At 64.3% G+C, this 57,671-nt stretch carries 49 protein-coding genes (2 of these 49 cut by a window edge); 22 read left to right on the forward strand and 27 right to left on the reverse strand.

The window, feature by feature from the left end; all coding sequences use genetic code 11:
* Positions 1–292, forward strand: partial view of a multidrug effflux MFS transporter gene (locus VGL01_RS05910; protein ID WP_331567917.1) — the end only. It extends 938 nt beyond the left edge of the window; 292 of the gene's 1,230 nt are visible here — the last part of the coding sequence; the start codon falls outside the window, past its left edge; the stop codon is at positions 290–292.
* 60 nt (positions 293–352) lie between these two features.
* Here VGL01_RS05910 and VGL01_RS05915 read toward each other — a convergent pair whose 3' ends face one another.
* The gene (locus VGL01_RS05915) at positions 353–1,381 is read right to left on the reverse strand and encodes a LacI family DNA-binding transcriptional regulator (RefSeq protein ID WP_331567918.1); all 1,029 of its coding nucleotides are present in this window, start codon (positions 1,379–1,381) and stop codon (positions 353–355) included.
* 174 nt (positions 1,382–1,555) lie between these two features.
* Between VGL01_RS05915 and VGL01_RS05920 the strand changes: the two genes are divergently transcribed.
* Together VGL01_RS05920 and VGL01_RS05925 are read left to right on the forward strand one after the other, a co-directional pair.
* Positions 1,556–2,101, forward strand: a complete 546-nt coding sequence (locus VGL01_RS05920; protein ID WP_331567919.1) for a gluconokinase — start codon at positions 1,556–1,558, stop codon at positions 2,099–2,101.
* 106 nt (positions 2,102–2,207) lie between these two features.
* The gene (locus tag VGL01_RS05925) at positions 2,208–3,530 is read left to right on the forward strand and encodes an MFS transporter (RefSeq protein WP_331567920.1); all 1,323 of its coding nucleotides are present in this window, start codon (positions 2,208–2,210) and stop codon (positions 3,528–3,530) included.
* A gap of 12 nt (positions 3,531–3,542) precedes the next feature.
* On the opposite strand, the gene VGL01_RS05930 is transcribed toward VGL01_RS05925, so the two are convergent.
* From VGL01_RS05930 to VGL01_RS05955, 6 genes are all read right to left on the reverse strand, one after another.
* On the reverse strand, positions 3,543–4,403 hold the full coding sequence (locus VGL01_RS05930; protein ID WP_331567921.1) for an MBL fold metallo-hydrolase: 861 nt from the start codon (positions 4,401–4,403) through the stop codon (positions 3,543–3,545).
* 125 nt (positions 4,404–4,528) lie between these two features.
* Entirely contained in the window at positions 4,529–5,065 is a 537-nt protein-coding gene (locus VGL01_RS05935) for a hypothetical protein (RefSeq protein ID WP_414720180.1), read from the reverse strand.
* A 78-nt stretch (positions 5,066–5,143) separates the two neighbouring features.
* Positions 5,144–5,689 carry a phasin family protein gene (locus tag VGL01_RS05940; RefSeq protein WP_331567922.1) on the reverse strand — a complete coding sequence of 182 codons (546 nt, stop codon included), beginning with the start codon at positions 5,687–5,689 and terminating at the stop codon, positions 5,144–5,146.
* 93 nt (positions 5,690–5,782) lie between these two features.
* Entirely contained in the window at positions 5,783–6,277 is a 495-nt protein-coding gene (locus VGL01_RS05945) for a ferritin-like domain-containing protein (protein WP_331567923.1), read from the reverse strand.
* Positions 6,278–6,397: 120 nt separating this feature from the next.
* Positions 6,398–6,973, reverse strand: a complete 576-nt coding sequence (locus tag VGL01_RS05950) for a thiamine phosphate synthase (protein ID WP_331567924.1) — start codon at positions 6,971–6,973, stop codon at positions 6,398–6,400.
* Positions 6,974–7,069: 96 nt separating this feature from the next.
* The gene (locus tag VGL01_RS05955) at positions 7,070–8,080 is read right to left on the reverse strand and encodes a hypothetical protein (RefSeq protein WP_331567925.1); all 1,011 of its coding nucleotides are present in this window, start codon (positions 8,078–8,080) and stop codon (positions 7,070–7,072) included.
* 125 nt (positions 8,081–8,205) lie between these two features.
* Here VGL01_RS05955 and VGL01_RS05960 point away from each other — a divergent pair, with 125 nt between their 5' ends.
* From VGL01_RS05960 to VGL01_RS05975, 4 genes are read left to right on the forward strand one after another with little or no spacing between them, the layout of a single operon-like run.
* Positions 8,206–9,069: a M15 family metallopeptidase gene (locus tag VGL01_RS05960; RefSeq protein WP_331567926.1), complete on the forward strand. Its 864-nt coding sequence runs from the start codon at positions 8,206–8,208 to the stop codon at positions 9,067–9,069.
* Between the two features lie 60 nt (positions 9,070–9,129).
* Positions 9,130–13,080, forward strand: a complete 3,951-nt coding sequence (tssM, locus tag VGL01_RS05965) for a type VI secretion system membrane subunit TssM (RefSeq protein ID WP_331567927.1) — start codon at positions 9,130–9,132, stop codon at positions 13,078–13,080.
* Complete coding sequence (gene tagF / locus VGL01_RS05970) at positions 13,077–14,063, forward strand: type VI secretion system-associated protein TagF (RefSeq protein ID WP_331567928.1); 987 nt, start codon at positions 13,077–13,079, stop codon at positions 14,061–14,063. The genes tssM and tagF overlap by 4 nt, the downstream gene beginning before the upstream one ends.
* Positions 14,064–14,076: 13 nt before the next feature.
* On the forward strand, positions 14,077–15,018 hold the full coding sequence (locus tag VGL01_RS05975; protein WP_331567929.1) for an OmpA family protein: 942 nt from the start codon (positions 14,077–14,079) through the stop codon (positions 15,016–15,018).
* A 42-nt stretch (positions 15,019–15,060) separates the two neighbouring features.
* On the opposite strand, the gene tssA is transcribed toward VGL01_RS05975, so the two are convergent.
* The 9 genes from tssA to VGL01_RS06020 all read right to left on the reverse strand — a co-directional run bounded on the left by tssA (position 15,061) and on the right by VGL01_RS06020 (position 25,766).
* The gene (gene tssA / locus VGL01_RS05980) at positions 15,061–16,170 is read right to left on the reverse strand and encodes a type VI secretion system protein TssA (RefSeq protein WP_331567930.1); all 1,110 of its coding nucleotides are present in this window, start codon (positions 16,168–16,170) and stop codon (positions 15,061–15,063) included.
* A 1-nt stretch (position 16,171) separates the two neighbouring features.
* Entirely contained in the window at positions 16,172–18,841 is a 2,670-nt protein-coding gene (tssH, locus tag VGL01_RS05985; RefSeq protein WP_331567931.1) for a type VI secretion system ATPase TssH, read from the reverse strand.
* A complete protein-coding gene (gene tssG, locus VGL01_RS05990; RefSeq protein ID WP_331567932.1) occupies positions 18,838–19,953 on the reverse strand; it encodes a type VI secretion system baseplate subunit TssG in 1,116 nt (371 codons plus the stop codon). The genes tssH and tssG overlap by 4 nt, the downstream gene beginning before the upstream one ends.
* Complete coding sequence (gene tssF / locus VGL01_RS05995; RefSeq protein WP_331567933.1) at positions 19,917–21,803, reverse strand: type VI secretion system baseplate subunit TssF; 1,887 nt, start codon at positions 21,801–21,803, stop codon at positions 19,917–19,919. The genes tssG and tssF overlap by 37 nt, the downstream gene beginning before the upstream one ends.
* Before the next feature lie 51 nt (positions 21,804–21,854).
* Positions 21,855–22,361 (reverse strand): type VI secretion system baseplate subunit TssE, encoded by a 507-nt coding sequence (tssE, locus tag VGL01_RS06000; protein WP_331567934.1) that lies wholly within the window; start codon positions 22,359–22,361, stop codon positions 21,855–21,857.
* Positions 22,362–22,445: 84 nt separating this feature from the next.
* Entirely contained in the window at positions 22,446–22,949 is a 504-nt protein-coding gene (locus tag VGL01_RS06005) for a type VI secretion system tube protein Hcp (RefSeq protein WP_331567935.1), read from the reverse strand.
* Between the two features lie 82 nt (positions 22,950–23,031).
* Entirely contained in the window at positions 23,032–24,522 is a 1,491-nt protein-coding gene (gene tssC / locus VGL01_RS06010; protein WP_331567936.1) for a type VI secretion system contractile sheath large subunit, read from the reverse strand.
* A 17-nt stretch (positions 24,523–24,539) separates the two neighbouring features.
* Positions 24,540–25,076, reverse strand: coding sequence for a type VI secretion system contractile sheath small subunit (gene tssB, locus VGL01_RS06015; RefSeq protein WP_331567937.1), 537 nt, complete (start codon positions 25,074–25,076; stop codon positions 24,540–24,542).
* Positions 25,077–25,112: 36 nt separating this feature from the next.
* On the reverse strand, positions 25,113–25,766 hold the full coding sequence (locus tag VGL01_RS06020) for a tetratricopeptide repeat protein (RefSeq protein WP_331567938.1): 654 nt from the start codon (positions 25,764–25,766) through the stop codon (positions 25,113–25,115).
* Between the two features lie 348 nt (positions 25,767–26,114).
* On the opposite strand from VGL01_RS06020, the gene tssJ reads away from it, so the two are divergent.
* From tssJ to icmH, 3 genes are all read left to right on the forward strand, one after another.
* Complete coding sequence (tssJ, locus tag VGL01_RS06025) at positions 26,115–26,729, forward strand: type VI secretion system lipoprotein TssJ (protein WP_331567939.1); 615 nt, start codon at positions 26,115–26,117, stop codon at positions 26,727–26,729.
* Positions 26,730–26,817: 88 nt separating this feature from the next.
* Positions 26,818–28,164 carry a type VI secretion system baseplate subunit TssK gene (gene tssK / locus VGL01_RS06030; protein ID WP_331567940.1) on the forward strand — a complete coding sequence of 449 codons (1,347 nt, stop codon included), beginning with the start codon at positions 26,818–26,820 and terminating at the stop codon, positions 28,162–28,164.
* Entirely contained in the window at positions 28,161–28,940 is a 780-nt protein-coding gene (gene icmH / locus VGL01_RS06035) for a type IVB secretion system protein IcmH/DotU (RefSeq protein WP_331567941.1), read from the forward strand. The genes tssK and icmH overlap by 4 nt, the downstream gene beginning before the upstream one ends.
* 7 nt (positions 28,941–28,947) lie before the next feature.
* Here the strand turns inward: icmH and VGL01_RS06040 are convergent, their stop codons facing one another.
* Positions 28,948–30,675: a SulP family inorganic anion transporter gene (locus VGL01_RS06040; protein ID WP_331568001.1), complete on the reverse strand. Its 1,728-nt coding sequence runs from the start codon at positions 30,673–30,675 to the stop codon at positions 28,948–28,950.
* An 87-nt stretch (positions 30,676–30,762) separates the two neighbouring features.
* Positions 30,763–31,458 carry a DedA family protein gene (locus VGL01_RS06045; protein ID WP_331567942.1) on the reverse strand — a complete coding sequence of 232 codons (696 nt, stop codon included), beginning with the start codon at positions 31,456–31,458 and terminating at the stop codon, positions 30,763–30,765.
* A gap of 146 nt (positions 31,459–31,604) precedes the next feature.
* Between VGL01_RS06045 and mutL the strand changes: the two genes are divergently transcribed.
* Together mutL and miaA are read left to right on the forward strand one after the other, a co-directional pair.
* Positions 31,605–33,572 (forward strand): DNA mismatch repair endonuclease MutL, encoded by a 1,968-nt coding sequence (mutL, locus tag VGL01_RS06050; protein WP_331567943.1) that lies wholly within the window; start codon positions 31,605–31,607, stop codon positions 33,570–33,572.
* Positions 33,573–33,582: 10 nt separating this feature from the next.
* Entirely contained in the window at positions 33,583–34,527 is a 945-nt protein-coding gene (gene miaA / locus VGL01_RS06055; RefSeq protein WP_331567944.1) for a tRNA (adenosine(37)-N6)-dimethylallyltransferase MiaA, read from the forward strand.
* A 91-nt stretch (positions 34,528–34,618) separates the two neighbouring features.
* Here the strand turns inward: miaA and purM are convergent, their stop codons facing one another.
* Positions 34,619–35,686: a phosphoribosylformylglycinamidine cyclo-ligase gene (gene purM / locus VGL01_RS06060; protein WP_331567945.1), complete on the reverse strand. Its 1,068-nt coding sequence runs from the start codon at positions 35,684–35,686 to the stop codon at positions 34,619–34,621.
* 113 nt (positions 35,687–35,799) lie between these two features.
* Here purM and VGL01_RS06065 point away from each other — a divergent pair, with 113 nt between their 5' ends.
* Genes VGL01_RS06065 through panB form a run of 7 tightly spaced genes read left to right on the forward strand, consistent with a single transcriptional unit; the run spans position 35,800 to position 42,108 of the window.
* Positions 35,800–36,876: an AI-2E family transporter gene (locus VGL01_RS06065; protein WP_331567946.1), complete on the forward strand. Its 1,077-nt coding sequence runs from the start codon at positions 35,800–35,802 to the stop codon at positions 36,874–36,876.
* Positions 36,877–36,878: 2 nt separating this feature from the next.
* Positions 36,879–37,670 carry a DnaA regulatory inactivator Hda gene (gene hda / locus VGL01_RS06070; RefSeq protein ID WP_331567947.1) on the forward strand — a complete coding sequence of 264 codons (792 nt, stop codon included), beginning with the start codon at positions 36,879–36,881 and terminating at the stop codon, positions 37,668–37,670.
* Positions 37,671–37,681: 11 nt separating this feature from the next.
* On the forward strand, positions 37,682–38,368 hold the full coding sequence (locus tag VGL01_RS06075) for an HAD family hydrolase (RefSeq protein ID WP_331567948.1): 687 nt from the start codon (positions 37,682–37,684) through the stop codon (positions 38,366–38,368).
* Positions 38,365–39,951 carry a polynucleotide adenylyltransferase PcnB gene (gene pcnB / locus VGL01_RS06080; RefSeq protein WP_331567949.1) on the forward strand — a complete coding sequence of 529 codons (1,587 nt, stop codon included), beginning with the start codon at positions 38,365–38,367 and terminating at the stop codon, positions 39,949–39,951. Before VGL01_RS06075 ends, pcnB begins: the two co-directional genes overlap by 4 nt.
* A 58-nt stretch (positions 39,952–40,009) precedes the next feature.
* Complete coding sequence (gene folK / locus VGL01_RS06085) at positions 40,010–40,561, forward strand: 2-amino-4-hydroxy-6-hydroxymethyldihydropteridine diphosphokinase (protein ID WP_331567950.1); 552 nt, start codon at positions 40,010–40,012, stop codon at positions 40,559–40,561.
* Complete coding sequence (locus VGL01_RS06090) at positions 40,558–41,232, forward strand: deoxynucleoside kinase (protein ID WP_331567951.1); 675 nt, start codon at positions 40,558–40,560, stop codon at positions 41,230–41,232. The genes folK and VGL01_RS06090 overlap by 4 nt, the downstream gene beginning before the upstream one ends.
* A gap of 60 nt (positions 41,233–41,292) precedes the next feature.
* Positions 41,293–42,108 (forward strand): 3-methyl-2-oxobutanoate hydroxymethyltransferase, encoded by an 816-nt coding sequence (gene panB, locus VGL01_RS06095; RefSeq protein WP_331567952.1) that lies wholly within the window; start codon positions 41,293–41,295, stop codon positions 42,106–42,108.
* A gap of 3 nt (positions 42,109–42,111) precedes the next feature.
* On the opposite strand, the gene VGL01_RS06100 is transcribed toward panB, so the two are convergent.
* The 7 genes from VGL01_RS06100 to hrcA all read right to left on the reverse strand — a co-directional run bounded on the left by VGL01_RS06100 (position 42,112) and on the right by hrcA (position 51,521).
* Complete coding sequence (locus VGL01_RS06100; protein ID WP_331567953.1) at positions 42,112–44,082, reverse strand: bifunctional anthranilate synthase component I family protein/class IV aminotransferase; 1,971 nt, start codon at positions 44,080–44,082, stop codon at positions 42,112–42,114.
* A gap of 46 nt (positions 44,083–44,128) precedes the next feature.
* A complete protein-coding gene (gene dnaJ, locus VGL01_RS06105; protein WP_331567954.1) occupies positions 44,129–45,259 on the reverse strand; it encodes a molecular chaperone DnaJ in 1,131 nt (376 codons plus the stop codon).
* 219 nt (positions 45,260–45,478) lie between these two features.
* On the reverse strand, positions 45,479–47,431 hold the full coding sequence (gene dnaK / locus VGL01_RS06110) for a molecular chaperone DnaK (protein ID WP_331567955.1): 1,953 nt from the start codon (positions 47,429–47,431) through the stop codon (positions 45,479–45,481).
* A 166-nt stretch (positions 47,432–47,597) separates the two neighbouring features.
* Positions 47,598–48,197: a nucleotide exchange factor GrpE gene (gene grpE / locus VGL01_RS06115; RefSeq protein ID WP_331567956.1), complete on the reverse strand. Its 600-nt coding sequence runs from the start codon at positions 48,195–48,197 to the stop codon at positions 47,598–47,600.
* Between the two features lie 531 nt (positions 48,198–48,728).
* Complete coding sequence (locus VGL01_RS06120; protein WP_331567957.1) at positions 48,729–49,136, reverse strand: RNA-binding S4 domain-containing protein; 408 nt, start codon at positions 49,134–49,136, stop codon at positions 48,729–48,731.
* Positions 49,137–49,251: 115 nt separating this feature from the next.
* Positions 49,252–50,319 carry a ferrochelatase gene (hemH, locus tag VGL01_RS06125; protein ID WP_331567958.1) on the reverse strand — a complete coding sequence of 356 codons (1,068 nt, stop codon included), beginning with the start codon at positions 50,317–50,319 and terminating at the stop codon, positions 49,252–49,254.
* A 182-nt stretch (positions 50,320–50,501) separates the two neighbouring features.
* Positions 50,502–51,521 carry a heat-inducible transcriptional repressor HrcA gene (hrcA, locus tag VGL01_RS06130; protein WP_331567959.1) on the reverse strand — a complete coding sequence of 340 codons (1,020 nt, stop codon included), beginning with the start codon at positions 51,519–51,521 and terminating at the stop codon, positions 50,502–50,504.
* A gap of 187 nt (positions 51,522–51,708) precedes the next feature.
* Between hrcA and VGL01_RS06135 the strand changes: the two genes are divergently transcribed.
* Both VGL01_RS06135 and recN read left to right on the forward strand, forming a co-directional pair.
* Positions 51,709–52,626 carry an NAD kinase gene (locus tag VGL01_RS06135; protein WP_331567960.1) on the forward strand — a complete coding sequence of 306 codons (918 nt, stop codon included), beginning with the start codon at positions 51,709–51,711 and terminating at the stop codon, positions 52,624–52,626.
* A gap of 87 nt (positions 52,627–52,713) precedes the next feature.
* Complete coding sequence (gene recN, locus VGL01_RS06140; protein ID WP_331567961.1) at positions 52,714–54,381, forward strand: DNA repair protein RecN; 1,668 nt, start codon at positions 52,714–52,716, stop codon at positions 54,379–54,381.
* A 52-nt stretch (positions 54,382–54,433) separates the two neighbouring features.
* On the opposite strand, the gene glnE is transcribed toward recN, so the two are convergent.
* Positions 54,434–57,232 carry a bifunctional [glutamate--ammonia ligase]-adenylyl-L-tyrosine phosphorylase/[glutamate--ammonia-ligase] adenylyltransferase gene (gene glnE / locus VGL01_RS06145; protein WP_331567962.1) on the reverse strand — a complete coding sequence of 933 codons (2,799 nt, stop codon included), beginning with the start codon at positions 57,230–57,232 and terminating at the stop codon, positions 54,434–54,436.
* A gap of 171 nt (positions 57,233–57,403) precedes the next feature.
* Here glnE and VGL01_RS06150 point away from each other — a divergent pair, with 171 nt between their 5' ends.
* A protein-coding gene (locus tag VGL01_RS06150) for a YhdP family protein (protein WP_331567963.1) crosses the window boundary here: on the forward strand, positions 57,404–57,671 show its 5' end (the start). Its footprint extends 3,959 nt past the window's final position; only the first 268 of its 4,227 coding nucleotides appear in the window; its start codon is at positions 57,404–57,406; its stop codon lies off the right edge, out of view.

The raw sequence follows: 57,671 nt of genomic DNA on the forward strand, positions 1-57,671 counted from the left end.
CATTTCCGTCATCACGCTCGCCAACGGCTTTCTGGTTCCGTTGTCCTTCGCCGGCGGCGTGACGAGCTTTCCTTCGAATGCCGGCGCGGCATCGGGGCTGATGGGCGCCATGCATCTGACGGCGGGCTCGCTGGCCATTTATGCAATCGCGGCACTGCCTGCCACCGTGCTCGCCCTGGCTCTTTTCGTTGCCGGGGTAGCCACGCTCGGCTGCATCGCTTTTCCGCTTCTGCTGCTGCGTTCGGAACGGCCCCGGACCGTTACAGCCGTGGCTGCCGCCTGCCGAAGCTGACGACGTCAATGGCGTGCGGACGATCGCCAGGCCTTATCGCCGCACGTGGCCGCACGTCGCTCAAGCGCTCTCGCGCACGATGAGTTCGAAACCGAGATCGACAGCCGGCCGGGCAACGCGCTCGTTATCGATGAGGGCCAGCAGCAATTGCGCGGCGATGCGGCCCATTTCAGCGCGCGGGGTGCGCACCGTCGTCAGTCGCGGCACGGAGTCCGCCGAGCCGGCAAGATCGTTGAAGCCGACTATCGCCACCTGCTCCGGGACGCGCACGCCATGGCGGCAGGCCTCGTATAGCGCACCTTGTGCGAGGTCGTCGTTGCCGAAGAAAATTCCGTCGACGTCCGGCCGCCGCTTCATCAACTGCAAAAACAGCTCCCCACCGAGCCTGACCGACGAGGGCGCCGGCGTCATGACTTCAAGGTCGGCGTCGTAGATCCCGCGCCGCTGCAGCACGCTTCGAAAGCCTTCGCCACGCTGCATCATCCGCAGATCGAGTTGGGCGGCGACGAACGCATTGCGTTTGCAACCGCGGGCAATCAGATGCTCCGCCACCGCCTCACCGGCTTTCGTTTGCGAGAAGCCGACACAATGAATTCCGTTCGCCGACGCAAGCTCCATCATGTGGACGCACGGCACGCCGCTATCGGCGATGAGCCGCCGGGCCGTCTCCGTGCGATCGAACCCGGTCACGATCATCCCGCTCGGCGGCGACGCGAGGTAGTGCCGCAACAAGTCCTCTTCCGCGTCGCGCGAATAATGCGAGTTGCCGATCAGCATCTCGAAGCCGCGCGGCCGCAATACCGCATGGATCGCTTCGAGCGCATCGGTGAAGACATTGTTCGATAGCGACGGAATCAGTACGGTCACATCGTGGCTACGGGCGGACGCGAGCGCCCGCGCCGCGGAATTGGCCACGTAGTTGAGTTCGCGCGCAGCCGCCTGCACGCGCGTCACGTATTCAGGCCCGACCGAAGCCAGCCCACGCAGTGCACGCGACGCGGTGATGGTGCTGACCCCGGCGCGACGCGCCACCTCCTCGAGGGTCGGCCTGCCCGTGGCCCGGGTTTTCCTGGGTGTCGAAGTTGTCATCGTTCGGCTAGGATAGCGCTGTCTTATCGTCTGGACAACGCTAAAAGCAAGGCGACGAAACGCTGATGCTGATCCGCGCGAATTCCTCCAGACGTAGCTCCACGGCCCAGTGAAAGGCCGATTTTTTTAGCGCGCGAAAGACAGCGCTATCTCAAGCAGCGGGAGTGCAGATCAATGAATCCGGCGATTTCAGCCATCGTCGTCATGGGCGTGGCAGGCTGCGGCAAGACGAGTGTCGCCAAGGCACTCGCCGAGCGTATCGGCGGCCACTATATCGAAGGCGACGCGTTTCACCCGGCCGCGAACGTCGACAAAATGTCGCGCGGCGTCGCCCTCACCGATGCGGATCGCGCGGGCTGGCTCGACAGCCTGGCGGCGGAACTGCTGCGGGTCGCGGCGCTCGGCGGGCGACCGGTGCTCGCCTGCTCGGCGCTCAAGCGCCGCTATCGCGAACGGCTGCGCACGGCCGTCCCCTCGCTGGGCTTCGTGTTCCTCGACATCCCGAGACAGCAGGCGCTCGCACGCATTGCGTCGCGAGCCGACCACTTCATGCCGACCTCGCTCGTGAACAGCCAGTTTGCCGATCTCGAGCAACCGATCGACGAACATCCCACGCTGACGCTCGCCGCCACAGCGCCTCTCGCGGCTATCGTCGAGCGCGCCGCCCTCTGGTGCGGCGATCAAGCCACGCAGCCGATATTTTTGTCACGCGAAAGATAGCGCTATCTCGTAGAAACCACTCGGCTGCGAGTGCGTGAGCACACCGCAGACCGACACCACAGCAATCGAATTCGGGGACCGCCCCGGAGTTTTCGGGAGACAGGAAGTGACCACAACGGCAAGCAATCAAATGACCAAGCGGCGCTGGGTAATCGGCGTGCTGCTCGGCATCGGCGTACTCATCAACTATTTCGACCGCATCAATTTGTCGGTCGCGGCCCCTCAGTTGAAGGAGGCGTTCAATCTCACCCCGGCGGAGATGGGCCTGCTTTTCAGCGCATTCTTCTGGCCGTACGCGTTGTTGCAGGTGCCGGCTGGCATCCTGCTGGACCGCTTCGGCGTCACGCGCGTCGGCCGCTGGGGTGCGTTTCTGTGGGGACTGGCCTCCGCCGTGACGGCTTTCGCAGGCGGTTTCGGCGGCATTTTCGCCGCGCGCGCCATGCTGGGCGTCGCCGAGGCACCCGGCTTTCCCGTCAGTTCGAAAGCGACCGGCTACTGGTTCCCGCGCAGCGAACGCGGGCTCGCCACGGCAATCTTCGATGCGGCCGCCAAGTTCTCCAATGTGATCGGCGTGCCGCTCGTCGCCTTCGTCGTCGTTCGCATGGGCTGGCGCTGGGGCTTCGGCATCACGGCGTTGCTGAGCCTCGCGTACTTCCTCGCCTTCTTTCTGATCTATCGCGATCCTAGCCAGGACCGCAAGGTCAATGCGGCGGAGCTCGACTACATCCGCCAAGGCGGCGCGACGCCGGAAGGTACGGCGAGCGCGAGCGTGTTCGGCATGCTCGGCTACTTGCTGAAGAAGTCGAAAGTCTGGGGGCTCACGATCGGCTTTGCCGCCTATGGCTATTCGTTCTACTTGTTTCTGACTTGGCTGCCCGGCTATCTCGTGCATACGATGCACATGAACATTCTGACGTCGGCCGAATATGCGGCGATTCCGTGGGCGGTCGCGACCGTGGCGGACCTCGTCGTGGGCGGCTGGCTCATTGATCATCTGATTCGCCGCGGCCACGACGAAACGCGCGTACGCAAGGGCGTGCTCGTGGTCGGCATGCTGTTTGGCCTCGCCGTGCTGGGCGCAACGCAGACAACGAACCCCGGCTGGGCCATCTTCTGGATCTCGATCGCGCTCGGCGGCCTCGCCTCCGCCGCGCCTGTCGGCTGGTCGCTGCCCTCGCTGATCGCACCGAAAGGCGGTGTGGGCACCATCGGCGGCATCATGAACTTCGTCAATAACCTGATGGGCGTGGCCGCGCCCATCGTCACCGGCTACATCGTCGGGTCGACGAACTCGTTCACCAATGCGTTCATGATCGCGGGCGTGATCCTCGCCATCGGCATCGTCTCGTTCGTGTTCGTCATGGGCCGCATCGAAGCGATCCCCGAGCCGGAGCAGCAAGGCGCGCGCGATCGAGCATCGGTGGCCTGAGTCGCCCGGCGCTCACAGCGCATCGAGCGGAATCTTCAGATACCGAACACCGTTCGATTCCGGCGCGGGCATGGCGCCCGCCCGGATGTTGACCTGGACAGACGGCAGAATCAACGTGGGCATACCGAGCGTGCTGTCGCGGCGCGTGCGCATCTCGACGAATGCTTCCTCCGTAATGCCGTCGTGCAGATGAACGTTGGCATTGCGCTCTTCGGCCACCGTGGTTTGGCAGCACGGTTCGCGCGAATCGGGCGGGTAGTCATGGCACATGAACAGACGCGTCTCGGGCGGCAACGACAAGAGCCGGCGCACGGACCGATAAAGCGTGTGCGGGTTGCCACCTGGAAAATCGCAACGGGCCGAACCGACATCCGGCATGAAAAGCGTATCGCCGACGAAAACCGCGTCGCCTATCTGGTATGCGATATCGGCCGGCGTATGCCCCGGCACATGCATCGCACGCGCCGTCAGCGCGCCGATTGCGAACGTCTCGTCCGCGCCGAAAAGGTAGTCGAACTGCGTACCGTCCGCCGGCACGTCCATCCCCAGGTTGAAGATGCCCTTGAACGTGCGTTGAACGACCTGAATGGCCTCCCCGATCGCGATTTTGCCGCCCAGCTCCGCTTTGAGGTACTGCGCCGCCGATAGATGGTCGGCATGGGCATGGGTTTCGAGCAGCCACTGGACGCGCAAGCCGTGCTCGCGCACGAAGCCGATGATGCGATCGGCCGATGCGCGTGACGTGCGACCCGATTTCGGATCGTAGTCGAGAACCGAATCGACGATCGCGCAATCGGTCCCATCGCCCGAGTGAACGACATAGCTGAATGTGGACGTGGCCGAATCGAAAAAAGGTTCGACGAAGGGCCGCATGACAACCTCCAGTTCGTTCGAGATGTGTTTGCGCGACAATATATCAGCCTCGGGGACGATGAGGCCTTCGTCGCCATGCGTAAAAGGCATCTATCCCGACAGTCGTCGAACGCGCGACGACACACTCAGCGCGATTGCCGCCGGAGCAAGGCCGCGAACGCGAAGCCGCCGGCGATGGCCGTGTAGACCCACACCATCGAGCGCGGCGACAGATGCGACTCGAAGCCCGGCGTGAGCCGCTTCGGCACGCAGTGATAGTCCACGGCATAGGCAGTCGCGGCCGTCGCCGCGGCCACTGCCAGCGTCGTGCCCACGCGTTTGCGTGGCGACCTTGGAACGAGCGCTTCGAACAATACGCCCCAGAACATGGCGGCGCACTGGTGGATGGCCAATCCCAGCAGGGTATGGCGGACACTGAAGCATGTCGCGCGTGGGGCTGCATCGGGCCATAAGGAATGCGTCACCGCATTGATCGGCGCGTAGACGGTCGTACCGTCGATGCGCGCCCGCCTTCCGGCCGTGAGGGCCGACAGCGCGCCGGCCGTCGCGCCCGATGCCGCGACGTGCCGGATCAAAGAGGAACGCTCGCTCGGCGAGAAACGGCGCATGGCCTCGCGCAGCAAGGTTTTACATTCGCCGTCCAGGGCGCATCTCGTGTTCATCGCGAAGCGTTCCTTTTTTCAAGTCCTTTTTCGGCAAGCAACGTCGTCCATGCCGCGGGACGCGATGCTGCGGTAGCGCTACTGCTTCGTCGAGGATACGCTTTTTCCTTCGCTATCGACGAGGTTGACCGAACGCCCCTTGCCGCCGGTTTTCCCGCTCGCCCCCGAGGTCGATTCGACGGTAGCCGGCAGTTGGGCATTCGGATCCGTCACGACGAGGCTCGTCGAAGCGGACGTATAAGCGCCCGTGCGCGCGAGTTCCGACGCATCCTCGAGCAAGGAGGCGGCCCACCGCGAGTAGTCGTGGAGACTGGACCAGCTGCATCCGACGCTATCGGCCACCGTCTCGATTGCGATATTGCTTGCGTGGCCCCAGTAGGCCAGCGCCTTTTTCAATGCCGCCTGACTCTGCGCGGACGGCAATGCCAGAACCCAGTCGAGCGATCGCGTCGACAGCACTTCATCGGCGATTTCCTTTTGTTCCGCTAGCGTCGTCTTGACTGTCTGCACATTGAGCTGGGTCATACGCTGCAGGCCGTCGAGGGTGCGATCCGCCATATCGCTGAACGAACCGATGGCGGACTTACCGATGCGACCGGCCGATTCGAGTGCGGGTGTATTCATCTTCTTGCTCCGTCGGAAAGAGGTAGGACTCTGTAAAGCGTGCCGCGCGATGCGTCTCGCGCGGCACGCATTCAACTCGCGAAGCGCACGCCATCAGCCCTTTTTCGCCTGGGGATTACCGATCTTTTCGGCAAACTGCGAGAGCTTCTGATCGGTCGCCTTCTCTTCTTCCAGCGTTTGATGCAGCAGTTTCACCGCATCCTCCCGGCCAAGCTGTTTGCCGAGGGCGCAAAGCGTGCCGTACGCGGCGATCTCGTAGTGCTCCACTTTCTGAGCGGCGCCGATCAGGCCCGCATCGAGGATGGGCCCCTTCTCGAGTTCCTCGACCAGCTCCTGCCCTTCTTCGATGAGCCCCTCCATCGCGGCGCATTTCATGCGCTTCAAACGAATACCGCACATCTCCACGACCTTGTCGATGCGCTCGACCTGGCCGTGCGTTTCTTGCAGATGCGTCTCGAATGCCTGCGACAACTGCTCGTTGGTCGCGGCACGCGCCAGCTTACCGAGCGCACGTGTCAATTGCTTTTCCGCGCTGTAAATATCGGAAAGATCGTGAATGAACAAGTCTTCCAGCGTTTGGCGTGCCATGGCGAACTCCCTTGGATCGATGTGAAAAGCGATCGCAACTGCGATCAAGCACAAGGCTCCGCTCACGGATGCAACGCACGTGCCTCGAAACGCTCGAACGCCATGGGAGGGAAAGCGGTGCTACCAGAACGCCGAAATGCCGGCGATACCTTGTGCGCCGAACGCTCGGGCCAGCCGGCAATCGGCGCGTGTCATGCCGCCCAGCGCATAGACCGGCAATTGCACGCTCGCGACGAGTTCGGCGAAGCGCCGCCAGCCGAGCGTCGGCGCGCCGGGGTGAGACGATGTCGGCAGCACGGGAGAAAGCGTCACGAAATCGACCCCAATGGCCTGCGCGTGGCGCAATTGCGCTCGTGTGTGACAGGCGGCGCTGACCCACTGCGAGCCGGATGTTGCGCGCCGCGTCGAGCGCAGCAATCGTTCGCTATTCAAGTGGATACCGTCGGCGCGTATCTTCGTCGTTTCGGCAGGTCCGTTCAGGATGAGCCGCGCGCCATGACGGCGGCAAATCGCGAGGACTTCGCCGGCCAATTCGTCGAACGACTCGGCGCTCGCGTGCTTCGAGCGCAGTTGGATAAGCGCTACGCCACCTGCCAACGCATGCTCGATACGTGCGAGGAATGGGTCGAAGCGCCCGTCGGCCGGGGGCTCGGGTGTCACGAGCAGCCATTCAGGAAGGACTTTGTCGTCGCGCATGCGGCAAAGCTACCAAAAGAAGCTCGCCCTGTCATCGCATCGACGCCGCGCCGGTTCTCGCCAAGCGCTAGGGCCTGTTCACGCTAATTACAGGCTCTAGTTGCTCGAGCCGGCGGATTGAAAGGTGCTCGATGGGCACGCCGGATCCTTGCCCCAGTGATCGGCGCAGACGTGCCACCGGCAAAACTGGCCTTCGATCAAACCGCGCGTCGAACATTCGGCAACGCGCCCGGCCAATCCCGGCGCGCCGCTCGTCGCGGTTTGCGTCTTCTGCGCAGCAGCCGTCTTCGCCGACGTCTTGCCGTGATTGGCATCGTAGGGCTTCGTACGCGCCACGATCGCGGCCAGCAGATCGACGTCCTGATCAGTCTTTTTCGCGCCGGCATTCGCATCCTTGCGCGGATGCGCCGAGGCGACGCGTTGTGCCTGATGCTTCTTATCGGCCTCGCGAACGGTGTGCGACGCCGAGGTCGTCTTCGCGGTCTTCGTCGTATTCGTCGCCTCACGCGCCGCGACGGCGCTCTTCGCGTGCGCCGCCGGCGCGGCCGCACTGCCCGATGCCGACGCACCGTCGCTCAAGGCGCGGGAAAGACGCTCGCTATCGGACGCACTCGCACCGATTGCCGCCGTCGCGGCGGGTGCAGCGCTCGCCGCCGAGGCAAGCGCACCGGCAGGCGCGGAGGCCGGGCGATCGTTAGCGGCAGTATCGGCCAAGATGACGGCCGGCTGCGGAGCCGATGCCGCCGTCTGGAGCGTGTCGCCCGCGGTGCCGGATGCGTCGGCTATGACCCTCGCAGCCGCCGCGCTCGCCGCCGGTGCCGCCGCCGTCTTTTGAACACCGTCGAGCGCCGACGCCACGCGCGGGCTCGTCTGACCATCATCCCGTGACGCGCGTTGCCACTGCCAGGCGCCGAATGCACTCAGGCCCAGCGCGGCGGCGACGACGACAAGCCAGAGCTTGTTGGAGCGGCGCGTCGAATTCGGCTGCGCAGCGACACGGCCTTCCAGATTCGCGAGAATCCGCGAATCGTTATCAGCGGCGCTCTTGGCCGTCTCGGAAAGCAGGCTCGGCCGCGCTTTGGAACTGGGACTGTCCGGCGCACTCATTCACTGTCTCATTGAATTTGGGTTTAATTCGCCGCGATAATGCAATCCGGCCTGCCTTGCAGCAGGCCAGATTCTAAGATCAAGCATTACAAAAGACAATTTATTTCCCAGCTACGGGGCCGAACTTGATTGCCGTTGCGCTTACCGCCTATTTTGCTCTCGCCGTCACGCTGGCAGCCGTACTGCTATTGCCACAGGCGCGTACCGCGCTTATCAATGCCGCGCTTCATATACAGCGGCGTGTAGGACGTCGCGCCTCGCTGCGTATGACACAGGCACGTGATGGCATAAGGAAATCAGTAAAAATTTCGCAATCGACGATCGGAAATACGAAAAAAATACTGATTCGACGTCGCTTGATGATTTTCATTACGACAGGTATCCTTGCCGCGCCTCCACTGCTTGCAATTGCACTGCGCGGCAAGCTGTTATTTCAGTATGACGGCGAAACGCGGGCGCCCGACGAGAAAATCGCCGCTTTGCTGCATGGCGAACAGCTCGTTCCACCGCCGCCGTTGCCGCCGGAGGTTTTCGCGACGCAAGAAGTCGAACAGGTCCGTCCAGCATTACGCGACGCGAGTCGCGATTGGAGTTTGCTGGATGCGGACTTTAGAACGCGGCTGTTGCTCGTGTACAAAATCATGCGCGAGCAATACGGCTATGAAATGGCTTTGCTCGAAGGTTACCGAAGTCCGGATCGACAAAACCGGCTGGCGCAGCTGGGGGGTGTCACAAATGCTGCCGCATATCAGAGCTATCACCAATACGGCCTTGCCGCCGATAACGCCTTTTTGCGAGACGGCAAGCTCGTCATTTCGGAAAAAGATCCGTGGGCCATGCGTGGTTATCAGCTGTACGGGCAAACGGCCGAACAGATCGGCTTGACCTGGGGCGGACGATGGAAATTGATGGATCTGGGGCACGTCGAATACCACAAGCCCGGATTTGTTCTGCGTCGCGCCGCCGCCCTTTCCGTTTCCACCCGGTAATCGAATCAAAAGCTGCTTTTGCCGCGCTGTCGTCGCGCCATTCATATAGAAGAACGTCTTATGCAACGCCTGCTCAATGCGCTCACCCATAAACGCACGATGACCGTTTTCGGCCTGCTCGTCGTCGCGGTCATCCTCTTCGGAGGCGCGCTCTGGTTCGACATTCCGCTCGCGTGGCCCGGCGCGGCGTTCGCCGCGCTCGTGCTCATCGTGCTCGTCGTCTGGCTTTGGCGGCGCCTGGCCGCCCGGCGTGCCAACAGCAAGCTTGGCGAAATGCTCGAACAACAGGCCCAAGCCGACAAGGCCGCCGCGGTCCAGCAGCCTGCCAAGCAAGCGGAGCTCGACGTTCTGCGCACGCGGCTCGTCGATGCGGTACGCACGATCAAGACATCGAAGATCGGACAGATATCGGGCGGCTCCGCGCTTTACGAGCTGCCGTGGTACATCGTGATCGGCAATCCTGCCGCGGGCAAGAGCAGCGCCGTGCTGAACTCAGGGCTCCAGTTTCCGTTCGCCGACAAGAACGACGCGGTGATTCACGGGATCGGCGGCACGCGCAATTGCGATTGGTTCTTCACGACCGAAGGTATCCTGCTCGACACAGCCGGCCGCTATTCGGTGCACGAGGAAGACCGCACGGAATGGCTCGGCTTTCTCGGTTTGCTCAAACGCTATCGGCCCAAGGCGCCCATCAACGGGATCATCGTCACGGCGAGCATCGCGGAGCTGACGTCGAGCCGTCCCGATGCCACGATCAACCTCGCCCGCAGCTTGCGTCAGCGCGTGCAGGAATTGACGGAGAAGCTCGAGGTCTTCGCCCCGGTCTATGTCATGTTCACGAAGGCCGACCTGATCACGGGCTTCGCCGAATTCTTCGGCGGGGGCGAGCGCCATGAATATGAACGCGTCTGGGGCGCCACGCTGCCCTATGAACCCGACGAAAGACGGGACGTCGTCGCGCTGTTCGACGAGCATTTCGAGGAACTCTACGAGGGCTTGAAGGAAATCAGCATCGCTCAGATGTCGATCAATCGAGGCAACAAGCTGTCGCCCGGGCAACTGAGCTTCCCGCTCGAATTCCTCGCCATCAAGCCGGCGCTGCGCATGTTCCTCGCGACGCTGTTCGAGAACAATCCATTCCAATACAAGCCGATCCTGCGCGGCTTTTATTTCACGAGCGCACTGCAAGAGGGGCAGACGAACAGCGCCGCGGCGCTTCGCATCGGCACGCGCTTCGGCCTGGCGACCGACAATCTTCCCGCGCCGCAGGCGCCCTCCTCGCAAAACGGCTTTTTCCTGCGCGATCTGTTCTCGAAGGTGATCTTCGCCGATCGTCAGACCGTGCGACAGTTCGCGAGCCCAGCCAAGACACGGCTGCGCTACGGCACGTTCTTCACGTTCGTCGCTGTACTGGCACTGGCGCTCGGCGGCTGGACGTGGTCCACGATCGGCAATCAGCAGCTCGTCGCAAACGTGCAAGCCGATCTCGACAACGTCGTTCGCATTCAGCAAGGCCACAACGACCTGCAATCGCGCCTGCAGGCAATGGACATTCTCGAAGACCGCATCGATCAACTCGAACAGTTCCGCCGCGATCGGCCGCTCTCCGTCTCGCTCGGCCTGTATCAGGGCGATCGCATCGAGCAGCGCTTGCTCGCCGAGTACTACCGCGGCGCAAGGCAATTGATGCTCGATCCGGTCTCGCAGAACCTTGCATCGTTCCTGCGCGACGTCAATGCGCATCCCGATCAGCTGACACCGCTCACGCGCCCCCCCGAATCGGGCGCCGTGACCGTTTCCGCGCGCAGCGGCACGTCGGCGCTGAGTCAGCAAAGTGCGCAAGGCGGGCTTTACAGCGATGCCTCACCGACCAACGTCGAAGATGCCTATAACGCACTCAAGACCTACCTGATGCTGTCGGACAAGCGCCATGTCGAGGCGGCTCATCTGACCGATCAGCTCGCGCGTTTCTGGCGGGGTTGGCTCGAGACGAATCGCGGCAACATGCCGCGCGGCGACATGATCAGGAGTGCCGAACGCATGATCACGTTCTATCTCTCGCGTGTATCCGACGACGACTGGCCGATGATCGACGCCAATCTTTCGCTCGTCGATCAGACGCGCGAGAATCTGCGCCACGTCGTGCGCGGCATGCCGGCGCGTCAGCGCGTGTACGAGGAAATCAAGGCGCGCGCTTCGACACGGTTCGCGCCGATGACGGTGGCGCGCATCGTCGGCGACAACAACGCCAATCTCGTCGCCGGCAGTTATGCGATTCCGGGCACGTTCACGCGCGATGCCTGGTTCCAGTACGTGCAGCCCGCCATTCGCGATGCCGCCACGAAAGAGCTGCAGGCCAAGGACTGGGTGCTCAACACCGCGTCGCAGGACGACCTCACGCTCGAGGGCAGCCCCGAACAAATCCAGAAAGCGCTGGTCGGCATGTACAAGACCGACTATGCGCAGCACTGGCAGCGCTTCATGCAGGGTATCGCCATTCAGGACTTCGGCAGCTTCGATCAGGCCGTCGCATCCATGAACCGTCTCGGCGACCCCCAAGATTCGCCGATCCGCAAAATCTTCGAGACGGCGTACGACCAGACCGCCTGGGACAATCCTGCACTCGCTTCCACTACGCTGCAGCGTGCGCAAAAGGGCGTGAGCGGCTGGTTCAAGCGGATGTTCTCGTCACGCGAGCAGGCGGCGCAAAACGCCGGCATCGACATCGATCCGGGCGCGCTCGCGCCGGCGACGATGGGCCCGGTGGGCACGGCATTCACCGGCCTTGCGCGCATCGTCGCCAAGCAGGGAGACAACTCCTTGCTTCGAGGCTACATGGAGACGCTCTCGAAGGTGCGCACACGCTTCAATCTGCTCAAGAATCAGGGCGACCCCGGCCCCGGCGCGCGCGAGCTGATGCAGCAAACGCTCGAAGGCAACGGCTCGGAGCTTGCCGATTCGCTGAAGTTCGTCGACGAGCAGATGCTCACCGGTCTGACCGACGATCAACGCAAGGCGCTGCGTCCGCTACTCGTGCGGCCACTGATGCAGGCGTTCGCCGTCGTGATCGGGCCCGCCGGGGACGAAGTGAACAAGGTGTGGAACGCACAGGTGCTCCAGCCGTTCCAGACATCGCTTGCGAACAAGTATCCGTTCATGGCCAATGCGAAGGTCGAGGCCGGTGCCGGCGAAATCGCGCAGGTGTTCGGCCCGGACGGCGCCGTTTCGAAGTTTGTCGGGACCACGCTGGGGCCGCTCGCGGTCAGGCGCGGCGATACGCTGAGCCCGCGCACGTGGGGCGGCATGGGCGTCGCATTCACGCCCGACTTCTCGAGCGGGTTCGCACGCTGGGTCGCTCCGCTTTCGGGCGCGGCGGCAGGCGGGGCGCAAGCGACGGCGGAGCCGCAAACCGTCTTCCAGATCCTGCCTCAGCCCGGTGCAAAGACGACCGAATACACGCTGACGATCGACGGCCAGCAACTGCGTTACCGCAATACGCCCGCACAGTGGGCCAACTTCGTATGGCCCAACCCGCAGGGCGCTGCCGGTGCCACGCTCACGGCGACGACGTTCGATGGCCGCACGATTCAGCTCGTCAACGAACCCGGGCGCTACGGGCTCGAGAAGCTGATCAATTCGGCACAACGCAAGCGCAATGCCGATGGCACGTTCGACCTGTCGTGGACGCAAGGCGATGTGACCGTCGCCTTCAGCATGCGCATCGTCAGTACGTCGCAACCGCAAGCCGGCAGCGGCGATGCGCCCCAGCAACAGAGCTTGCGCGGTACACGGCTGCCTGCGAGCGTCGTCGACGTCGCGGCAGCCCGTGCGAATGCCGCGGCCGCAAGCGGCTCGACGCCGGCAACGGCACTCGCTTCGGGCGTGACGACGGCCGCCGCTTCGGGCGCTGCCACTTCCGGTGCGACGCCGGGCATCGACTCGCCACGCACCGTATCGACCAATCCGGCCGCCCCCCCTACCGCGGCCACGAACCCGGGAGCCGCGCAATGACGCAATCGGTCCAGGCGCAATTGGCCTATTTCGGCAAAATTCCCTCGCGCGGCGATTTCGTCAAAAGCACGAACAATGCGCAGCTCCTGCAAACGCTGGACCGCTGGATTGCGCAAGCGATGGAGCTGCTTGCCGAAGATCCGCGTTGGAAGATCGTCTACGAGAACGCCCCGCCGATGAACTTCGCGTTCCTCGGTTCGCAAAGCAAGCTTGCCATCGCCGGTCACATGGTGGCGAGCCACGATGTCTCGTCGCGGCGCTTTCCGCTGGTCGCGGCAACCGCCCTCGAGGTCGAGCGCCCGCTCGCCTTCCTCGCGCGCAGTCCGCTCGCATTCGCGCGGCTCTGGTCGCGCGCCGCGGCTCAGATGCGAGAGCTTTACGAGTGCACCGAGCCGAGCGCCGCGCTGCAGGCATTGGGCGACACCCAGGTCTCGATCGACGCCGGACAATCGAATTCGCACGACGGCACGTTTTCGGATTTCGTCGAGCATCAAACCTTGGCCGGGCTCGAGCAGATGTTGCTCGCCAGCGGCCATCCGGTACGACTGCGCGGCGCGATGCACGCACTCGGCTCGCTCCTCAAGCCCGTGATGCAAAGCAAATCCCGGCATCTCGAGCGCGGACTCACCTTGCCGTTGCCGAACGACACGTTCTACCGAAGCCTGGTTGCGGCGTTCTGGCTTGAACTCGTCGCACCGTTTCTCTCGCAAGCCGATTTCGAGGTCGCGGTGTTCATCGGTACCATTGCCGAACGCGAGCGTCTCGTCATCGGCTTCAACGGCGCATCCGCAAAAACGCTTCATAGCGTCATCGATCCGCAGGCTTATGCGACACATAACATCGATATTGACGATCCCGAATGGGTCGACGAACACGCACAAAACGAACCGGGCATCAGCAAGCTCGTCAGCTATCTGGAGCAACCTCAGCTCTCGCTGCGTATCGCCATCGATACGTTCAGAGAAGCATTCATCGGGGCGTAAGACGATGGTTGCAATGCTTCCTCGCGTGCTGACGCGCATAGCGGCCGTTACCGCATTCGCCGGGGCGGCCGGTTTGACAGCCGGCGCCGCATTCGCCGATACAGCGGGGCCCGTCAATGTTTCTCCGGTCGACAACAGCGGTATCGGCATCCGCTCGACTCCGATAGCGCCGACGCAGCCGTCCGGCCAGGCCGCGCAGGCTGGGCAGCAGCCTGGCGCGGCCAACACCGCGACACGCGTTCCGCCGCCGGTCAACGCGACACCGGGACAAGTCGTCGCCAGCGGCAAGGTACCCGACGAATCGACGCGCGCGGCCGTGCTGCAGCGCCTGCGCGACACGTACGGCGCCGCAAACGTCGTCGATCAGATCGAGGTGGGCAATGTCGATACGCCGCCGAACTGGGCTGCCAATGTCCAAAAGCTCATCGGTCCGCAGTTGAAGCAGATCAGCAAAGGGCAGTTGAAGATCGATGGGACGCAGATCGACGTCAAGGGCGAGGTCGGCAACGAGGCGCAGCGCCAGCAGATCGCCAGCGATATGGCCAATGCGCTCAATCCCACGTACACGATCAAGAACGGCTTGCGCGTCAGCGCTTCGGAGCAAGGTGTGCTCGATAGCACGCTGGCGAACCGCACGATCGAGTTCGAGACCGGAAGCGCGATGCTGACGCCGCAGGGGCGTTCGATCCTCGATCAGATGGCCGCGGCGCTCGCCAGGCTGTCCGGCAAAACGGTGGAAATCATCGGGCACACGGACAACTCGGGCAATCGCGCCTCGAATATCACATTGAGTCAGGCCCGGGCGGACGCGGTCAAAGGCTATCTCGTGACGAAGGGTATCGCGCCGCAATCGATGACGACGATGGGCGTCGGGCCCGATCAACCGATTGCGTCGAACGATACCAGCGATGGACGCGCGCGTAATCGGCGAATCGAGTTTCGTGTCGGGAAGTAAGTCGGGCCACGTATCGATGCATACCGCATCCGGCGCGAAGGCTCATTGCGCGTCCGGCTTCACCCCGAGCAGCTCGCGCAAATGCGCGAGCGATCCGTCGTCTTTCACCACGGCAGCCAACCATTGATGCAGCGGCATATCGGCCCATTCCGCGGCCTTGTCCGCCAAATAGGCCGCCGGGCTATGCGGCTCCGTTGCCCGTAAGAACTGGGCAACGGCACGCAATTGCGCCACCGCATCGGCACGGTTTTGAATCACGCCCGAATGCCGGGCTTGCGGCGTCGAAACCATTGGCGTTCCTTGCGAAAGCGGCGTCTTGAATGTCGGCTCGGCGCGCTCGACGCTCGGTGCCGATGGCGACTGAGCGGGGCTGCCCGAAGGCACTTCGACGCTCACGCCAACGTCGCGCGCGAATCGCTCCGCCAGCCCGTGGACGAAAGCGTAGGAATCCTTGACTTGCCGAAAGCTCGGGGCCGCCTCTTGCGCACGTGTCTCGAGTTCTTGTTCGAGCGCGAGCATCGCCGCCTCGAACGCCTTCAGATCGGCCAACAATGCGCGATAAAACGGCACCGGCGTCGCGCGCTTCGCCGCATCGATCTGCTCGAAGGAGGGTTTGCCGCGCGCAATGTCGTCGGCGTGATCGGGGTCGCGCTTGATCGCCTGCGCGACATTCGATGCGACCTCCCAATCGATGGCGGTAAAGCCGGCGCTCGATGTCTGCGTCAACGGCATTTCGCGCAGCAGTTGCGCAGTGCGAGCCACGAGCCAGGTCACGTTGCCGAGCCGGTACTCGGTGTCCTCCCCTTCGGCCAGCGGATGCACCTTGTCCCAGTACTGAGCGCAAAGCCCGCTCAGCAACGTGTAGCCCTGCGTCAAACCCGATATCCCTTGCTTGATCGCAAGCGCCTCGGTCAGCCACGCGGCCACGCGCAGATCTTTCGTCCGCTTGCTCAGCAGCTCGGTGCACCGTTCGATCACGAGGCTCCAGTTGGCCTCCTTGATCTCGGTCACCCACTCGCCCTGGTCGAGCGATGGATCGTCGAAACGGCGCGCATGCTGAATTTCGTCAAAATCGTTCGAAAACAACATATCCTCGCCGCATGTCGATGCGCCGTCCAACGGCGCCAAAAGCGGTGCAAGATCGATTGCCATCTCATGCCACCTTGTATTCGAATTCGCCGTCCTCGCCGGCACGCACGGCGATCCTCTCCATCCGGTCCCCTTGCGCCACCCGTCCCAGTACCTGCTGCGCCAATTCGGGCAGCAGCGTACCGTTCAGAATATGGTCGACGTTGCGCGCGCCCGAGTCGACTTCGGTGCAACGCGCCAGCACCGCATCGACGAGCGACTCGTCCCACGAAAACTGTGCGCGGTGATTGGCGGCAATCCGATCGCGAATACGCCCGAGCTTCAGTTCGATGATTTCGGCGAGAACGTCATCGGAAATGGGGTAATATGGAATCACCTTGACGCGTCCGAGAAAGGCCGGCTTGAACGTTTTGTAAAGTTGCGGGCGCAACATCTCCGAGAGCGCGTCGGCATCGGGCAACTCTTCGGCCTGCTTGTTCAGGCACGCCTGCATCACGGCCGAAGATCCGACGTTCGACGTCAGGATGATCAGCGCATGCCGGAAGTCGATTTCGCGCCCTTCGGCATCGTCGAGCGTTCCCTTGTCGAACACCTGAAAGAACATCTCGAGCACATCGGGATGCGCCTTTTCGATCTCGTCGAGCAGTACCACGGAATAGGGATTGCGCCGCACCGCTTCCGTCAGTACGCCGCCCTCGCCATAGCCGACGTATCCGGGCGGCGACCCTTTGAGCCCCGATACGCTATGCGCCTCCTGATACTCGCTCATATTGATGGTGATGAGCTTGCGCTCGCCACCGTAAAGAATATCGGCGAGCGCCAGCGCCGTCTCGGTCTTGCCCACGCCCGAAGGTCCGACGAACAGAAATACGCCGCGCGGCTTATTCGGGTCTTCCAGATTCGCGCTGGCTGTGCGCACGCGCTGCGCAATCGCTTCTAGCGCATGGTCCTGTCCGATGACGCGCGCGGCGAGCAGATCCTTCAGACCGAGCACGGTGCGAAGCTCGTCCTTCACCATGCGTCCGAGCGGAATGCCCGTCCACGAAGCGACGATCTCCGCGACGACATGGCCGTCGACCTGCAACGGCACCATGGGCCTCGATTGCTGGATCGCCTGCAACGACGACATCTGCTCGGCGAGCGCCGCGCGGGCGGCATCGGCCTCGTCGGCGCTCGCCGTCTCGAGCGCCGCACGCAACTCGCCGATACGCGTCACGAGCGCGCGCTCCTGCTCATAACGCGCTTCGTCGGCCGCAAGCGTTTCGACGTCGGTCGCACGCGCAGCGCGCAGCTCGGCAAGCCGCTCTTCATGCCCGGCTCCAGCCGAACCGCCTGCGACCTCGCGTTCGAGCGAAGCGATCTCCGCATCGATACGCTCGATCCGTTTGCGCGCATCGTCGATCGCGGCGGGTGTCGAACCGTGCGCGAGCGCGACCTTTGCGCAGGCGGTATCGAGCACGCCGATGGCCTTGTCGGGCAATTGACGCGCCGTGATATACCGGTGCGAAAGACGCACGGCCTCGGTGATGGCCTCATCGAGAATGCGCACATTGAAGTGCGCTTCCATGCGCGGCGCCAACCCGCGCACCATGGCGGCCGCCAAAGCCTCGCCGGGCTCGTCGATCTTCACCACCTGAAAACGCCGCGCAAGCGCGACGTCCTTCTCGAAGTACTTGCGATACTCGCTCCAGGTCGTGGCGGCGACCGTGCGAAGCTCTCCGCGCGCGAGCGCGGGCTTCAGCAAATTCGCCGCATCGTTTTGCCCCGCTTGTCCGCCCGCGCCGATGATCGTGTGGGCTTCGTCAATAAAAAGAACGATCGGCACGACGCTCTTCTTCACTTCGTCGATGACGTTTTTCAAACGATTTTCGAACTCGCCTTTGACACTGGCGCCGGCCTGCAGCAACCCCATGTCCAGCACATGCAGCGCCACGCCTTTCAGCGGCTCGGGCACGTCGTCGGCCGCGATGCGCAGTGCGAGCCCCTCGACGACCGCCGTCTTGCCCACGCCGGCCTCCCCGGTCAGGATGGGGTTGTTCTGACGGCGCCGCATCAGGATGTCGATGGTCTGCCGGATCTCGGCTTCGCGCCCGATGACGGGATCGATCTTGCCTTCCCGCGCACGTTGCGTGAGATTCGTCGTATAGGTATCGAGCGCGGGCGTCTTCGATGCCCCGGGCACGGCTAGACCGGGTATCGCGCCGTCCGCCTCGCCCGAGCCATCCGTGCCTCGGCTCGCGCGCACCGGCACCGCCTCAGCCTCGTGCGATCCCGCCGTGATCTCGTCGAATTTGTGCTTCAGCGCTTCGATGGGCACCTCGGCGAAAACGGCCGACATCCGCTGTGCAAACTGCGCCAGATCGGGTGCACCGAGCAGCGCGAGCAGCAGGTGCCCCGAGCGGATGCGCGCCGCATGCGAATCGAGCGACGCAATCAACCACGCCTGCTCGAAAAGCGCGATCAGATGCGGCGAAAACACCGGTGTGCGCGTGTTGCCGGTTTTCAGGCGCCCGAGCTCGCGCTCGAGGTCGCGGCGCAATGTGTCGGCGCTCAGCCTGTTCGTGCGCAGCACGATCCCGAGATCGCTCGAGGTATCGTCGAGCAGAGCGAGAAACAAATGTTCGAGGTCGACCTCATAGTGACCGCGGGCGAGGCACAGGCTCGCGGCACGCGTGGCCGCATCGAGGCACAGTGCGTCGAGCTTGGCAATGAGGGTCTTCAGAGGCGTGCTCATGAGTCGACAGTTCCTGTGTCTGGGAATGAATGGATGAGGTTCAGTTCGTAGCGTGCGTCGTCGCGATCGCACACCGCTTCGCGCGTGCAAAGAAAGGCATCCCAGCCCAGCCGCGCGCCTGCGCCGAGCTGGCTCGTGCCGACCTCTTCGCGCGCCAGGACGAGCCATACCTCGTACTCGAGCATGTCGCCGGCCGCAATCGAAAGCATGCGCTCGAGCGCGATGGCCGACGCAGCGCCCGGCAGAAATGCTTCGTAGTCCTTTTTATTGAGCGGGCCGACGACGAGCCGCGCGCGCATATCGCGTTGCCAGACGCGCTCTCCCGCGAGCGCGGTGGCGCCGAGCTTTGCGTTGGCCAGGCCGAGCCGCGAAAGACGTTCGGCCGGCACCTCGTACCACTTGCCGATGAACTGCTCGACCTGCACGGGCACGCGAAAGTATTCCGACAATGCACGCGCCAAATAGGCGGCGGACATCGGCCGATGCCGGATCGGCAGCGCGAAGCCGGCCAACGCTTCGTCGACGAGCGCGCCGGGACCGCGCTGCAGCGCGGCGCGCGTCGGCACATGGGTCAGTCCCGCAAGCGCCAGCAGCAGCGGGAGATAGCGTTCGTTCCGATCGAGCTCGTAATGAAACGGCAGGCGATACTTTTTCCACGCCTCGTAAAAAAGCGCCGTCGCCCGATCGGAAAACACATCGAAAAACTCGCGCGCGGCCCGGTCGCGCTGCAACTGTTCGCGAGCGGCGAGCTGCTCGGTGTAATGCAGCGGCAGCGCGCCCTGGCCACCCAACATGCCGAAGAACGACGGCGTCAGTTCGATCCGCGCGAGCGATTGGTCCGCCATCGCCGCGCGGCGCTCCTCGGGGTTCGCGAGCGCAGCGCCCGCGTGATCGTAGGAAACTGCGCGCTCGAGCTCGCTCGGCGCGAACGTCAACGACAACGTGCTGCGGAATCCGATACGTCCGGCGACGCGTTCGCCGGCGCGGCGCGACACCTGCTGCGCGAACCACACCTCGAGCACGCGCACGGCCTGGAAAAATTGAAAGCGGTACGGCTCGTCGAGGAGCCGCTCCACTACGCCAGCATCGAATCGGCGCTGCGCGGCTTGCATCGCATGATCTCCTCGCCCGTGCGCTTGGACACGGCAACCAGTTGTACGAAGCTGTTCAGACTGACGTAGAGTCCGAAAAACATATCGAGCGCGCGAATGAACGACGCGAGGCTCGTGCCGACGAAATGCGTTTCGTCGACGGTGAGGCGCACTTCGTTACCGCGCACGAACGTCGCGAACGGCTTGCCGGGCAGCCATACGACAGCAGGCCGCGCTTCGAGCGCGACGATGCCTTCGATGTGACGGATCGAAGCCGGGGTGCGCCGAAGATCGTAGAGGACGAGCAGCTCCTTCAGCGTCGATAGATCCTCGCGTAAAAGGGAGACCTCCGACAAGGCGAGATGCGAAATCAACCGCCAATGCATCGACGCGCCACGCTCGATTCGCACGCTCGGCGTGGGGCGGCACAGCATCGAGACGGGCCCGTCGAAAATCGTTCGGTCGGCGAACAAATCGCCGCCTTCGAGGCCGATCGCGAGCCGCGCGGGCAAATCGCGATTCGTGCAGGTGAGCGCGAGGCTCACCGTGCTCGTCATGGCGCGCGCGGGCGAAAAATGCGCATCGACGACGGACAGCTCGGTTTCGTAGCCCGGGCTCATCTGCGCAACCCGCGCATTGCGACGCGCAAACCAATATCGGCCGAGTTGAGACGGCTCGTCGTGATGCAGCGCGTAAAACGGCCGGAACTCCTCGACAGACTGTTCGCCGACGCACTCCTTCACCACATGAACGGCATCGATCGAATAGACCTCGTAAGCGTGCGCGTGGCGGGCGTCGGCGATGACGGGATACGAGACAGCCTCGTGGCTGATGCGAATCGGCTCGCCGCGTCGCGCGAAGAGATTGACGACGGGCGTCGCAAAGAGACGCAGATGGTGCGCCGACAGCGTTTCGACGAGTCGCGGCGCCTGCGTTTCCCCGCGCGTCTGCCTGATCGCCACATGCAGCGTCAGCCGGCGGCATGGCCCACTGGTCCGAAGCATCTCCGCCAGGCCAAAATCGATGAAATCGAATTTCTCGGGAAACGCGAAATACTCGGTCAGCAAACGGTAGGCTGGGTGCGATCTCGCCGGGTAATCGATCAGCGCCTGATCGTCGGCGAAGCCGGTCTGCTCGATCGGCATGCCCTCGAGCCGCCTCCAGGCCCCCGGCTCGGCCGCCCCTTCCGGCTCGCTCGAATCGCCCACCTCGACGTAGGCCGCCGTAGCCCGAATGAAAATGCAATCGGCCAATGCCGCGGTAAACGACTGCTCGGCGTGAAGATAGGCGCGCAACGTCGCGAGTCCCGACGCATGCAAGCCCATATCGGGCGACGTACTCTCGAACGTGAAGGACAGCACCCCCGAGACATTGCCCGGCAACACCGGGGCATTGGGGGGCAACGCGGCGAGCGGTCGATAGCGTGCCCGCGTGATGGCGACCGGCGCCAGCGTGACGTCGAATGCGGTACGGAACTGGCAGCGCACGCCCCGAACCTCGCGGCTCTCGAGCAACGTCCCGCGTGGAATCACGACCGGCGCGCGCGGAATCACGACCGGCGCGCGCAGCGCGGTCGCGGCGCTCGCGCCGAACTGAGCAATGGAGCAAGACGGAAACGGACGCAGGTAGTGCGGATAGAGCACTTCGAAAAGTGCCTCGGCAAACTCCGGATATTCGTCGTCGAGCTTCTTGTTGATTCGCGCGCCGAGCAGCGCAAACGAATCGATCATCCGCTCGACATGCGGGTCATCGCTTTGCTCGCCGCTGATGGCAAGCCTGGCCGCGATCTTCGGGTAGCGATCCGCGAACTCGCGCGAATACTGCCGCAAAAATGCCAGCTCCCGCTCGTAATAAGGCAGCAACGCTTCCATCTATATTCCCCGAGCGCGGGCGCTTCGCTCCGTTTCTTGGCCTGCCTCTAATCACTCGTACACGCGGCTGCGCGACGCATCGGTGCTGCGCCGCGAGCGGGTGACGGAGTATTGCAGCGTGGACGCCTGCAGCATGGCATCGAAGCTGACCGGCTCTTCGGCCGGGTGGACGACGAGCTTCGCCCGGATCGCGAAGTAAAGCGCATTGGTCGATTGCGCGTTCAACTCCAACGAAACCGTCACTTCGCGCAATCGCTGCTCGTGCCGCGCGATGGCGTTACGAATCGATGTGCAAATGAACCCGCGATCGGCGTGGCTTGCGAGACTCAGTCCCGCGAAGTCGTTCAACCCGTAAGTCAAGACCGAACGCTGGCATTCGACGAGTTTCTCGAGCTGTCCTTCGGTGAACACGATACGCGTGTTGAGCAGTGCCTCGACATCGCGCGCCACGCGGCTCTTGAGCTCGTCGAGCGACATCTGCCGCATCGCGGCCGGTGCCGGCGAATGCGGATCGTCGTCGAAAAGCTTGTCGAGCAAGCTCGGTTCGAATCGCTTCATCGGTACGTGCGCGCCTCGCTCTACCCTCGGAACGGCACGGGCGGATACCGGTGCGGACACCGGCATGCCGCCCGCTTCGCAACATCAGACCGCGTAGGTCTTGTCGTTCTTCGTGAGGCTCCAGGCGCCCTGCGCATTGCCGCCCTGGTTGCCGCCCACCTTCTGCTGCGTGTACTTCCACTGGACGGCGGCATACTTGAGCGAGAACGTCTCGCTCGGCAGGCCTTCGCCCACCACGCTCGGCGCAATGCTCGAAATGATCACGTACTTGAGCTTGATTTCGAGGTATTTGACGCGCTTGCCCTCGCCGTCCGCACGCATGAAGTCGATCGTGACTTCATCGAACGTCGTGCCGCCCGAAGCGTGCTGATAAAGCAGCGGACTGACGACATCGATGTCTTTCGTGAACGTCATGTCGGCATGCTCGCAGCGCTCGGCCGTATGGCCGCCTGCCGTCGACGCCGTTGCCGAGCGCGGCTGGACGATCGAATGCGCCCACGAATTCAACTCGATCCAGCCGGTGTGGTCCTTGTCGGCGGATTCGCCTTGGATGGCAGGGTTGCCGAACTTCAAAAACATATCTTTCATGGCTTCTCGACTCCCGAAGTGGCGGTTTAAAAGCGAGCCGGGCAGCGGCCCCGGCCCGTTAAATTGAAATTGGATTTAGGTGTCAGGCGCCTGCCGGCTTGGGCAGGTCCGCGACGAGCCGCAGCGAAATCGACAGCTCGTCGAGCTGAAAATGCGGACGCAGGAACGCGACCGAGCGATACGAGCCCGGCTTGCCGGGAATCTCGGCCACCTGGATCGACGCTTCGCGTAACGGAAACTGCGCCTTTTGCTCTTGCGTTGCGTTGTCGTCGAGCAGGACGTATTGCGAGATCCAGCGGTTCAGGAACGTCTCGACGTTTTGCGCCGAGGCAAAGCTGCCGATCTTGTCGCGCATCATCGCCTTCAGGTAGTGAGCGATGCGCGAGACCGAGAAAATGTATTGCAGTTGGGCGGACAGCACGGCATTCGCGTTTGCGCTGTCCGTGTTGTACTTTTTCGGCCGTTGTACCGACTGCGCCGCGAAGAACGCCGCGTAATCCGAATTCTTGCAATGCACGAGCGGAATGAACCCGAGATCGCTCAGCTCCTTTTCGCGCCGATCGGTGATCGCGATTTCGGTCGGACACTTCAGCGCGATCTCGCCGTCGTCCGTCTTGAACGTGTGCGTGGGCAGATCTTCGACGAGTCCGCCGCCTTCCACGCCGCGAATCGCGGCGCACCAGCCGAAATCGTCGAACGCGGCCGTGAGCCGTGCGGCGAAGGCCCACGCGGCGTTGCACCAGAGGTACTTGTTGTGATCGGTGCCGTCCACGTCCTCGACGAAGTTGAACGAGTCCGCAACGAGGCCGTCCTTCGGATTGAACGGCAGGCGCCCCAGGTACCGCGGCAGCGTCAGGCCGACGTAGCGCGAGTCTTCGGACTCGCGGAACGACTTCCACTTCGCGTATTCGACGGTATCGAAGACTTTGCCGAGATCGCGCGGCTTGCCGAGATCGGCAAACGATTCGAGGCCGATGATCTCGGGCGACGCCGAGGTGATGAAAGGCGCGTGGGCGGCGGCGGCGACATGCGACATCTGCTCGATGAAGTACATGTCCTCCGGCTGACGCGTGATCTCGAAGTCGCCGACCAGCGCGCCGAACGGTGCGCCGCCGAACGTGCCGAACTCTTCCTCGTAGACCTTCTTGAACAGCGCGCTCTGATCGAATTCCGACGCGTTCTTGAAGTCGCGCACGATCTCGCGCTTGGCCGCATGGAGCGCCTTGATCTTGATCGTCGAACCGGTGTTGCTCTCCTTGCACAGGTATTCGAGTCCGCGCCAGGTGCTTTCCATGCGCTGAAACTCCGGCGCATGCATCACTTCGCTCAACTGAACGGAGAGCAGGCGATCGAGCTCCGCAATGCGCGCGTCGAGCGTAGCGGACAGATTGTCCGATACGACGACGGTGCCTTCGAGCACCTGGTGCGCGAGCTCGCTGATGAGGTCTTTTGCCCGCGCATGCTCCGAATCGGATTTCGCGACTTTGCTTTTTTCGACGATCTCGTCGAGCAACGACGTTGCCGTGCTCGTTTCCGCGAGCGCCGTGCTCGCCATGGCCGTTTGCTGATTCATATCACCCCCGCTCGGGCTCACTCGCCCTGCTTGTCCTGGTCCGCGTCGTTGTCACTCTCGCGCGCCGTGCCCGTCAACGTCTGCAGCTGCTGCGTGTTGGCGAGCACTTCGCTCAACAAGGTTTCCAGCTTGTCGTTGCCGGCGAGCTTGTTGCGCAGATCGGCAAGCTTCGAGCGTGCGTCGAGCAGGCGTTGCAGCGGCTCGATCTGGTTGACGACCTCGTCCGGGCTGAAGTCGGCCATCGAGCGAAAACGCAGGTCGACCGCAAACGAACCACCCGCGTCGGTCAATCGATTCTTGACCTGAAAAGCCGCGCGCGGCTCCAGGCCTTTCATGACATCGTCAAAATTGTCGCGATCGATATTGACGAACTTGCGCTCGCGCAGCTTCGGCTGCTCGACTTCCGATTGCCCGGCCAGATCGGCAACGACACCGACGACGAACGGCAACTCCTTCACCTCGATCGCATCGCCGCGCTCGACCTCATAGGTCAGTTGCACGCGCGGCGGACGCACTTTTTGCAAGCGCTTTTGAATACTTTCTTTCTTCGCCATCGACGGCTCCCCGAAACGTTGGTTCAAACGGACCGTTCAGCGAAGCGCGCTGAAAGGATCTGCGCCGCTGCCGGCCGGCTTTGCGGCGGCGGGTTCGTCGGGCTTGGACGCCGTCGTTGCCGCGTTCGCCCCATCCGCCCCGGCTTCTTTCGCGGCCGGCGCCGGATGACGCGCGATGCGGCGGCGCTTCGCCACGGGCTTTTTCTGCACGACTTCTTCCGGGAAGAGCGTTGCCTGCCCGAGCGTGTCGCGCAGTTCGTGAGCGAGCGTCTGAGCGTCGCTCTTCGCGTCGCCCGCAAGCGCGGCGTCCTGCCTCAATTCGCCGAGCGACTGCGTGGCAATGCGCAGGCCGCTCACGGCCAGTACGCTCTTGGCCGCGCGATCGGTCGAATCGCGCTGCAAGGCTTCTTGCGCGGCGACGATCGCCTGACCGTAGTGGTTTTGATCGAACTGGATTTGAGCGATGCGCGACCACGGCTCTTCGCGTGTCGGGTCCGCCTTGGTCAACTGTTGATACAGCGCGATCGCTTTGTCCTTGTCACCGCCTTTTGCGACGGTGTCGGCATCGGCCAGCGCCTTGTTGAATGCCTCGGGTGTGGTTTGCTGAGCCGATTGCTGTGTCGCGCAGCCAGCGATAGCGGCGCATACGAGCACCGCCGCGGAAAGTTTTATAGAAAGTCGCTGTTTCATGATTTGTTGGTACCGCCTAGCGGTTTATTTAATTCGCCCGGAAACCACAGCTTTGCTTTGCGGCGAGTGCGCGCGTATAGTACCGGCCAAATTTCCATAATTCAACTTCTATCGTGTGATATAGGTCGAGTAGGAATTCTTTGAATAAGGAACGGACACGGGCGGGGAGGAAACATTTTCCGAGTCTATTTTGAGTTGATTCCGCATTAAGCAAAATTTGCCGGACGGGGCGGCGTATTAGCCACTATACAAACTTGTCCGTTTTCTAGTTTTAAAGGATTGCAGGCGCCGTTCCGGCTGCTTTTCCCACACTTTGGATGGAGCACCGGCATCGGCCGGATTAGTTCGATGAGGCCATATTTCAGACACGCCATGGCACCGCTTGCGGTCGCCTTGTCACTCTCGGGGTGCGCCGCCGGTGTGCCCATGCTCGGCGCCGCAGCGTCGGCCGCGCTCCAGGTGGCCGGCCTCGGCAAGCCCGCCGTGCCCGACTCGCAGAAACCGCCGCGCGACATTTCGCTGACGCTCGCCGCCGCGCCCAACCTGAATGCGGCCAACGACAGGCATCCGCTTGCCGTGGTCGTGCGGCTATACGTACTCAAGGATCCGACTTCATTCCAGCAGGCCGGCTTCGACGCCTTTACCGACCCCGCGAAAGAAAAAAGCGCCTTGGGCGCGGATTTGCTCGGCGTGCGCGAGGTGACGCTGATTCCGGGCCAGCGCTATCAAATGGTGGAGAAGGTTTCGCGTGAAGCGCAGGCGTTCGGTATCGTCGCGCTCTTTCGCGATCCCGCCATGCGGCGATGGAAATTCGCCTTCGATCCGGTGAAATCGGAGAAATCCGGCATAATGATCGGCCTTCACAGTTGTGCGATGACCGTCGCGAACGGCACGGTCATTCCGCCCGATCCGGGTCTGCCTATGCCTGCGTTGAATATGCTGTCAGCGGTGTCTTGCGGATGAAGGCACGCACCAATGAGCAGTCAATGCATGTTGAATGCACCTTTTATGACCGCATGCGCGGCGTTTTGACTTTCCTTGCGGATTCGAGATGAGTTATTCGGCGAAATTGCTTTGGGGAGAAGGCCTTTTTCTCAGGCCTCAGCATTTCCAGCAACAGGACGCTTATCACGAGGCGCGCGTTTTCGAATCGATACGCGCCATTCAACCGTACAACTGGGGCGTACGCTCGGTGCGCTTCGATCCCGATTCGCTCAACAACAAGTCGTTGCGAATCGCGGAGCTCTCGCTCATCTTCCCGGACGGCACGCTTTATACGGCCCCGCAGGCAGACGAGTTGCCCGAATCGATCTCGCTCGATACGCTGCCCGACGGCGTCAGCGAGTTCGTCTTCTATCTCGCGCTGCATCCGTTGCGCGACACGGGCAACCACGATTCCGGCGAAACGAACGGCGGCTTCGGGTCGCGCTACGCGAGCAAGCAGTTGCCGGTAGCCGACCAGTTCACCGATGCGGCCACGGCCAATCTCACGTTCCTCAAGACGCGCGTCAAACTGATCGGCCACAACGAACCGCGCGCTCAACTGATCGCGGTGCCGATCGCGCGCGTGAAGCGCACGGCGGCTTCGGGCTTCGAGCTCGACGAGACCTTCGTGCCGCCGACGCTTGCCATCGAAGCATCGCCCGTGCTGCACCAGTGCTTGCGTCAGCTCATCGATGCACTGCAAGCGAAGGTGAGCGCGCTTTACGGGTTTCATCGCGAGCCGACGAAGAACATCATCGAGTTCCGCTCGGGCGACATCGCCTCGTTCTGGCTGCTGCATACCGCGAATGCGGCGGTTGCATCGCTCGTGCACTTGCTGCAGCACGCATCGCTGCACCCGGAGCGGCTCTTTCAGGAGCTGCTGCGACTTGCCGGTCAATTGATGACGTTTTCCAAACGCTATTCGCTCACCGATCTGCCCGCGTATCGACATGACGATCCGGGGCCCGCGTTCGAGACGCTCGACACCATCGTGCGCGACTTGCTCGAGACCGTGATTTCGACGCGCCATTTCGCGATCGCGCTCGAAGAGGTCCGCCCTTCGTTTCATATCGGCCGGCTCGATTCGGGCAAGATCGACGAGAAGACCACCTTCTTCATCGCCGTCTCGGCGGACATGGCACCTGTCGAACTCGTCGAGGCCGTCCCCGCGCGCTTCAAGGTCGGCGCGCCTGACGACGTCGATAAGCTCGTGCTCTCCGCGATGCCCGGCGTGAAGCTCGTCTACACGCCGCAAGTGCCGCCCGCCGTGCCGGTACGCCCCGGTGCATGCTACTTCTCGCTGGACGCGCGGGGCACGCTATACGAGCGCATGCTGCAGGCACAGTCGGCGATGATCTATACGCCGTCGGGCATCAACGATCTCAAACTCGAACTCATTGCGGTGACATCGTGACCGAAGTCCCTTCCCTTTTCGGCGGCAGCGCACCGCCGGCGACGTCCGCGTCGAGCACCGAGACCGGCGCCCAGGCGCGCTCGCTGCGCGATTTGCTCTATGACGGCTTTTTCATGCTGTTTCTGCTCAAGCAAGGGCGCGAGCCAGGCGACGCGACAGAGTTCAGCTCGCGCGTGCAGTCGTTTCTCGCGGATTTCGAGCGCGGCGCGAAAAAGCTCAATGCACCCGCCGACGATGTCTACGCGGCCAAATTCGCGTTTTGCGCGGCGATCGACGAAGCGGTGCTCGCCTCTTCATTCAAGATTCGTGCGGATTGGGAGCGTCGTCCTTTGCAGCTCGTGCTCTTCGGCGAGCAGCTCGCGGGCGAAAAGTTCTTCGATCACCTCGAAGCGTGCCGCGCGCAGGGCGTCGCCCGCCTACAGTCGCTCGAAGTATTCCACATGTGTCTGCTGCTCGGCTTTCAAGGCAAATATTTGCTCGAAGGGCCGGAAAAGCTCGCCTACCTGAGCGCCCGGCTCGGCGACGAAATTGCCCACATGAAGGGCAAGCGCGCGTCGTTCGCGCCGCACTGGCCGCTGCCCGATCAGATCGCGCACCGGCTCAAGCATGAGGTGCCGCTGTGGACCATCGGCGCCGTATTCGCGCTCGTCGCGCTCGGTGCGTATTTCGGACTCCATACGTATTTGCGCGATTCCACGCTCCATACGCTTGCGCCTTACTCGCAGCTCGTCAAGCCTGAGGCCGAATCGGCCAATCTGACGATCTCGCTGCCTTGATCGGCGCTCAGTCGCCGCTCGCGGACGGGTTGCCGTTCGCGGGTGCGCCGAGCCCGTCGAGTACCGATTGCACGCATTCATCGACGCTGAGCTCGCGCAATGCTTGCGCGGGCAGCGTTTCATCGACGGCGCGCCCGAGCGCCGCCAATGCCCTGGGTTTCAAACGAGCCAACACGAGCGTCTGAGCGCGCGAGCGCAACTCGGCGGCAAAGATGCGCAAGGCCTCGATCGAGGTGCTGTCGACGTCGGGCGACTCCTCCAGGCTCAACATCACAGTATGCGGCGTCGGCACGTAGGCCCCGACACGAGCGCGCGTCTCGCTGAGCACACGTTCGACGTTGGCGAAGAAAAGCGGCACTTCCGGGCGCACGATCACGATGCCATCGATCGGTCGCGCGTCGGCGTGCGCGGCAATATCGACGAAGTCATGGCTCCCGCGCAGGCGGCCCAGCACGCTCACCACCGGCATCGACAAGCTGCGCAACGTCAGGAACAGGCTCACCGCGATCGCCGCGAGCAGCCCGTGCAACACGCCGAACACGAGCACGGCCGCCAGCGCGGCCATCGCGAGCAAACGATCCCGCTGCCAGACCCAATAAGGCCGGAACACGGCAGGATCGATCGAATGGCTCACCGCGTAGATCACGATGGCGGCGAGCACCGGCTCGGGCGTGCGCGCGAGCTGCGGCAACAGGAACGACACGATGAGCGCGATCACGCATACCGCGGCGAGCCCGGCCAGACGCGTTTGCGCCCCCGCCGCCTCGTTTGCCGAGGTGGCGGAGTAGCCTGCACCGACCGGCATACCCTGCAGCAGACCCGACGCGACATTCGCCGCCCCGAGCGCAAGCAGGTCGCGGTTCGCCGAAACGCTATCGCCATGCTTGAGTGCAAACGTGCGGATCGAGCCATAGGACTCCGCGTAAAGAATCAGCATCAGCGCAAAGGCGAGCTCCACCGTTTCGAGCCATTCGGTGCGCTGAAAGGCGGGCAGCCCGAAATGCACGTTGCGCAAATCGATATCGCCGACGATCGGAATACCCCAGCGATGCCAGTCGATCCAGTAGCCGGCCCCGATGCCGAGCACGATGACGACGAGTGTGGCCGGGATCCGCGCGCGGCGACCGAGCGCGAAGAGAATGGCGAGCGCAACGGCTCCGACGCCGACGCTATGCAGATTCCATTGCGGCGCCTGAACCAGGAGGTCGTAGGCGATGCGAGGCGCATCCGGGAATCGCGACTTCACGCCGACGATGCTGGAAATCTGCTTCAGGGTGATGGTCAACGCGAGGCCGAAGGCGAATCCGCGCAGCACCGGCTTGGCGATGAAATCCGACACGCCGCCCAAGCGCGCGACGCCAGCCAGCAGGAAAAGGCCGCCCGCGGCCGCGACGAGCGCGGCGGCAGCTGCGAGACGGGCGCCCGGCACGGCACTCACCGTCGCTGCGAGTACGGCGGCCGACGACGACGTCGCCGAGACGATCGCGAACCGGCTGCTGCCGAGCGCGGCATAGACGAGCAGCCCAACGAGCAGCGCGACCACGCCCGCCTGCGGAGGCAGATTGGCGAGGCCCGCATAAGCAACGGCTTCGGGCAGTAGCAGACCGGCGATCGACACGCCCGCGAGCGCGTCTTTGGCGAGCCGCAGGGAACGCGGCGGCGCGGCTTCGGGGCTCGCGTAATGGCTCGGGTCCTGAAGATGCGCCGCGGCGGCGTGGCCGGTATCGATGGTCATGGTCGGCAAGGCGTGCGACGCCTTTTTGCTTTAGCTCTTGGCTCTCGTTGACGAACCGTCACACGGCCTTGCCCGCATCGACGCCGCTCAAGGACGTCCGCTTTGCTTGTGCACGACCGGGCCTGCGGTCTTCTTGCGCCACACCTTCCAAAGCGCCGCGAGTGCAAGCGGCACGATCGCGGCGCCGATCCCCACGAGCACGATGATATTCAGGTACTGGCGGATAAACGGGATATTGCCGAAGAAGTACCCGGCGAGCACGAGCAGCAGTACCCAGCTCAAGGCGCCCGCCACGTTGAAGAACTGAAAGCGAGAAACGCTCATACCGGACACGCCGGCGACGAACGGCGCAAACGTGCGTACGACAGGCACGAAGCGCGCCAGCACGATTGTCTTGCCGCCATGCCGCTCGTAGAAATCGTGCGTCTTTTGCAGCGCCGCGCGATCGAGAAAGCGCTCGAGATAGCGAATACGCGTATTGAACACGGCCGGCCCGATCGCACGGCCGATCGCGTAGTTCAGACTATTGCCTCCGACGGCCGCCGTCAGTAGCAGCAGGATGAGCCAGGTGAGGTTCATCTCGCCCGTCGCGCAAAACGCCCCGCCGATGAAAAGCAGCGAGTCGCCCGGCAGGAACGGCAGGATCACGAGCCCGGTCTCGCAGAAGACGATGAAAAACAGCACGGCGTACACCCACGCGCCGTATTGATTGACGAAGTCGCCAAGAAACGCGTCGATGTGCAGCACCAGGCCGACGAAATGAAGCAGCGTATCCAAATGCATCCCTTTGAGAAAAATTCCGCGCGCGACAGCGCAGGCGGCAAAGCGCTCGCGCCATGATACCGAAAGTGCCGCGCCCATCATCGAAACAGCGCATCGCCCGGATGCGCCGCCCGGACCGGCATGGCGCCAATCGCTATAATCGCGGCATGTCCGAATTCCCCGAACCGCCCACGCGCGCCGACAGCACGCCCGCCCGCTCCCTGCGCGCGATCGCCCCGCTGCCCGACCAGTTGATCAGCCAGATTGCGGCCGGTGAAGTGGTCGAGCGGCCGGCCTCCGTCGTCAAAGAGCTGCTGGAGAATGCGCTCGATGCCGGTGCGAAAACGCTGCGCATCGTGCTGGACGCGGGCGGCGTAAAGCGGATTTCGATCGCCGACGACGGCTGCGGCATTCCGGCGGCCGAATTGCCGCTCGCGTTGATGCGTCATGCGACGAGTAAGATTCGATCGCTCGCCGAACTCGAAGCCGTGGCGACGCTCGGTTTTCGCGGCGAGGCGCTCGCTTCGATCGCCTCGGTCGCCGAAACGTTCATTACGAGCCGCACCGCGGACGCACCGCACGCCACGCGTATCGACGCTCAAACGGGCGCATTGTCGCCCGCGGCCGGCGCCGTTGGCACCACCATCGAAATCCGCGAGCTTTACTTCAACACGCCGGCGCGCCGGAAGTTCCTGAAAAGCGAGCAGACCGAACTCGGCCACTGCATCGAAATGATCCGTCGCGCGGCCCTCGCGCGCCCCGACGTGGCGATTTCGGTGCTTCACAACGGGCGCGCGCTCGAACACTGGAACGCGAGCGAGCCGGCCCAGCGTGTCGCGAAGATTCTCGGCGAAGGCTTCGCGCTCGCGCACCTGCCGCTCGACGAGCAGGCCGGACCGCTCGCGCTCTACGGCTGCGCCGGACTGCCGACCGCAAGCCGCGGCCGCGCCGATCAGCAGTACTTTTTCGTCAACGGCCGCTTCGTGCGCGACAAGCTGCTCACGCACGCCGTGCGCGCAGCCTACGAGGACGTGCTGCATGGCGATCGCTATCCGTCTTATGTGCTCTTTCTCGATCTGCCGCCCGAAGCGGTCGATGTGAACGTGCATCCCTCGAAGATCGAGGTGCGCTTTCGCGATTCCCGCGCCGTGCACCAGTTCGTCTTTCACGCGCTGCAGCGAGCGCTGGCGCGGGAAGCGGGCGCCTCGCCGGAAACCACGGCCGGCGGACACGCCACTCACCTCGCGGCCGAGCCGCAGCAGGGGTCGAATTGGCCGGGCTCCGGCGGACTCGCGCCATCGGCACCGGTTGGCGCGACGCCATCGGCCACGGTCCGCTCGGGCACGACCTGGATGCGCGATGCGCGCATGACGCAGGGCAGGCTGCCGGTCGCGCAGCCGTTGGCCCTCTACGATGCGTTGTTCGGGCGCAAGGACATCGAAGCCGGCGGCGCCGATGGGGCCACGCACGCCGTCGGCGGCATGCTCGAAGCCCGCGACAGTGCCGAGCCGCTCTATACCACGCATGCCGGCGCACCCGGAACGGACGACGACCATCCGCTCGGCTATGCGCTGGGCCAGATCCACGGCATCTATGTGCTCGCGCAGAATGCGCGTGGCCTCGTGATCGTCGACATGCATGCAGCTCACGAGCGCATCCTTTACGAGCAATTCAAGCGCGCGCTCACCGAGCGTGCGATCGCGGTGCAGCCGCTCCTGTTGCCGATCTCGATGCCCGCGGACGCCGTCGAAATCGGCACGGTCGAGGAAGAACGCGAGACGCTCGATGCGCTCGGCTTCGACCTCGCGGCGCTCTCCCCCACCACACTCGCCATTCGCGCGGTACCGGCGCTGCTGAAAGACGCGGATTTGCCGGCCCTTGCGCGTGCCGTGCTCGCCGACCTGCAGGCCTACGGCGGCTCGCGCGTACTGACTGAGCGGCAGCACGAGCTGCTTGGCACGCTCGCCTGCCATCACGCGGTGCGTGCGAACCGGCGCCTGACGCTCGACGAGATGAACGCGCTGTTGCGCCAGATGGAGGCGACCGAACGCGCCGACCAATGCAATCACGGGCGCCCCACCTGGTACCAGCTTTCGCTCGCCGATCTCGATCGCCTCTTCATGCGCGGGCAGTGAGCGAGACGGCATGAATCGGCCTGCCATTGCCTGCCTGCTCGGCCCGACGGCATCGGGCAAGACCGCCGCCGCGCTCGCTTGCGCCGAGCGGCTGCCGATCGAGATCGTCAGCGTGGATTCCGCGCTGGTCTATCGCACGCTCGATATCGGCACCGCCAAACCGACACCGGCCGAACGCGCGGCGGTACCCCATCATCTGATCGACATCGTCGAGCCTACCGCCAGTTATTCGGCCGCCGAATTTCGCGCCGACGCATTGCGGCTGATCGACGAGATTCGCTCGCGCGGCCACATTCCGCTCTTCGTCGGCGGCACGATGCTCTATTACCGGGCGCTGGCGCACGGCCTCGACGACCTGCCCGCCGCCGACGCGGACATCCGGGCAGAGCTCGAAGCGCAGGCTGCCCGCGCGGGCTGGCCGGCTTTGCATGCCCGGCTTGCCGCGGTCGACCCCGTCACGGCCGCAAGGCTCGCGCCGAACGATGCGCAGCGGATTCAGCGCGCACTGGAGATCTATCTCGTTGCGGGACAGCCGATGTCGACACTGCTCGCCTCGGCGGCGGGAAGCCGCGAAGCGTCGCCGTACCGGTTCGTGCCGATCGCGCTGGAGCCGTCGGACCGCGGCGCGCTCCATGCGCGCATCGCGCGGCGCTTCGATGCGATGCTGGCGGCCGGATTCATCGATGAAGTGGCCGCGTTGCGCGCGCGCGGAGATCTCGATCCGTCGATGCCTTCGATGCGCTGCGTCGGCTACCGGCAGGCCTGGGAATACCTCGATGGAACGATCGATTCGGTCACGATGCGCGACAAAGCGATCTTTGCGACACGGCAGTTGTGCAAACGGCAACTGACCTGGCTGCGCGCGATGACGGAGCGCATCGTCATCGATTGCTGCGCGGACTCGGCCACGCACGACGCCGTCGAAGCGATAGAACGCGCGCTCGATACGCGCTGAGCGAAAAAAAACCGCTCGAGCATAGGCCGAGCGGCTTTTTCGATGCGGCCCGCCCGTCGCGCGAACGCGAACGACGGCGCTTGCGAGCCCTTTACACGACGATCGTCTGCGCTTCGCCTTCGGCCCGCGCACGCACGACGCCGATTTTCCAGACGGCTTCGCCGGCTGCGCCGAGCTGTCGGATCGCCTCGTCGGCGTCCGCCGCCGCCACGATGACGGCCATGCCGATCCCGCAATTGAAGACGCGATGCATTTCCGCATCGGCCACGCCCCCGTGCTGCTGCAACCACGAAAAGAGCGGCGGCATCGGCCACGCGCCGTTGCGAAGTTCAGCCGTCAGGTGCTCGCCGAGCACGCGCGGAATGTTCTCGACGAGACCGCCGCCCGTGATGTGCGCCATGCCTTTGACCGCGATGTTCTGCATCAACGCGAGCAGCGGCTTGACGTAGATGCGCGTGGGCGCCATCAACGTGTCGGCCAGCGAGCGGCCATGAAAATCCGCCGAAAGATCAGGGTTGGCGCGCTCGATGATCTTGCGCACGAGCGAAAACCCGTTGGAATGAATCCCGCTCGACGCGAGCCCGAGCACCACGTCGCCCGCGGCGATCGTGCTGCCGTCGATGATCTTGCTCTTTTCGACCGCGCCGACCGCAAAACCGGCCAGATCGTATTCGCCATCGGGGTACATGCCCGGCATTTCAGCAGTCTCGCCGCCGATCAGCGCACAGCCCGCAAGCTCGCAGCCCTGGGCGATACCCTTCACGACCGTGGCCGCGGTGCCCACATCGAGCTTGCCGCAGGCGAAGTAATCGAGGAAGAAAAGCGGCTCGGCGCCTTGCACGAGGATGTCGTTGACGCTCATCGCGACGAGATCCTGACCGACCGTGTCGTGCTTGTTCAGATGAAACGCGAGCTTGAGCTTCGTTCCGACGCCGTCCGTGCCGGATACGAGCACGGGCTCGCGGTATTTCTTCGGCACCTCGAAAAGCGCGCCGAAACCGCCGATGCCGCCCAGCACGCCGTCGCGCAGCGTCCTCTTCGCAAACGGCTTGATTGCGTCGACGAGCGCGTCGCCCGCGTCGATATCGACGCCCGCATCGCGGTACGACAGACCCTGAGCCGGATGCTGCCCATCCGGAGCCGATTTCGGTTGATTCATGGGGGAGTGCGAGAAGGTCGGTAAAATGCGATTTTAACTGATGTCGGCTTCGATTCCGTGCTACTCGTCGGCAGGCCGTCCCGAACCGCTCGCCGACCCACCAGGAAACGCTTTTGTCGCAGAACTCTCCGCTTCTCACGCCTTATCAGCGCCAGGCCCTTTTCTGGGGTGCCGTCGCACTCGGCCTCGGCATGCTCCTGTGGCTGCTGCGCCCCGTGCTCACCCCGTTTTTGCTCGGCGCGATCCTCGCCTACATCCTGCAACCCGGAGTGGGATGGCTCGTGCGCAAGCGCGTGCCGCGCGGGCTCGCCGCGCTCGTGATGATGCTGTTTTTCGCGCTGCTCGTGACGCTGCTGGTGCTGCTCGTGTTCGCCGTCGTGCGGCGCGAAGGCCCGCAACTGCAACAGCAGATCCCGGGGCTCATCGCGCGGCTGCACGATTGGGCTCAGCCGAAACTCGCGTTCCTCGGCTTTGGCGACGTCTTCGATTTCTCGAGCCTGCGCGACATGCTGACAGGTCAGATCGAAGGCAGCGCGCAGGCCGTCGCGCTGGCGGTCTGGAAATCGGTGCGCACCAGCAGCAACGTGATGATCACGGTGGTGGGCGACCTCGTCATGGTGCCGCTCGTGCTCTTTTACCTGCTGTACGACTGGAACATGATGCTTGCGCGCGTCGCCTCGTTCGTGCCGCGGCGCTGGCTCGCGAAAACCACCGAGCTCGTCATCGAGATGGACGGCACGCTTTCGCAATATCTGCGCGGCCAGTTGCTCGTGATGGGCATCCTCGCCATCTATTACGCCGCCGCGCTCAGCGTCGCCCGCTTCGAAATCGCGCTGCCGGTCGGCGTATTCACCGGCCTTGCCGTCTTCATTCCCTACGTGGGCTTCGCGACAGGGCTCATCCTCGCGCTGCTCGCCGCGCTGCTGCAGTTCGGCGACTGGTACGGCTTCGCGGCGGTGGCCGTCGTCTACGGCATCGGCCAGATTCTCGAAAGCTTCATTCTGACGCCGCGGCTCGTCGGCGAGCGCATCGGCCTGCATCCGCTCGCCGTGATCTTCGCGCTGCTCGCATTCGGCCAGTTGTTCGGCTTTTTCGGGGTGCTGCTCGCCCTGCCCGTCAGTGCCATCCTCTCGACTGCGCTGCGCGAAGTGCGCCGCGGCTACCTGGCAAGCGGGCTTTACAAGAACTGACCGTGACCGTGCTGCGCCAACTGACGCTCGATCTGGGCACGCCGCCGCCCTCGACATTCGACAATTTTTTCGCCGGGACCAACGCGGAGCTCGTCACGCGGCTCGCCGAGCTCGACGGCGCGCTCGCGGCCGGCCCGGTGGCCGACCGCACGCTCTACATCTGGGGCGAGCCGGGCAGCGGGCGCAGCCATCTGCTGGCAGCGCTCGTGCATAGCACGGGGCCCCAACGCGCCCGCTTCGTCGGCCCGCAAAGCGCGCTCGCGGCATTCTCGTTCGACGCGCGCGTGCCGATCTATGCGATCGACGACTGCGATAAGCTCTCGAGCGCGCAACAAGTCGCCCTGTTCAACCTCTTCAACGAGGTGCGCGCGCAGCCGTCGGCGGCGCTCGTCGCCACCGGCAATGCCGCGCCGATCGCGCTGGCCGTGCGCGAGGATCTGCGTACCCGGCTCGGCTGGGGGCTGGTCTTTCACCTCGCTCCCCTGCCGGACGACCGCAAAGCCGCCGTGCTCAGGCAAGCGGCCAGGGAGCGAGGCATTGCGCTAGCCGAGGACGTCCCGAGCTATCTGCTCACGCACTTTCGCCGCGACATGCCGAGTCTGATGGCATTGCTCGATGCGCTCGACCGCTTCTCGCTCGAGCAAAAGCGCGCCGTCACGCTGCCGCTGTTGCGCACCATGCTCGCTCAGCCGGCCGCCTGGCAGGGCGCGCAGGACGTGGACGCGAGCCCGTCCGAACGATCGGCGGATGCGCCGCCCGGCGCTCAGGCCACTGGCCCGCGCCGGTTCAAGTAAAATGCGCCCTCATGACCCATCTCGCACTTTTCGACCTCGACCACACGCTCATCCCGACCGACAGCGACCACGAATGGGGCCGCTTCATGGTCAAGCTGGGCATTGTCGACTCCGAGCGCTTCATGCATGACGTCGATCGCTTCTACGCCGACTACAAGGCTGGCCAGCTCGACATCCATGCGTACCTCGAAGCGATGCTCACGCCGCTTGCCAAGTATTCGCGCGAGCAACTGGCGGCCTGGCACGAGCAGTTCATGCACGAAGTCATCCGGCCCGCACTGGTTCCGGTCGCGCTCGAACTCGTGCGCAGCCATCAGGACAAGGGCGACCTCTGCTGCATCGTCACGGCGACGAACGAATTCATCACGCGGCCGATCGCCGACGCGTTCGGCGTCGAAATGCTGATCGCCTGCGAAGTCGAAACCGTCGACGGCCAGCCCGGGTCGGCGTTCACAGGCCGAGGCGCCGGCACGCCGAGCTACCGCGAAGGGAAGATCGTGCGCGTGGAGTCATGGCTGGCGTCGCTCGGCAAAACGCTTGCCGGGTTCGAGCGCAGCTACTTTTACAGCGATTCGCATAACGATATTCCGCTGCTGGAGAAAGTCACCGATCCGATCGCGACCAATCCCGACGCAACGCTGCGCGCGCACGCCGAAGCGAAAGGCTGGCGCATCCTCGATCTTTTTGAACCGTCGTGATCAAGAAACTCATCCGCAAACTGCTGGGCCACGACTCGCCCGCGCCCGTCGACGCACCCGAGGCCGCTCGGTCGCACCAGGATTCGCCGCCGCTCGACGAGAACGAATCACGTCCCGCGAAACCGCGCCGCAAGCCTGCGCGCGCAGGCGGCAAGAGTGCGCCGCCCGAGCCCGACGTTCCCGTCATTCTGTCCTCGGACATTCACGGCATCGATCCGACGCTGATCTCGCGCAACGCGGTTCGCGTCACCGATACGCTGCAGCAGGCCGGCTACCGCGCATTCATCGTCGGCGGAGCCGTCCGCGATCTGCTGCTTGGCATTGCGCCGAAAGATTTCGATGTCGCGACGGACGCGACGCCCGAAGAAGTCCAGAAGCTTTTTCGCCGCGCGCGGCTGATCGGGCGGCGCTTTCAGATCGTTCATGTCCAGTTCGGACAGGAAATCATCGAAGTCTCGACGTTCCGGGCGCTCGTCGACACACCGCAGGACGCGCCGCAAGCGGCGCCCGCGGGCGGCGCGCCGGGCAGACGGTCTCGACGCGACGAACTCGATCGGCGTACGCACGCCGTCGATGCCAGCGGACGCGTACTGCGCGACAACGTCTGGGGCGAGCAGCACGAGGATGCGACGCGGCGCGATTTCACGATCAACGCGATGTACTACGATCCGGCGACGCAAACGGTGCTCGACTATCACAACGGGATGGCCGATGTCCGGGCGCGCATGCTGCGGATGATCGGCGATCCGGCGACGCGCTATCGCGAGGATCCTGTCCGGATGCTGCGCGTCGTGCGCTTTGCCGCGAAGCTCGGCTTCGAGATCGACGATGCCACCCGCGCACCGATCACGGCGCTCGCGGATCTCATCCACAACGTCCCGGCCGCCCGGCTGTTCGACGAAATGCTGAAACTGCTGCTGTCGGGCCACGCGCTCGCGTGCCTCCAGCAGTTGCGCAAGGAAGGACTTCACCACGGGCTGCTGCCTTTGCTCGATGTCGTGCTCGAGCAGCCGCACGGCGAATCGTTCGTCACGCTCGCCCTGAACAATACGGACGCACGCGTGCGCGCCGGCAAACCGGTTTCACCCGGCTTTTTATTCGCCACGCTGCTCTGGCACGACATGCAACAGCGCGCACAGCAATTCGAGCGCGACGGCGAATATCCCGTCCCCGCGCTGCATCGCGCCATGGACGATGTGCTCGACAAGCAAACCGAGAAGCTCGCCATCCACAAGCGCTACTCGGCCGACATGCGCGAGATCTGGGGATTGCAGGCGCGCCTGGAAAAACGCTCGGGGCGCAGCGCGCTCAAGCTCATCGAACACCAAAGATTTAGAGCGGGGTATGATTTCCTCCTGCTGCGCTGCGAGTCGGGCGAACTCGATCCGTCGATCGGCCAATGGTGGACGGCCTTCATCGAAGGCGATTCGGCGGCGCGCGAAGCGCTGCTTTCGGAAGGCGGCCGGGAGCGGGCACCGCGCAAGCGCCGGCGCCGCGGCGGCCGCAGCCGCGCCAAGACGGGCGAAGCGGAATCGTCGAGCGATGCGGTCAGTCCCGCCACGCACGACGTGCGCGAGGAGTGACGGGCGCGGCTGTGCGCGTCCGGAGTGGTCAAGTCGTGGAGTCGTAGGAAGCCATGTGATGACGGTTGCTTATCTCGGCCTCGGTGCAAATCTCGGCGATGCCCGGCAGTCCTTGAAGGATGCGGTCGTCTGCCTTGCCCAACAGCACACCATCACCGTGCTCGCCAAGTCGAGCCTGTATCGGACTGGACCGATCGATGCCGAAGGCGACGACTACTACAATCTCGTCGTCAAAGTCGAGACGACGCTCAGTCCCCATGCCCTACTCGCGCTGTGCCACCGCATCGAGCACCAGTTCGGGCGGGAGCGCCCGTTTCACAACGCTCCGCGCACGCTCGATCTCGATATCGTGCTATACGGCGAAGAGCGCATCGACGATACCGATTTGACGATTCCCCACCCGCGCGCCGCCAAACGCGCGTTCGTGCTGGTACCGCTCCTCGAAATCGACCCCGAGCTTGCGATTCCCGGTGTCGGTCCCGCGAAGGCGCTCGTTGCCGCGGTCGCCGATCAGCGCATCGAGAAGGTTCAAACCTGCCGCTGTGCGTTACTCGACAAGCTTGGTATCAAGCGCGAGGCGCCTCCTTCCACCGACAGCGATTGCCGATGACCCATCCCGCCATCACCGTCGAGGCGCCGGATCGCCGCGCGCCGTGCCGCTACCTCGCGATCGAGGGGCCCATCGGAGCAGGCAAGACCTCGCTCGCGGAACGACTCGTCGAGCGCTGGTCGATGCGGCCTCTTTTCGAACGCGCCAACGAGAATCCCTTTCTCGCGCGGTTTTATGGCGATATGGCGCGCTATGCGCTGCCTACGCAGTTGCACTTCGCACTGCAGCGCATCGACGAAGCGCGTGAAGCAGCCGAAGCGCTCGCCAACGGCGCGTCGCTCGTCGCGGACTACATCGCGCAAAAGAACGATATCTTCGCCCGCATCACGCTCGATGACGAGGAGTGGCGTCTTTATCGAAAGCTGGCAGGCCATCTCGACGCCGTAGCGCCCGTACCCGATCTCGTCGTCTATCTTCAAGCGAGCCCCGCGACGCTCCTGCAGCGCGTTCAAAAGCGCGCCCGGCCCGAGGAAGCGCCGATGTCCGAGGCATATTTACGCAAACTTGCCGAAGCTTACGACCAATTCTTCTATCACTTCGATGCCTGCCCGGTGTTGACCGTCAATACCGAGCATTTGAATCCGCTCGAGTCGGCAGCGGATCTCGAACTCGTCGTCGAGCGCATCGAAACGATGCGCGGCCGCAAGGCGAGCTTCGTCAAAGCACAGTGAGCAGCCCGGCCACGATCTGGCCGGGCGCTTTCCACTCTCTTTCCGGGAACGGGACATCCGATGACCTACCTGCAGGAAACCAGCCGGCCCAAGGTGACCGTGCCGAAGCTCCAGGCGATGCGCGACGCGGGCGAAAAAATCGCGATGCTGACCTGCTATGACGCGAGCTTCGCGTCCCTGCTCGATCGCTCGGGCGTCGATGTGCTCTTGATCGGCGATTCGCTCGGCAATGTACTGCAAGGACATACGACGACGCTGCCCGTCACGCTCGAGGACATCGCCTACCACACGAGCTGCGTCGCACGCGTCGATCCGCGCGCGCTCGTGGTGGCCGATCTGCCTTTCGGCAGCTACGGTACGCCGGCCGAGGCGTTTGCCAGTTCGGTCAAAATCATGCGCGCCGGCGCGCAGATGGTGAAGCTCGAAGGCGGCGAATGGCTCGCCGATACGGTGCGCTATCTCGTCGAACGATCCGTGCCCGTCTGCGCGCATGTGGGGCTCACGCCGCAATCGGTGCATGCGTTCGGCGGTTTCAAGGTACAGGGAAAGACCGACGCCGCTGCCGCGCAGCTCGTGAGCGATGCCCGAGCGGTTCAGGATGCCGGCGCGCAGTTGATCGTGCTGGAAGCCATTCCCTCCGCGGTGGCCTCGGGCGTGACGAACGAATTGCGGATTCCGACGATCGGCATCGGCGCGGGGCTCGACTGCTCGGGGCAGGTGCTCGTCCTTCACGACATGCTCGGTATCTATCCGGGCAAGCGGCCGCGCTTCGTCAAGGACTTCATGGCCGGCGCGCCGAGCATCGCGGCAGGGATCGAGGCCTATGTGAAGGCCGTCAAGGATGGGACGTTCCCGAGCCCCGAACACGAGTTTTGAGCCTCACCGAGGCCCGGCTTCGTTCTGCTGTACCGGTACGATCCGCGCGGGCAGCGCGCCACGCAAGGCATTGCATATCAGCAACGCTTCGGCGGCGTGAAGCTCGCGCAAGGTCAGCTCCCGCTCCGCGGCGCCAAACGCGCGATCGTCGAGCAGTACCGCGCGCATCACCCCGGGCAGCACACCCGCGGAAAGGGGCGGCGTCCACCAGCGGCCCTCGAGCTTGACGAAGACGTTCGAGCGGCCGCCCTCGGTCAACTCGCCGCGCTCGTTGAAAAAGAGCGTGTCGAACGCACCATTCGCTTCGGCCTCGCGCCAGCCGCGATCGTATTCGGCGCGACGCGTCGTCTTGTGCCGTAACAGCCAGTCGTTCGAGCGCATCGGCGCAAATCCGTGCTCGGGAGCCAGCAGCACGCCAACGAACGACCCCTCCGCCTCATCGCCTTTTGCCGGTCCGCCGAGCGTCACGACCGGAACGAGCGGCGCAGTCACGATGACGGCCCGCCCCTCCTTCGATAACGCAAGCCGGAAACGATGTTCGCCGCCGGCGCTCAAATGCGCGCAACGCTCGGCGATCTGCTCGCGCAGTGCCGACTCCTCGAAAGCAAAACCGAGCTCGGCCGCGCTGGCTGCAAGACGTGCGAGATGGCGGTCGAGATGCGCCACGCCCGCCTCGCGCGAAGCCCGCATCGTTTCGAACAGCTCGAAGCCCGGATCGGCGCCGGTCAGGAATTTCGCCTTCAGCCGGCACTCCGCCAGTTCGTCGGCCGCGACGCTGTCGAGCACGATCCCGCCGCCCACGCCCATCGTTCCGGCGCGCAACCCCGTTGCTTCGTCCGGCGCGTCGAGTGTCAAAGTGCGGATCGTCACGGACAGGCAGAAGTCGCCGCACGGATGCGGCGCGTCCGGAGTGCTATCGGAAGGGGCGTCGTACCAACCGATCGTTCCGGTATAAAGCCCCCGCGGCGTGGTCTCGATCTCGTCGATGAGTTCCATCGTCCGGTGTTTGGGCGCACCCGTGATCGAGCCGCAGGGGAAAAGCGCCCGCATGATGTCGGCAAAAGAGGCGCCGTCGATCAGATCGGCCTCGATCGTCGACGTCATCGCCCAAATCGACGGATACGGTTCGATCGAGAACAACGCCGGCACCTGCACCGAGCCGATCTTCGCCACACGCGAGACGTCGTTGCGCAGCAAGTCGACGATCATCAGGTTCTCGGCGCGGTTTTTCGGATCGCTGCGCAGGAACGCTTCGGCGCGTGCATCCTGCTCGGGCGTGCGGCCCCGCGCCGTCGTTCCTTTCATCGGGCGCGTGCGCAACCGCGCGCCGGTCTTTTCGATGAAGAGTTCCGGCGAGCACGAAACGATCCACCGATCCGCCGGCAGCGCGATGAGTGCGCCGAAATGTACGGGCTGTCTGGCGCGTAGCCGCCGGTACAGCCCGAGCGGCGAGCCGAACACATCGAACTTCAGTCGATAGGTGTAGTTGATCTGGTAGGACTCGCCCGCGCGCAATGCCTCGTGAACGGCGGCAATCGCCGCATCGAATTCGTCGGGCGTCACGCTTTCCGCAACATGGGCCGTACCCGCCACCGATGGGTCGATGCCGGTATCTTGCGAGAACGCGGCGCCATCCAGGCGATCGCGCTCGGCAAGCCAAGCGTCGACTTCGTCGCGCGTGAGCTTCTCGCATCGCTCGAACAATAAAAAACGCAGCGAGCCTGAGCCGCGCTGCGTCGAATGGGTTCGCGCGAGATGCAGGTCGCGCCCGAATTCGTAATCGCCGAGAACGAGCGCATGAAGCCCGCCGCGCACATCGGCCGCGGCGGCAGCGCACACTTCGTCGAGCTTTGAAGCCTCACGCGCTACGTGCTCGCGCACGAAGCGCGTGTACAAACGGCTCGAACGGCGCGCCGCGCTCGCGTCGCAATCGTCGAGCAGCGCGAATACCGTGCCGCGTTCGTCAACATTCATCGTTCATACCCGCAGCAACGGACTGCCCGGCGCCTCTCGCTCGAGGTCAATCGAAAAAGCTTTTTACCTTGTCGAACCAGCTTTTGCTCTGGGGACTATGGCGCGGCCCGCCCTCCACGAGCGATTTCTCGAACTGCTTGAGCAGTTCGCGCTGCGTGTCGGTCAGCTTCACGGGCGTTTCCACCTGCACATGGACGTATAGATCCCCAGCCACGCTCGAACGCAGGCCTTTGATGCCCTTGCCGCGCAACCGGAACGTCCGGCCCGATTGCGTCCCCTCGGGCACCGTGAAGCTCGCGCGGCCTGCAAGCGTAGGCACTTCGATCTCGCCGCCCAGCGCCGCCGTCGTGAACGGGATCGGCATCTGGCAGTGCAGATCGTCGCCTTCGCGCTCGAAGACCGAATGCGGCTTGATATGGATCTCGACGTACAAGTCGCCCGGCGGACCGCCGTTGACACCCGGCTCGCCGTTGCCCGACGAGCGAATACGCATGCCGTCGTCGATCCCCGCCGGAATCTTCACTTCGAGCGTCTTCGTTTCCTTCACCTTGCCGGCGCCGTGGCAGTTCGTGCAGGGATCGGGGACGTAGGTCCCGCTGCCGTGGCACTTCGGGCAAGTCTGCTGGATGCTGAAAAAGCCCTGCGACATGCGCACCGCGCCCGCTCCATGACAGGTCGGGCAGGTTTCGGGCTTCGTGCCGGGTTTCGCCCCGGAACCGTGGCAGACCTCGCAGCCCACCCACGTCGGTACGCGGATCTGTGTCTCGCAACCGTGCGCCGCCTGCTCCAGCGTGACTTCCATGCTGTAACGCAGATCGGCGCCGCGATAGACCTGCGGGCCCGCGCGACGGCCGCCACCGCCGGCCGCCTGACCGAAGATGTCGCCAAAGATGTCGCCGAACGCATCGGCGAAGCCGCCAAAGCCGTGCGCACCGGCGCCCGCCATGTTCGGATCGACGCCTGCGTGACCGTACTGGTCGTACGCCGCACGCTTTTGCGAATCGGAGAGCATTTCGTAGGCCTCTTTCGCCTCCTTGAAGTGCTCTTCCGCATTCTTGTTGTCTGGATTGCGGTCCGGGTGATACTTCATCGCGAGCTTGCGATACGCCTTCTTGATCTCGTCGTCGCTCGCGTTTTTCGCAACGCCCAGAACCTCGTAGTAATCCCGTTTCGCCATCGGCTCACCACCGGCCGCGCAGCGCGCACGACCGCTCCTTTCACATGCTGTGGAGTCTTCCGACTCGTTCGGACATGCCCCTCGCCGGCTACCGCTTCGCAGCCGTCACAAGCACGCCGCCCATAAAGCAAATGTGCCCGGAGAACCCGAAGGTTCGCCAGGCGCGTCACCGGCCGGCCCCCCGAAGGGTACCGGCCGCCGTTTCGGCTAAGCCTTCGCTTAGTCCTTCTTCACTTCCTTGAAGTCCGCGTCGACCACGTCGTCTTCCGCGGGTTTGCTCGACGCCTGGCCTGCGCTCGCACCGTTGCCGGCACCGGTGGCCGCACCCGCGGCGCCTTGCGCCTGCATGTCGGCATACATCTTCTCGCCGAGCTTTTGCGAGACCTTGGCCACGGCTTCGATCTTCGCTTCGATCGCCGCCTTGTCGCTCGAGCCGCTCTTCAACGTTTCCTCGAGCTCCTTCAGCGCCGATTCGATGCTCTCCTTCTCGCCGGCGTCGAGCTTCTCGCCGTACTCGGTCAGCGCCTTGCGGGTGCTGTGCACGAGCGCGTCACCCTGGTTGCGGGCATCGGCCAGCTCACGCAGACGGTGATCTTCCTCGGCATTGGCTTCGGCATCCTTCACCATCTTTTCGATCTCGGCTTCGGACAGGCCCGAGTTCGCCTTGATCGTGATCTTGTTTTCCTTGCCCGTACCCTTGTCGCGCGCGCCGACGTGCAAGATACCGTTCGCGTCGATGTCGAACGTCACCTCGATCTGCGGCACGCCACGCGGTGCGGGCGGAATGCCCTCCAGGTTGAACTCGCCGAGCAGCTTGTTGCCGGCCGCCATTTCGCGCTCGCCCTGAAACACCTTGATCGTCACGGCCGACTGGTTGTCGTCCGCCGTCGAATACACCTGCTGGTGCTTCGTCGGAATCGTGGTGTTCTTGCTGATCATCTTCGTCATGACGCCGCCCAGCGTTTCAATGCCGAGCGACAGCGGCGTCACGTCGAGCAGAAGCACGTCCTTGCGGTCGCCGGACAGCACCTGCCCCTGGATCGCGGCGCCCACGGCCACCGCCTCGTCCGGGTTCACGTCGCGGCGCGGCTCCTTGCCGAAGAACTCCTTGACCGTTTCCTGAACCTTCGGCATGCGCGTCATACCGCCGACGAGAATCACGTCGTCGATATCGCTCACCTTCACGCCCGCATCCTTGATGGCGATGCGGCACGGCTCGATCGTACGCTGGATCAGATCCTCGACGAGCGCTTCGAGCTTCGCACGCGTGATCTTGAGGTTCAAGTGCTTCGGCCCCGAGGCATCCGCGGTGACGTACGGCAGATTGATTTCGGTCTGCTGGCTCGACGACAGCTCGATCTTCGCCTTCTCGGCCGCTTCCTTCAAACGCTGCAGCGCGAGCACGTCCTTCGAGAGGTCGACACCCTGCTCTTTCTTGAACTCGCCGATGATGTAATCGATGATGCGCTGGTCGAAATCCTCACCGCCAAGGAACGTATCGCCGTTCGTCGACAGCACTTCGAACTGCATCTCGCCGTCGACGTCCGCGATTTCGATGATCGAAATGTCGAACGTACCGCCACCGAGGTCATAGACCGCGATCTTGCGATCGCCCTTCTCGGCCTTGTCGAGACCGAACGCGAGCGCGGCCGCCGTCGGCTCGTTGATGATCCGCTTGACTTCGAGACCGGCGATCCGGCCCGCGTCCTTCGTGGCCTGACGCTGGCTGTCGTTGAAGTACGCCGGCACGGTGATCACGGCTTCGGTGACCGGCTCGCCGAGGTAGTCTTCGGCGGTCTTCTTCATCTTGCGCAGGACTTCGGCGGAGATTTGCGGCGGCGCGAGCTTGTTGTCGCCCACTTTCACCCAGGCGTCGCCGTTGTCGGCCTTGACGATCTCGTAGGGCATCAGGCCGATGTCCTTTTGCACTTCCTTTTCCTCGAAGCGGCGGCCGATCAGGCGCTTGACCGCAAAGAGCGTTTTCCTCGGGTTCGTCACCGACTGACGCTTGGCCGGCGCGCCGACGAGGATTTCCCCATCCTCCATGTACGCGATGATCGACGGCGTCGTCCGGGCGCCTTCCGAATTTTCGATCACCTTGACCTGATTGCCTTCCATCAGCGCCACGCACGAATTCGTGGTGCCGAGGTCGATGCCGATGATTTTGCCCATTTTTCCTAATCTCCTGACTTTCAGTCCGTAGCAGCGGCGCCTACCGGGGAGCCGCTCCTGCTCGATTCATAACTGCACTCAACATGAGTGCTCGCGCATCGTTTTCAAGGCCCCGGGGCCAATGCGGTCATTGGTTTTTTGCGTTGCGCCCGGGCGCCCGGCGCGGTTACTTGGGCTGGGCCACCGTCACGAGGGCCGGCCGCAGTACGCGGTCGGCGATGACATAACCCTTTTGCAACACCGATACGACGGTATTGGGCTCCTGATCGGCCGGCACCATCGAGATGGCCTGGTGCTGGTGCGGATCGAATTTCTCGCCGACAGGGTTCAGTGCCACGACACGTCCTTTTTCCATGGCGGCCGTCAACTGGCGCAGCGTCAATTCGACGCCTTCACGCAGCTTCGCGATGTCGCCCGACGAGTCCGACAGCGCGGCCTCGAGACTGTCGACCACGGGAAGCAGGTGCTCGGCAAAAGCCTCGATCGCGAATTTGCGCGCCTTCGAGATGTCTTCGGCCGCGCGGCGGCGTACGTTTTCGGTCTCGGCCTTGGCGCGCAGGAAGCTCTCCTCGAGTTCAACGAGCTTGGCCTGAGCCTCGGCGAGTGCCGTCTCGGCCTGATTGGCAGCCTGCTGGTTGGCGGCCTGCGCCTGCGATTCCTCGGCAGCGGGTGCCGCTTGCGTGGCGACGCTCTCAGCCATGGGTTGCGCCGTATCGCCTGCCGAAGCGGGGTTCTGATCAGCGGGGTTGTCTTGCGGGTGTTCCATGTCGCGAAATCGTCCTAAAGGTGAAGTCGTTCAGAGCGTGCATTTCGCGCGCCGGCTCGCTCGGGTGTGTGTCACCGCGCCGCCGGAGCGCTGTTTGTTGCGGAAAAGCAACTCCACGCTCACGCATCCCGGCGCAAATGGGGGCGCCATATGGCGTTTCAAGAGGCAAACGCGGCTTTTTCGCACCGGTCCCGTGCATGGGAAACGAACGGTAACACTGGTTACGGCGCCAGTACCGAAACCGCATTGAGCACCATTCTGGTTTGCCCTACACTGGTTTTCGTCTAGGTGTTTTTCCGTGCAAGGCCCGCGACCCGCGAGCACTGCATGGCGCCCGGCAGCATCGTTTCAAACCGCTTTTCGTGTCCGTGCCCGCTCATCTCCATTGGGGGAGTACCGTGAAACTGACCTTTGCAATTGCGGTGGTCGCGCTGGTACTCGTCGCGGGGACCACGACCATCTGCATCTCCGGCGCCGTCACCGACAGAACGACGGAATATGGTGCCGTCCATGCCACTTTCGAGCAACTTTTCAATCCCCACCTGAAAGTTTGTCGATGACGCGCCTGTCGCGCTTCGTCGGCCGCCCGTGCAGCGTGGCTGCCGGCTCGCGATAGGTACGGCGCCGTTGCTCCTCGGCCGCGCGCTTCGCGCGGCTTTCCGGCGTTTCCTCGTAAAGCGTCTGTGCCACAGCGGCCGGCCCGCGCACCTCGCATACACCCACCACGCGGACTTCCCAGCTGAGCCGGTCGATTTCTATCACGACCAGATCGCCCACCCGGACTTCCTTGGCTGGCTTCACGGTCGCGCCGCCAATTCGCACGCGGCCCTTGTCCACTGCGTCAGCCGCCACGGACCGCGTCTTGAAAAAGCGCGCGGCCCAGAGCCATTTGTCGATGCGCAGGCGCGCACCCGGTTCCGTCGAAATCTTGAAGTTCATGGCAATCGCTGAAATGGGCTCGGGGCGCGCACCGCGTCCGTACGCTTGCGCGCAACGATCCTGCCCGCCGCCCGCAAGTGCGCGCACGCCGGTGCGCTTTGGAAGCGCCGCGTGGTCATGCGAGCGCGCCGGCCGCGGCTGGCGCCTGCGCCGGCCAGCCTTGAAGCTGCTGCGCGACGATTTCGCCCAGCGCGGCAATCCAGGCCGGTGCGGCGTTCAGGCATGGAATGCGATGAAATTCCTTGCCGCCGGCATGCAGAAATTCGTCGCGGACCTCGATCCCGATTTCCTCGATCGTTTCCAGGCAATCGGCCGTAAAGCCCGGACAGAAGACATCGGCCCGGCGCACGCCGGCCGCCCCGAGTTCGCGCAGGGTCGGCGCGGTGTAGGGCTGCAGCCACTGCGCGCGGCCGAACCGCGACTGGAACGTGACGAGGCATTCGGTGGCCGTCAATCCGAGCGCCGTCGTCAGCATTGCCGCCGTCTGCTGGCATTGGCCATGGTAGGGATCGCCCAGATCGAGCGTCCGCTTGGGCACGCCGTGGAAACTGAGAATCAGTTTGTCGCCCGAGGCGAAATTCGGGGTGCCATGGACAGCCCAGTACGCCCGCACCTGCTCGGCCAGCGCGCCGATATAGGCCGGATGATCCGCATAGTGCCGCACGGTGCGGATTTCGAGCTGATTGCGCATGCGCCCGAGCGCCGCGAATGCGGCGTCGAACGCGGTCGCCGTGGTCGACGACGAATATTGCGGATACATCGGCATCAACAACACGCGCTCGGCGCCCGCCAGCTTCAACTGGTTGAGCATCGCACCGATGCCCGGCGTGCCGTAGCGCATCGCATACTCGACGATCACTGGATAGTCGTTCGCATGCAGCAGCGTACGCAGCGTTTCGACCTGCTTTTCGGTGTGGACGCGCAGCGGCGAGCCTTCCTGCATCCAGACGGACGCGTACTTTCGGGCCGACGAGCGGCCCCGGAACGGCAGGATCAATGCGCGTAACACCGGCTGCCAGACGAGCGCCGGGATTTCCACGACGCGCGGATCCGACAGGAATTGCGCGAGATACCGGCGCACCGCGCGTGGCGTCGGGGCATCGGGCGTGCCGAGATTGATCAGCAGCACGGCGACGCGATGAGACGTGGCAGGCTGCGACGGCAGCTCGAGATCGAAGCGCATGGGCAATCGTAGCAAGGCTTGAGCGGCGCGGCACAAGCTCGGTTCACGTGAAGGGCATTATAGCGAGCCGCCCGTGCTGCCCGACATTCGGCCATCCGGCCAATGGCGGGGCTTTGCCCGCACCGTGCATCATTCGCCCATGGCCCGCCGGCGACCTACCGGTGCCGACGCCGCGCCAAAGTCTAGTGCTGACTGAGCGCGGTCGACAGCAATCGCGCGGTGATGTCGACGATCGGGATCACACGGCTGTAGGCCATGCGCGTCGGCCCGATGACACCGAGCGTGCCGACGATCGTCCCATTGACCTCGTAAGGCGCCGTCACGACGCTCATTTGCTCGATCGGGACGAGATTCGATTCGCCACCGATGAATATCTGGACGCCCTGCGCATGACTCGACACATCCAGCAATTGCAGGAGGCTCGTCTTTTGGTCGAATACGTCGAAAAGCTTGCGCAGCCGCGCCATGTCGGACGAAAGGTCCGCCACTTCGAGCAGATTGCGCTCGCCCGAGATCAGCACCGTTTCGCCGGTGTCGGATTCGTCCGTGCTCGCGGTCACCGCCGCGTGCATGAGCGCCGTCATGTCGCCGCGCAGTTCGTCGATTTCCTCGCGCAGCCGCCGGCGGACCTCGTCGAACGAGAGCCCCGCAAAGTGCGCATTGATGTAATTCGACGCTTCAGTGAGTTGCGAGGGGGAATATTCGCGCCGCGTCGCCATGATGCGGTTTTGGACATCGCCCTCGGGCGTCACGATGATCAGCAAAATGCGCTTGTCGGACAGCCGCATGAATTCGACCTGCTTGAACACGTGGCTGCGACGCGGCGTCAGCACGACGCCGGCAAATTGCGACAGGTTCGACAGCACGCTGGCCGCCGCCGCGACGACTTTTTGCGGCTCGCCGGGCTGCAGCGTCCGTTTGACGGCCCGTGTGACGGCTTCCTCGTCCGCGACGGATTCGACCGTCAGCATCGTATCGACGAACAAACGGTAGCCGCGCGGCGTCGGGATCCGGCCCGCCGACGTATGCGGACTGGCCACGAGCCCCATCTCCTCGAGGTCCGACATCACGTTGCGGATCGTCGCCGGACTCAATTCGAGCCCGGAATAGCGCGACAACGTGCGCGAGCCGACCGGCTGACCTTCCGCGATATAGCGTTCGATCAGGGTTTTCAACAAGGTTTGTGCGCGTGGTTCTAGCATGACGCAAAATTTTAGCCAATCGCCGATGGTCCCCGGGCCGCCTGGGGGCGTTCGGGTTGCCGCACGGCGGGTCCCGGCGCGCGGCCCGCCCTTCATCGGCACGTCATCATTCTAGCGACAAATCAATATTGCGGGACCGGGTGGAACAACGGTTCTTTTAGGACCCCAGCTATGGTGTAATGCCGGCATGAATATTGGCACCCAGTTCAAGACCGTTGCGCTCGTCGGGCGCAGCAACACGCCCGGCATCGGCGAGCCGCTGGCGGCGCTCGCCGCTTGCATCGCGCAGCGGGGCTTCGAAGTGGTATTCGAAGCCGAGACCGCGCGCGATATCGGCATCGGCGGCTATCCGTCCCTCACGCCGGCCGAAATCGGCGCGCGGGCCGATGTCGCGGTGGTGCTGGGCGGCGACGGCACGATGCTCGGCATCGGCCGCCAGCTTGCGCCCTATCGTACGCCCCTCATCGGCGTCAATCAGGGGCGGCTCGGGTTCATCACCGATATCCCCGTCTCCGAGATGCAGCAGCGCGTGCCGCAGATGCTCGCGGGCAGCTTCGAGCGCGAGGAGCGCACGCTGCTCGAAGCGCGCATCATGCGCGCGGGCGAGCCGATCTATCACGCGCTCGCGTTCAACGATGTGGTGGTCAACCGCAGCGGTTTTTCCGGCATGGCGGAGCTGCGCGTGCTCGTCGACGGGCGCTTCATGTACAACCAGCGCTCGGATGGCCTCATCGTCGCCACACCGACGGGTTCGACCGCGTATGCGCTGTCCTCGCAGGGCCCCATTCTTCATCCGCAGCTGCGCGGTCTCGTGCTCGTGCCGATCGCTCCGCACGCGCTGTCGAATCGCCCGATCGTCGTGCCGGACGAATGCAAGCTCGGCATCCAGATCATCGGTGGACGCGACGTCAACGTGAATTTCGACATGCAATCGTTTACCGCGCTCGAGCTCAACGACACGATCGAAGTGCGGCGCTCGCGTCACACCGTGCCGTTTCTGCATCCCGTCGGCTATAGCTATTACGCGACGCTGCGGCAAAAGCTCCATTGGAACGAGCATCCGTCCGGCGGCGAGGAACCGGACAACGCGACCGGGCCGCTCTAGACGAGGCGCGCCGACGGACCACGGCGCCCGAGCGGCCTCAGCCGTCGGCAACCCATACGAGAACACGACGTCAACCTCACCATTCCCATGCTCCGCCACCTCTCGATACGCGACTTCGTCATCGTCGCCGCGCTCGACCTGGAATTCGACCGCGGCTTTACTGTTTTTTCGGGTGAAACCGGCGCCGGCAAATCGATCCTCATCGACGCACTCGCATTGACGCTGGGCGCACGCGCGGACGCCGACGTCGTGCGCACCGGCACGAGCCGCGCCGATATCACGGCGGAGTTCAGCGCCACGGCGGAGGTCGAACGCTGGCTCGACGACCAGGCGCTCGCGCGGCCCGAGCCCGACGCAGCGGGCGGCGCGGTCATGCTGCGACGCGTCGTCGATGCCAACGGGCGTTCACGCGCGTTCATCAACGGCACGCCCGCCACGCTCGCGCAATTACGCGAGCTCGGCGAACGGCTCGTCGATATCCACGGGCAGCATGCCCATCAGTTATTGATGCGCCCCGATGCGCAACGCACGCTTTTCGATACCCATGCGGGCCTCACGGCGTCTGCCGCCACGGTGGCAAGCGCGCACCGAAGCTGGCGCGATGCGCAACATGCGCTCGAGCTCGCTCGAACGCGCGATCGCGAGCTGCAGCTCGAGCGCGAGCGCCTCGCATGGCAGCTTGCCGAGCTCGACAAGCTCTCACCGCAAGCCGGGGAATGGGAAGAAATCTCCGCCGAGCACCGTCGGCTCGCGCACTCCGCAAATCTGATCGAAGGCGTGCGCGGCGCCGTCGATGCGCTGTCGGAGGCGGACAATGCCATGCTCGGCCGGCTCGGCTCGATCGTCTCGAAACTGCGCGATCTGGCCGATATCGATCCGGCGCTCGGCGACACGCTCGCCTCGCTCGAGCCCGCCGAAATTCAATTGCGCGAGGCCGTTTATTCGCTGACCCACTATGCGCAAAAGCTTGAGCTCGATCCGGATCGGCTCGCGCAGGTCGAAGCCCGGCTCGATGCGCTGCACTCGCTCGCCCGCAAGTTCCGGTTGCAACCGGAAACGCTGCCGGCCGAGCACGAGGCACGCCGCGCGCAATTGGCCGCGCTCGACGCCGCGGCGGATCTCGATATGCTGACAGCGGCCGTCGCCACGGCGCATGAAGCCTACCTGCGCGAGGCGAAGCAGCTCTCGAAAGCACGTGCGAAGGCGGCGAAAGCGTTGAGCGCCGCGGTCACGGCGGGCATGCAGGAGCTATCCATGGCCGGCGGCAGCTTCGAAGTCGCGCTCGTCCCGCTCGCCGAAGGCGGTGCGCACGGTCTCGAACAGATCGAATTTCGCGTGGCAGGCCACGCAGGGGTGCCGCCCAGGCCGCTCGCCAAAGTCGCCTCGGGCGGCGAACTCGCGCGTATCAGCCTGGCATTGGCGGTGATCGCCAGCGCCGCGAGCCCGACGCCGACACTGATTTTCGACGAAGTCGATACGGGCATCGGCGGCGGCGTGGCGGAAGTCGTCGGCCGGCTGCTGCATCAACTGGGCCGCGATCGGCAGGTGCTCTGCGTGACGCATTTGCCGCAGGTCGCGGCGCGCGGGGATCACCACTTCCAGGTCGCCAAAGCCGGTACGGCGGACGGCGGCACGATGTCCACCGTGACGCAGCTCGACCGTACGAGCCGGATAGAGGAAGTGGCGCGCATGCTGGGCGGCCTCGAAATCACGGCCACCACGCGCCGCCACGCCAAGGAGATGCTCGCGGCTTAGGGACCGCCGGCTCGCGGCCCGCGGCTCCGCCCGCTGGCGCCGGTGCAAGCCCTCACCCAAACACCCGCTGCCACAACCGCAGCACGGCATCGCGTTCGGCGGCGATTTGCGCGGCCGGTACACGCGCCTTCTCCATGCCATCGAGCCGCAAGCGGTGCTGCAGTTTGCGATAAGCGCGGTAAGCGCCGCCTACGGTCTCCGCCTCTTCCGGCTGCATGAGCCCATAGCGTGCTACTTCGCGCAGCAGCGCGATGTTGCCGGTATTGAGAATGAGCTCGGGGTCGCGCGCGGCGTGCAGCAAGACCCAGTATTGGACGATGAATTCGATATCGACCATGCCGCCTCGATCGTGCTTGAGATCGAAGAGGTCGCTGCGGTTCGGATGGCCGGCTGCGACGCGCTCGCGCATCGCGACGATTTCCGTCGCAAGCGGCCCCGCCTCGCGCGGCATCGTGAGCACCTGTTTGCGGATCGCCTCGAACTCGGTCCCGATCTGCGCATCGCCCGCGCAAAACCGTGCGCGCGTCAAGGCCTGGTGCTCCCAAACCCACGCCGTATTGGCTGCATCGCCCTCGCGCAATTGGTAACGCCGGAACGCATCGAGATCGGTGATCAGCAAGCCCGATTCGCCGTTCGGCCGCAACCGCAAATCGACGTCGAACAACGTGCCGGCTCCCGTCGCCGTCGTGAGCCACGTGATGAGACGCCGCGTAAAAGTGGCATAGATTTCGGCGGCCGCTTCGTCCGGGTCGTCATACAGAAAGATCAGATCGAGATCCGAGGCATAGCCGAGTTCCTTGCCGCCGAGCTTGCCGTAAGCGATCACGGCAAACCGCGGCGATTCGCGGTGACGTTTGGGCAGTTGGCGCCACACCGCTTCGATCGTCACGTCGAGCACCGAATCGGCGAGCTCCGACAGCCGGTCGCTGACCTGCTCGACGCTGAGCTTGCCGGCCAGATCGATCAGCAAGATGCGGAACACCTCCGCTTGGTGGGCGTGCCGCAGAAGGTCCATCTGATGCTCGACGCCATCCGCCGCGGCCAGCCGGGTGCGCAGCGAAGCCTTGAACCCGGTCCAATCGAACGGGCTCGCGATCGCTTCGTCGTCGAGCAGTTCGTCGAGCAACTGCGGATGGCGCGTCAGGTAGCCGGCCGCCCAACGCGATGCGGCCAGCACGGCGAGTACGCGATCGAGCGCGGCCGGATACTCGTTGAGCAGCGCGAGATAAGCGCCGCGCCGGCCCACGGCCTCGAGCAAGTCGAAAAGCCGCGCGAGCGTCGTGCTGCGTTTGTCGGCGGGCTCCCACGCCGCTGTCGCCTCGAGAGCCCGCCGCGCAATCGTATCGAACCGTTCGCGGCTGCGCTCCGGCAGCCCCTGATAGCGCATCGAACGACGGATGCCGACGAGCCGGGCGAGGAGGTCTTCGGCGTCGGCAAAGCCCAGCGCCTCGAGGCGCGCGGCCAACGACGGCGCGGCCGCATCGTCGTCGAGCGCACTGCTCCAGATACTTGCCGCCCGCGCTTCGGCCGCTTCGCCGCCGGTGTCGCGCACCTTGTCCGCGAAGATCTGATCGAACTGCGTTTCGACGAGCTCGCGGTACTCGTCCACCTTGGCCGCGAGGCTCGCGTAATCCGCGAAACCCATCGAGGCCGCGAGGCGCGCCCGCTCGTCGGCATCGACGGGCACGGCATGCGTTTGAGCGTCGTGCCGGTATTGAAGGCGGTGTTCGAGCACACGCAAAAAGCGGTAGGCCTGCGTGAGCTCCTCGCACACGGCGGCCGGGATCAGACCGCGGTCCGCCGCGCAGCGCAGCACGGCGAGCGTCGGCCTGACGCGGAAGCAGGCATCCTGGCCGCCGCGGATCAGTTGGAACACCTGTGCGCTGAACTCGATTTCGCGGATACCGCCGCGACCGAGCTTGATGTCGTCCGCCTTGTCGGGACGCATCGAGGCACGGCGCCTCGCTTCCTCGCCGATCTGGCGATGCAAAGCGCGAATCGCGCTGATCACTCCGTAATCGAGGTAGCGTCGGTAAACGAATGGCTTGACGAGCGCGTCGAGCTGCGCGGCCAGACGCTTCGCGGCAGCGCTCGCGCCTTCCGAGACGAGCCGCCCTTTGATCCACGCATAACGCTCCCATTCGCGGCCCTGCACGTAGAAATACTCTTCCAGCATACCGAGGCTGCACGCGAGCGGTCCGGCGTCGCCGTTGGGCCGCAATCGCATGTCGACGCGAAAGACGTATCCATCCGCCGTCGGCTCGGCCAGCGCACCGATGAGCCGCCTGCCGAGGCGCGTGAAAAACTCCTGCGTCGAGATGGGCGGCCGCGCCGCGCCCGCGGTCTCGCCATCGTCCTCGTAGACGAAGATGAGATCGATATCCGACGATACGTTCAGCTCCCGCCCGCCCAGCTTGCCCATGCCGACCACGCCCAGCACGAGCCGCTCGCCGCTCGGCCCGCGCGGCTCGCCGTAGAGCGCTTCGAGTTCGGCTTCGAGCGTGGCGAGCGCATGCTGGACGGCGGCCTCGGCAAGATCGGTCATCGTGCCGGTTACCTCGTCGACATCCGCAAGACCGGCCAGATCGCGCTCCATGACCGCGCAGAACACCTCCACGCGCAACCGTCGCAGCACGCGGCGCAGGGCATCCTCGTCCAGCGGCCCGGTCTCGGCGCTACCGCGGGCCTGCCGCTCCAGCGCGGCGAGCGCATTCAATCGGGCGTCGATGTGCTCGCGCGTGATCGGCGCGCGCGCCCAGTCTGCAATGAGCCCGTTCAGCTCGGGCCGCGCGGCGATCGCGCGTGCGGTAAAAGACGAATAGGCGGAACTCAGCAGTGCGGTTGCAGTCATGAACGATGTGGCTCGCTTGTTGCGCACGACATGGATGGGTGAGGAGCGCGCCGGCGTTTATCGCGCCGGCAGCCCACGCGGCACGGGCTTTGCGCGCCTCGCCCCGCGCCTGCGCTGTGTTACATTCGACGTCCGAAACGCCAAACTACCATACCCCCGATCTGCCGCAGCATGTCCGACAGCAAGGAATCCGTCGAAAAAGCCGTTGCCGGACGCACGCGCCACGATCCCCCGCTTCTGCGCCGGGTTTTCAAAGCCACCCTGGCATTCGCCCTCGTCGTCTACTTCGCGCTCGGCGCGGCGTTCATCGGACTGCGTTATGTCGTCTTGCCGCGCATCGACGATTTTCGGCCGCGGATCGAGGCGTTCATTTCCGCGCGGCTGCACGCCGAGCTGCGCATCGAAAAACTTGCCGCTCACTGGAATGGACTGGAGCCGG

This window comes from Trinickia sp. (assembly GCF_036503415.1).
Lineage (GTDB): Bacteria > Pseudomonadota > Gammaproteobacteria > Burkholderiales > Burkholderiaceae > Trinickia.

Coding starts and splice junctions, on each gene's coding strand:
- VGL01_RS06100 (WP_331567953.1), bottom strand. CDS start 44,082: ATGAATGTTGACGAACGCGGCACGGTATTCGCGCTGCTCGACGATTGC.
- VGL01_RS05915 (WP_331567918.1), bottom strand. CDS start 1,381: ATGACAACTTCGACACCCAGGAAAACCCGGGCCACGGGCAGGCCGACC.
- tssK (WP_331567940.1), top strand. CDS start 26,818: ATGAGTTATTCGGCGAAATTGCTTTGGGGAGAAGGCCTTTTTCTCAGG.
- VGL01_RS06120 (WP_331567957.1), bottom strand. CDS start 49,136: ATGAACTTCAAGATTTCGACGGAACCGGGTGCGCGCCTGCGCATCGAC.
- panB (WP_331567952.1), top strand. CDS start 41,293: ATGACCTACCTGCAGGAAACCAGCCGGCCCAAGGTGACCGTGCCGAAG.
- VGL01_RS06040 (WP_331568001.1), bottom strand. CDS start 30,675: ATGACCATCGATACCGGCCACGCCGCCGCGGCGCATCTTCAGGACCCG.
- VGL01_RS06045 (WP_331567942.1), bottom strand. CDS start 31,458: ATGCATTTGGATACGCTGCTTCATTTCGTCGGCCTGGTGCTGCACATC.
- VGL01_RS06135 (WP_331567960.1), top strand. CDS start 51,709: ATGAATATTGGCACCCAGTTCAAGACCGTTGCGCTCGTCGGGCGCAGC.
- VGL01_RS05955 (WP_331567925.1), bottom strand. CDS start 8,080: ATGAGTGCGCCGGACAGTCCCAGTTCCAAAGCGCGGCCGAGCCTGCTT.
- VGL01_RS05920 (WP_331567919.1), top strand. CDS start 1,556: ATGAATCCGGCGATTTCAGCCATCGTCGTCATGGGCGTGGCAGGCTGC.
- tssA (WP_331567930.1), bottom strand. CDS start 16,170: ATGGCAATCGATCTTGCACCGCTTTTGGCGCCGTTGGACGGCGCATCG.
- VGL01_RS06075 (WP_331567948.1), top strand. CDS start 37,682: ATGACCCATCTCGCACTTTTCGACCTCGACCACACGCTCATCCCGACC.
- tssJ (WP_331567939.1), top strand. CDS start 26,115: ATGAGGCCATATTTCAGACACGCCATGGCACCGCTTGCGGTCGCCTTG.
- VGL01_RS06005 (WP_331567935.1), bottom strand. CDS start 22,949: ATGAAAGATATGTTTTTGAAGTTCGGCAACCCTGCCATCCAAGGCGAA.
- VGL01_RS05930 (WP_331567921.1), bottom strand. CDS start 4,403: ATGCGGCCCTTCGTCGAACCTTTTTTCGATTCGGCCACGTCCACATTC.
- recN (WP_331567961.1), top strand. CDS start 52,714: ATGCTCCGCCACCTCTCGATACGCGACTTCGTCATCGTCGCCGCGCTC.
- VGL01_RS05950 (WP_331567924.1), bottom strand. CDS start 6,973: ATGCGCGACGACAAAGTCCTTCCTGAATGGCTGCTCGTGACACCCGAG.
- hemH (WP_331567958.1), bottom strand. CDS start 50,319: ATGCGCTTCGATCTCGAGCTGCCGTCGCAGCCTGCCACGTCTCATCGC.
- tssE (WP_331567934.1), bottom strand. CDS start 22,361: ATGAAGCGATTCGAACCGAGCTTGCTCGACAAGCTTTTCGACGACGAT.
- tssM (WP_331567927.1), top strand. CDS start 9,130: ATGCAACGCCTGCTCAATGCGCTCACCCATAAACGCACGATGACCGTT.
- dnaJ (WP_331567954.1), bottom strand. CDS start 45,259: ATGGCGAAACGGGATTACTACGAGGTTCTGGGCGTTGCGAAAAACGCG.
- VGL01_RS05975 (WP_331567929.1), top strand. CDS start 14,077: ATGCTTCCTCGCGTGCTGACGCGCATAGCGGCCGTTACCGCATTCGCC.
- mutL (WP_331567943.1), top strand. CDS start 31,605: ATGTCCGAATTCCCCGAACCGCCCACGCGCGCCGACAGCACGCCCGCC.
- hrcA (WP_331567959.1), bottom strand. CDS start 51,521: ATGCTAGAACCACGCGCACAAACCTTGTTGAAAACCCTGATCGAACGC.
- VGL01_RS05940 (WP_331567922.1), bottom strand. CDS start 5,689: ATGAATACACCCGCACTCGAATCGGCCGGTCGCATCGGTAAGTCCGCC.
- tssC (WP_331567936.1), bottom strand. CDS start 24,522: ATGAATCAGCAAACGGCCATGGCGAGCACGGCGCTCGCGGAAACGAGC.
- VGL01_RS06090 (WP_331567951.1), top strand. CDS start 40,558: ATGACCCATCCCGCCATCACCGTCGAGGCGCCGGATCGCCGCGCGCCG.
- glnE (WP_331567962.1), bottom strand. CDS start 57,232: ATGACTGCAACCGCACTGCTGAGTTCCGCCTATTCGTCTTTTACCGCA.
- tssG (WP_331567932.1), bottom strand. CDS start 19,953: ATGCAAGCCGCGCAGCGCCGATTCGATGCTGGCGTAGTGGAGCGGCTC.
- tssF (WP_331567933.1), bottom strand. CDS start 21,803: ATGGAAGCGTTGCTGCCTTATTACGAGCGGGAGCTGGCATTTTTGCGG.
- folK (WP_331567950.1), top strand. CDS start 40,010: ATGACGGTTGCTTATCTCGGCCTCGGTGCAAATCTCGGCGATGCCCGG.
- tssH (WP_331567931.1), bottom strand. CDS start 18,841: ATGAGCACGCCTCTGAAGACCCTCATTGCCAAGCTCGACGCACTGTGC.
- miaA (WP_331567944.1), top strand. CDS start 33,583: ATGAATCGGCCTGCCATTGCCTGCCTGCTCGGCCCGACGGCATCGGGC.
- tagF (WP_331567928.1), top strand. CDS start 13,077: ATGACGCAATCGGTCCAGGCGCAATTGGCCTATTTCGGCAAAATTCCC.
- grpE (WP_331567956.1), bottom strand. CDS start 48,197: ATGGAACACCCGCAAGACAACCCCGCTGATCAGAACCCCGCTTCGGCA.
- VGL01_RS05945 (WP_331567923.1), bottom strand. CDS start 6,277: ATGGCACGCCAAACGCTGGAAGACTTGTTCATTCACGATCTTTCCGAT.
- tssB (WP_331567937.1), bottom strand. CDS start 25,076: ATGGCGAAGAAAGAAAGTATTCAAAAGCGCTTGCAAAAAGTGCGTCCG.
- VGL01_RS05935 (WP_414720180.1), bottom strand. CDS start 5,065: ATGAACACGAGATGCGCCCTGGACGGCGAATGTAAAACCTTGCTGCGC.
- VGL01_RS06020 (WP_331567938.1), bottom strand. CDS start 25,766: ATGAAACAGCGACTTTCTATAAAACTTTCCGCGGCGGTGCTCGTATGC.
- purM (WP_331567945.1), bottom strand. CDS start 35,686: ATGAATCAACCGAAATCGGCTCCGGATGGGCAGCATCCGGCTCAGGGT.
- dnaK (WP_331567955.1), bottom strand. CDS start 47,431: ATGGGCAAAATCATCGGCATCGACCTCGGCACCACGAATTCGTGCGTG.